The organism is Haemophilus influenzae, assembly GCF_003494325.1.
Lineage (GTDB): Bacteria > Pseudomonadota > Gammaproteobacteria > Enterobacterales > Pasteurellaceae > Haemophilus > Haemophilus influenzae_I.
The window spans coordinates 288,357-346,027 of the sequence record NZ_QQIK01000001.1 but is presented as its reverse complement, the minus strand read 5'-3'; the positions used below and the strand labels follow the sequence as shown (position 1 = coordinate 346,027).

At 36.9% G+C, this 57,671-nt stretch carries 47 protein-coding genes, 2 pseudogenes and 1 riboswitch (2 of these 50 cut by a window edge); of the genes and pseudogenes, 18 read left to right on the top strand and 31 right to left on the bottom strand.

The annotated features are described in order from the left end of the window. Positions 1–409, top strand: the 3' portion of a protein-coding gene (locus DV356_RS01765; RefSeq protein WP_118802483.1) for an ABC transporter ATP-binding protein. The gene continues 1,436 nt to the left of window position 1, outside the view; the window shows 409 of its 1,845 coding nt (coding positions 1,437–1,845); its start codon lies beyond the left edge, outside the window; its stop codon occupies positions 407–409. 123 nt (positions 410–532) lie between these two features. Here DV356_RS01765 and DV356_RS01760 read toward each other — a convergent pair whose 3' ends face one another. Genes DV356_RS01760 through DV356_RS01750 form a run of 3 tightly spaced genes read right to left on the bottom strand, consistent with a single transcriptional unit; the run spans position 533 to position 2,266 of the window. Continuing rightward, a complete protein-coding gene (locus tag DV356_RS01760) occupies positions 533–811 on the bottom strand; it encodes a heavy-metal-associated domain-containing protein (protein ID WP_005651690.1) in 279 nt (92 codons plus the stop codon). An 8-nt stretch (positions 812–819) separates the two neighbouring features. Then, positions 820–1,182, bottom strand: a complete 363-nt coding sequence (locus DV356_RS01755) for a membrane protein (RefSeq protein ID WP_048955094.1) — start codon at positions 1,180–1,182, stop codon at positions 820–822. Beyond that, on the bottom strand, positions 1,157–2,266 hold the full coding sequence (locus tag DV356_RS01750; protein WP_118806435.1) for a transglutaminase-like domain-containing protein: 1,110 nt from the start codon (positions 2,264–2,266) through the stop codon (positions 1,157–1,159). Before DV356_RS01750 ends, DV356_RS01755 begins: the two co-directional genes overlap by 26 nt. A gap of 252 nt (positions 2,267–2,518) precedes the next feature. Between DV356_RS01750 and DV356_RS01745 the strand changes: the two genes are divergently transcribed. The 8 genes and pseudogenes from DV356_RS01745 to DV356_RS01705 all read left to right on the top strand — a co-directional run bounded on the left by DV356_RS01745 (position 2,519) and on the right by DV356_RS01705 (position 11,333). Further along, the gene (locus tag DV356_RS01745; protein WP_118806434.1) at positions 2,519–4,939 is read left to right on the top strand and encodes a DMSO/selenate family reductase complex A subunit; all 2,421 of its coding nucleotides are present in this window, start codon (positions 2,519–2,521) and stop codon (positions 4,937–4,939) included. Positions 4,940–4,949: 10 nt separating this feature from the next. Then, on the top strand, positions 4,950–5,567 hold the full coding sequence (locus DV356_RS01740) for a DMSO/selenate family reductase complex B subunit (RefSeq protein WP_105880580.1): 618 nt from the start codon (positions 4,950–4,952) through the stop codon (positions 5,565–5,567). 1 nt (position 5,568) lies between these two features. Beyond that, complete coding sequence (locus DV356_RS01735; protein ID WP_105880581.1) at positions 5,569–6,408, top strand: dimethyl sulfoxide reductase anchor subunit family protein; 840 nt, start codon at positions 5,569–5,571, stop codon at positions 6,406–6,408. Between the two features lie 111 nt (positions 6,409–6,519). Continuing rightward, on the top strand, positions 6,520–7,131 hold the full coding sequence (gene dmsD / locus DV356_RS01730) for a Tat proofreading chaperone DmsD (RefSeq protein WP_005662894.1): 612 nt from the start codon (positions 6,520–6,522) through the stop codon (positions 7,129–7,131). Beyond that, on the top strand, positions 7,131–7,631 hold the full coding sequence (gene napF / locus DV356_RS01725) for a ferredoxin-type protein NapF (RefSeq protein WP_105880582.1): 501 nt from the start codon (positions 7,131–7,133) through the stop codon (positions 7,629–7,631). The genes dmsD and napF overlap by 1 nt, the downstream gene beginning before the upstream one ends. Positions 7,632–7,846: 215 nt before the next feature. Further along, positions 7,847–9,273, top strand: a pseudogene (locus tag DV356_RS01715) (vitamin B12 dependent-methionine synthase activation domain-containing protein); the annotation flags it as partial. A gap of 206 nt (positions 9,274–9,479) precedes the next feature. Further along, positions 9,480–10,427 (top strand): retron St85 family effector protein, encoded by a 948-nt coding sequence (locus DV356_RS01710; protein ID WP_105882461.1) that lies wholly within the window; start codon positions 9,480–9,482, stop codon positions 10,425–10,427. Between the two features lie 3 nt (positions 10,428–10,430). Continuing rightward, complete coding sequence (locus DV356_RS01705; protein ID WP_105880493.1) at positions 10,431–11,333, top strand: retron St85 family RNA-directed DNA polymerase; 903 nt, start codon at positions 10,431–10,433, stop codon at positions 11,331–11,333. A 352-nt stretch (positions 11,334–11,685) separates the two neighbouring features. Here the strand turns inward: DV356_RS01705 and DV356_RS01700 are convergent, their stop codons facing one another. After that, complete coding sequence (locus DV356_RS01700; RefSeq protein WP_105880492.1) at positions 11,686–12,888, bottom strand: ATP-binding protein; 1,203 nt, start codon at positions 12,886–12,888, stop codon at positions 11,686–11,688. A gap of 424 nt (positions 12,889–13,312) precedes the next feature. Here DV356_RS01700 and DV356_RS01695 point away from each other — a divergent pair, with 424 nt between their 5' ends. Then, positions 13,313–14,149 carry a class II glutamine amidotransferase gene (locus tag DV356_RS01695; protein WP_005647819.1) on the top strand — a complete coding sequence of 279 codons (837 nt, stop codon included), beginning with the start codon at positions 13,313–13,315 and terminating at the stop codon, positions 14,147–14,149. 180 nt (positions 14,150–14,329) lie between these two features. On the opposite strand, the gene DV356_RS01690 is transcribed toward DV356_RS01695, so the two are convergent. The 4 genes from DV356_RS01690 to serB form a co-directional block, all read right to left on the bottom strand. Then, positions 14,330–14,875, bottom strand: coding sequence for a YggT family protein (locus tag DV356_RS01690; RefSeq protein ID WP_105880491.1), 546 nt, complete (start codon positions 14,873–14,875; stop codon positions 14,330–14,332). Then, positions 14,875–15,822 (bottom strand): magnesium/cobalt transporter CorA, encoded by a 948-nt coding sequence (corA, locus tag DV356_RS01685; protein WP_005655990.1) that lies wholly within the window; start codon positions 15,820–15,822, stop codon positions 14,875–14,877. The genes DV356_RS01690 and corA overlap by 1 nt, the downstream gene beginning before the upstream one ends. Before the next feature lie 295 nt (positions 15,823–16,117). Then, positions 16,118–16,609 carry a YajQ family cyclic di-GMP-binding protein gene (locus DV356_RS01680; RefSeq protein WP_005651674.1) on the bottom strand — a complete coding sequence of 164 codons (492 nt, stop codon included), beginning with the start codon at positions 16,607–16,609 and terminating at the stop codon, positions 16,118–16,120. Between the two features lie 17 nt (positions 16,610–16,626). Then, on the bottom strand, positions 16,627–17,571 hold the full coding sequence (gene serB / locus DV356_RS01675) for a phosphoserine phosphatase (protein WP_105880489.1): 945 nt from the start codon (positions 17,569–17,571) through the stop codon (positions 16,627–16,629). Positions 17,572–17,951: 380 nt separating this feature from the next. On the opposite strand from serB, the gene tkt reads away from it, so the two are divergent. Beyond that, a complete protein-coding gene (gene tkt / locus DV356_RS01670) occupies positions 17,952–19,949 on the top strand; it encodes a transketolase (RefSeq protein WP_118806433.1) in 1,998 nt (665 codons plus the stop codon). 125 nt (positions 19,950–20,074) lie between these two features. On the opposite strand, the gene bioB is transcribed toward tkt, so the two are convergent. The 12 genes and pseudogenes from bioB to ltnD all read right to left on the bottom strand — a co-directional run bounded on the left by bioB (position 20,075) and on the right by ltnD (position 31,959). Continuing rightward, a complete protein-coding gene (gene bioB, locus DV356_RS01665) occupies positions 20,075–21,073 on the bottom strand; it encodes a biotin synthase BioB (RefSeq protein WP_118806432.1) in 999 nt (332 codons plus the stop codon). A gap of 112 nt (positions 21,074–21,185) precedes the next feature. Then, entirely contained in the window at positions 21,186–21,833 is a 648-nt protein-coding gene (gene thiQ / locus DV356_RS01660; RefSeq protein WP_105880487.1) for a thiamine ABC transporter ATP-binding protein, read from the bottom strand. After that, positions 21,817–23,433 (bottom strand): thiamine/thiamine pyrophosphate ABC transporter permease, encoded by a 1,617-nt coding sequence (gene thiP / locus DV356_RS01655; protein ID WP_105880486.1) that lies wholly within the window; start codon positions 23,431–23,433, stop codon positions 21,817–21,819. The genes thiQ and thiP overlap by 17 nt, the downstream gene beginning before the upstream one ends. A 4-nt stretch (positions 23,434–23,437) precedes the next feature. Continuing rightward, positions 23,438–24,436 (bottom strand): thiamine ABC transporter substrate binding subunit, encoded by a 999-nt coding sequence (gene thiB / locus DV356_RS01650; RefSeq protein ID WP_105880485.1) that lies wholly within the window; start codon positions 24,434–24,436, stop codon positions 23,438–23,440. A gap of 52 nt (positions 24,437–24,488) precedes the next feature. Next, a riboswitch (TPP riboswitch) is annotated at positions 24,489–24,576 on the bottom strand. A 105-nt stretch (positions 24,577–24,681) separates the two neighbouring features. Beyond that, entirely contained in the window at positions 24,682–25,161 is a 480-nt protein-coding gene (locus tag DV356_RS01645) for an MIP/aquaporin family protein (RefSeq protein WP_118806431.1), read from the bottom strand. 205 nt (positions 25,162–25,366) lie between these two features. Then, positions 25,367–25,907 (bottom strand): annotated as a pseudogene (locus DV356_RS01640) (cyclase family protein). A gap of 16 nt (positions 25,908–25,923) precedes the next feature. Then, entirely contained in the window at positions 25,924–27,390 is a 1,467-nt protein-coding gene (locus DV356_RS01635) for a GntP family permease (protein WP_118795022.1), read from the bottom strand. Between the two features lie 8 nt (positions 27,391–27,398). Further along, a complete protein-coding gene (denD, locus tag DV356_RS01630) occupies positions 27,399–28,346 on the bottom strand; it encodes a D-erythronate dehydrogenase (RefSeq protein WP_105878381.1) in 948 nt (315 codons plus the stop codon). Positions 28,347–28,401: 55 nt separating this feature from the next. Next, on the bottom strand, positions 28,402–29,178 hold the full coding sequence (otnI, locus tag DV356_RS01625; RefSeq protein WP_112071404.1) for a 2-oxo-tetronate isomerase: 777 nt from the start codon (positions 29,176–29,178) through the stop codon (positions 28,402–28,404). A 2-nt stretch (positions 29,179–29,180) separates the two neighbouring features. Further along, on the bottom strand, positions 29,181–29,813 hold the full coding sequence (gene otnC, locus DV356_RS01620; RefSeq protein ID WP_065245175.1) for a 3-oxo-tetronate 4-phosphate decarboxylase: 633 nt from the start codon (positions 29,811–29,813) through the stop codon (positions 29,181–29,183). Further along, the gene (gene otnK / locus DV356_RS01615; protein WP_065245174.1) at positions 29,810–31,051 is read right to left on the bottom strand and encodes a 3-oxo-tetronate kinase; all 1,242 of its coding nucleotides are present in this window, start codon (positions 31,049–31,051) and stop codon (positions 29,810–29,812) included. Before otnK ends, otnC begins: the two co-directional genes overlap by 4 nt. A gap of 2 nt (positions 31,052–31,053) precedes the next feature. Beyond that, the gene (gene ltnD / locus DV356_RS01610) at positions 31,054–31,959 is read right to left on the bottom strand and encodes an L-threonate dehydrogenase (RefSeq protein ID WP_015702001.1); all 906 of its coding nucleotides are present in this window, start codon (positions 31,957–31,959) and stop codon (positions 31,054–31,056) included. A gap of 170 nt (positions 31,960–32,129) precedes the next feature. On the opposite strand from ltnD, the gene DV356_RS01605 reads away from it, so the two are divergent. After that, positions 32,130–32,888 (top strand): DeoR/GlpR family DNA-binding transcription regulator, encoded by a 759-nt coding sequence (locus tag DV356_RS01605; protein ID WP_192882145.1) that lies wholly within the window; start codon positions 32,130–32,132, stop codon positions 32,886–32,888. A 46-nt stretch (positions 32,889–32,934) separates the two neighbouring features. Here the strand turns inward: DV356_RS01605 and DV356_RS01600 are convergent, their stop codons facing one another. The 11 genes from DV356_RS01600 to DV356_RS01550 form a co-directional block, all read right to left on the bottom strand. Beyond that, complete coding sequence (locus DV356_RS01600; protein WP_015701999.1) at positions 32,935–33,282, bottom strand: helix-hairpin-helix domain-containing protein; 348 nt, start codon at positions 33,280–33,282, stop codon at positions 32,935–32,937. Positions 33,283–33,450: 168 nt separating this feature from the next. Beyond that, a complete protein-coding gene (ispH, locus tag DV356_RS01595) occupies positions 33,451–34,395 on the bottom strand; it encodes a 4-hydroxy-3-methylbut-2-enyl diphosphate reductase (RefSeq protein ID WP_005647895.1) in 945 nt (314 codons plus the stop codon). Further along, complete coding sequence (gene lspA / locus DV356_RS01590; protein ID WP_005664259.1) at positions 34,392–34,907, bottom strand: signal peptidase II; 516 nt, start codon at positions 34,905–34,907, stop codon at positions 34,392–34,394. The genes ispH and lspA overlap by 4 nt, the downstream gene beginning before the upstream one ends. Positions 34,908–34,976: 69 nt before the next feature. Beyond that, positions 34,977–36,536 (bottom strand): phosphoethanolamine transferase, encoded by a 1,560-nt coding sequence (locus DV356_RS01585; RefSeq protein ID WP_118806429.1) that lies wholly within the window; start codon positions 36,534–36,536, stop codon positions 34,977–34,979. A gap of 87 nt (positions 36,537–36,623) precedes the next feature. Continuing rightward, complete coding sequence (locus DV356_RS01580) at positions 36,624–38,492, bottom strand: SurA N-terminal domain-containing protein (RefSeq protein ID WP_118806428.1); 1,869 nt, start codon at positions 38,490–38,492, stop codon at positions 36,624–36,626. A gap of 187 nt (positions 38,493–38,679) precedes the next feature. Beyond that, positions 38,680–40,038: a tRNA uridine-5-carboxymethylaminomethyl(34) synthesis GTPase MnmE gene (mnmE, locus tag DV356_RS01575; protein ID WP_065245170.1), complete on the bottom strand. Its 1,359-nt coding sequence runs from the start codon at positions 40,036–40,038 to the stop codon at positions 38,680–38,682. Positions 40,039–40,195: 157 nt separating this feature from the next. After that, on the bottom strand, positions 40,196–41,821 hold the full coding sequence (gene yidC, locus DV356_RS01570; RefSeq protein WP_118806427.1) for a membrane protein insertase YidC: 1,626 nt from the start codon (positions 41,819–41,821) through the stop codon (positions 40,196–40,198). Next, on the bottom strand, positions 41,821–42,081 hold the full coding sequence (gene yidD, locus DV356_RS01565) for a membrane protein insertion efficiency factor YidD (RefSeq protein ID WP_005647910.1): 261 nt from the start codon (positions 42,079–42,081) through the stop codon (positions 41,821–41,823). Before yidD ends, yidC begins: the two co-directional genes overlap by 1 nt. Next, on the bottom strand, positions 42,045–42,404 hold the full coding sequence (gene rnpA / locus DV356_RS01560; RefSeq protein ID WP_005651622.1) for a ribonuclease P protein component: 360 nt from the start codon (positions 42,402–42,404) through the stop codon (positions 42,045–42,047). Before rnpA ends, yidD begins: the two co-directional genes overlap by 37 nt. Before the next feature lie 12 nt (positions 42,405–42,416). After that, positions 42,417–42,551, bottom strand: a complete 135-nt coding sequence (gene rpmH, locus DV356_RS01555; RefSeq protein ID WP_005539760.1) for a 50S ribosomal protein L34 — start codon at positions 42,549–42,551, stop codon at positions 42,417–42,419. Between the two features lie 176 nt (positions 42,552–42,727). After that, positions 42,728–44,173, bottom strand: coding sequence for a surface lipoprotein assembly modifier (locus DV356_RS01550; RefSeq protein WP_118806426.1), 1,446 nt, complete (start codon positions 44,171–44,173; stop codon positions 42,728–42,730). 95 nt (positions 44,174–44,268) lie between these two features. Between DV356_RS01550 and DV356_RS01545 the strand changes: the two genes are divergently transcribed. The 6 genes from DV356_RS01545 to DV356_RS01520 form a co-directional block, all read left to right on the top strand. Continuing rightward, positions 44,269–46,191, top strand: a complete 1,923-nt coding sequence (locus DV356_RS01545) for a transferrin-binding protein-like solute binding protein (protein WP_118806425.1) — start codon at positions 44,269–44,271, stop codon at positions 46,189–46,191. Positions 46,192–46,218: 27 nt separating this feature from the next. Then, complete coding sequence (locus DV356_RS01540; protein ID WP_118806424.1) at positions 46,219–48,954, top strand: lactoferrin/transferrin family TonB-dependent receptor; 2,736 nt, start codon at positions 46,219–46,221, stop codon at positions 48,952–48,954. A gap of 186 nt (positions 48,955–49,140) precedes the next feature. Beyond that, entirely contained in the window at positions 49,141–50,505 is a 1,365-nt protein-coding gene (gene dnaA, locus DV356_RS01535) for a chromosomal replication initiator protein DnaA (protein ID WP_050838703.1), read from the top strand. A 12-nt stretch (positions 50,506–50,517) separates the two neighbouring features. Continuing rightward, a complete protein-coding gene (gene dnaN / locus DV356_RS01530) occupies positions 50,518–51,618 on the top strand; it encodes a DNA polymerase III subunit beta (protein WP_050845853.1) in 1,101 nt (366 codons plus the stop codon). A 1-nt stretch (position 51,619) separates the two neighbouring features. After that, the gene (recF, locus tag DV356_RS01525; RefSeq protein ID WP_005647935.1) at positions 51,620–52,699 is read left to right on the top strand and encodes a DNA replication/repair protein RecF; all 1,080 of its coding nucleotides are present in this window, start codon (positions 51,620–51,622) and stop codon (positions 52,697–52,699) included. A 240-nt stretch (positions 52,700–52,939) separates the two neighbouring features. Beyond that, positions 52,940–57,671: the 5' portion of a S6 family peptidase gene (locus tag DV356_RS01520; RefSeq protein WP_118806423.1), read on the top strand. It continues 653 nt past the right edge of the window; 4,732 of the gene's 5,385 nt are visible here — the first part of the coding sequence; its start codon is at positions 52,940–52,942; the stop codon falls past the right edge of the window.

Here is a 57,671-nt window from a genome sequence, read left to right as displayed (position 1 = left end):
GGCTGATTTCATTCCATTCCTCACTGATGCTCAAGGTAGAAAAGGCTATGATGCTCATGTTGGAGAACGCGGGGTAAAACTTTCTGGTGGTCAGCGTCAGCGTATTGCTATTGCTCGTGTCATGTTAAAAGATGCGCCAATTCTATTGTTAGATGAAGCCACAAGCGCACTGGATTCTGAAGTAGAAGTGGCAATACAAGAAAGTCTCGATAAGATGATGGAAAATAAAACTGTGATTGCCATTGCCCATCGTTTATCCACCATCGCAGCGATGGATCGCCTAATTGTGCTCGATAAAGGACAAATTGTTGAACAAGGTACGCACGCTGAATTACTAGAGCTCAATGGCTTATATGCTAAACTTTGGAATCATCAAAGTGGCGGATTTTTAAGCGGAAGTGCTGAATAATATTGCGTTTATCATATTTAATTAATTGCACTGTAATCAAACTAATTAAAAAATTAGTCTAATTTAATAGCTAAAGAAAAGTGCGGTAAATTTCACCGCACTTTTTTGCTAGATATTTAGCGTTTAATTCACGACTTCAGCAGTATATTTCAGCTTGTGAATCGCATCGAATAATTGCTGGTTTGTGACTTTTGGATCTTCCACAACCGTCACTAAACCATCTTTAATAGATGCTTTTGTTGAAATAACGCCATCGATATTACGCAGTTCTTTATTGACTAAGTAAGCGCAAAGCTGGCAATTCATTTCTTTTACTTTTAGCACAATTTGTTTGGTTTCATTCGCATGAGCGAAAGAAATTGCAAACAGCGAAAGCAAAAGTGCGGTACATAATTTCTTCATTTTTATTCCTAATTAGCTAACTCTAAAATCCAAGGCAAAATTGTTGGATAGGTTAAGAAAAAAATCATCACGATAAATACAATCCAATATAAAACGATGAGTTTTTTACGGGAAATATATTTGCTACAAATGATTTTTTTGGAAAACATCAACAGCCAAAATCCATAGGCAAAGGCGCATAATGAAATTATGAGCATGGGAATACGCAAATAATCATATTCGCCCAAGCCAATCAACCAAGTGGACGAGACACCAAATACTAAATAGATTAATGGCACAATACAGCATAAAGTTGACGCCACCGCGGCACTAAGTGCGGTGGCTATGGCAACCCAAAAGGATTTATTAGAGTTTTTTAGAGACGTAGTCATATTTAAATTCTTTTGGATCAAAGGAATTTAACGGATCGCCACCCACTTCAGCATACGGATAGCCGAAGTTATTGATTGGAGCCAGTTCTGGTTGTGGATATAAATCGAAGTCACGGGCATGATTAAATCCAACCCAGTTTGCTTCCCAGTTACCAAACAAATATTTTGCTACGGCTTGTGTATCTTTATCTTCAACAGATTTTTTCTCTGCTAAACGCATTTTGGCAACGTCTGCGGAATCAACTGGTACCCAACCAAAACCTGCAAGGTAGAATTCAGCTCGACAGTGTTGGCCACCACTTACGTTTGCGATGCCTTGTTCATTCGCACTACCGAAAGCACCTTTGGAATATTTGCCCATTTTCTCTGCCGCACCTAAGCGAATACCAAAAATTTCACGAGCAGGGATGTCTGCCGCACGAGCAAGTGCCACAAATACAGAGTTAATATCGGTACATTTACCTTTTAATACGCCAGTGGTAAGAATTTTTTCTACATCGCCGTCGCCACAACCTAATACAGAATTATCACGTTCCATATTTTTTACGATCCAATGGTGAATAAGTTCTGCTTTTTTCAATGGATTAGTTTCTTTACCTACGATTTTGTCAGCAAATTCTTTCACTATGCCATCAGTTTTAATATGTGGAGTAGTTTTTAAGTACTCTTGTACATCCACTGAATACTGAATATCTTTTGGCGGAGTATAATTCTCTAAAGCACCTTTCACCATCGGTTCACGGTCTTTTGTTTCAATGACCATAGTGACTTTTAAATCACGTTTTTGTGCATCTTTATCCCAAGTGGCAAATAAGGTTTTCGCTCCGTATTTATTGTTTTCTGTTACATAGGCATTCATGTAATTACCTTCAAAGTGAATCGATTTCACTTGTTGGTATTCTCCATTAAATGGTAATGGAACCCATAAATTGATTTGTCCTTGCGAGCCTTTTAGCGCGACCAAATCGTAGGTTTGAGTGAATTCGTAAAGATGGGTATCTGTATTGTAGTTTGGAATATTGGTGTTTGCATGAGCTAACGAGCCACACACAGAAAGCACCGAAACCGCAATAAGTTTCTTCATGAAAAGAGCCTCTAGTTAATAATAGTTAAACTTAACATATTAGATAAACTAATACGCCACTATGCTAACGGATTTTTAAATCTATAGTCAATTTGTTATTCCAAAATTTATAAAAACATCAACCTACTAAAATACCCTATAAATAATGTACCTATTAATAATTAGTTGATTTGGCTCAAGTAAAACTTCTATACAAAGATTATAATTAACTCGTTTTAGTTATTACTCGATCTTACTGTGGGGGACGATATTATGAGTAACTTTAATCAAATAAGTCGCCGAGATTTTGTCAAGGCGTCATCTGCGGGAGCTGCACTGGCAGTTTCAAATCTTACTTTACCTTTCAATGTAATGGCTAAAGAGACACAATACCTCAATGAAAATAGCCAGGAACGTATTGTTTGGAGTGCTTGTACAGTAAACTGTGGTAGCCGTTGTCCATTACGAATGCACGTAAAAGATAACCGAATCACTTATGTGGAAACCGATAATACGGGGACAGAAACATATAATCTTGATCATCAGGTTCGTGCTTGTCTACGTGGACGTTCTATGCGTCGTCGGGTGTATAACCCAGACCGTTTAAAATATCCAATGAAACGTATAGGTAAACGCGGAGAAGGTAAATTCAAACGAATCAGTTGGGATGAGGCTTTAACTGAAATTGCAGACGCATTGAAACGCAATATCAAAAAATATGGCAATGAATCAATTTATTTAAACTATGGTACGGGAACACTCGGTGGCACAATGGCTAAATCTTGGCCACCTGCATCCACTATGATCGCTCGTTTTATGAATTGTATTGGTGGATATTTAAACCATTATGGTGATTACAGCACCGCACAAATTGCAGTCGGTTTAGATTATACCTATGGTGGTGGTTGGGCATTGGGAAATGGAATGGCTGACATTGAAAACACCAAATTAATAGTGTTATTCGGTAATAATCCTGCAGAAACTCGTATGAGTGGAGGTGGTTTAACTTATTGTATTGAACAAGCCAAAGCTCGTTCCAATGCCAAAATGATTATTATCGATCCTCGTTATAATGATACTGGTGCAGGGCGTGAAGATGAGTGGATCCCAATTCGTCCTGGTACTGATGCAGCCCTTGTTTCGGCTCTTGCTTATGTAATGATTCAAGAAAATCTCGTGGATCAACCTTTCTTAGATAAATATTGTGTTGGTTATGATGAAAAAACATTACCCGCTGACGCCCCTAAAAATGGTCATTATAAAGCCTATATTTTAGGTTATGGTGATGATGGTATCGCTAAAACCCCTGAATGGGCGGCTAAAATCACTGGTATTCCAGCGGAGAGAATTATTAAACTCGCACGTGAAATTGGCAGTACAAAACCCGCCTTTATTTCCCAAGGTTGGGGGCCTCAACGTCGTAGTAATGGAGAATTAATCTCTCGTGCCATTGCGATGTTACCAATCTTAACGGGTAATGTTGGAATTCACGGCGGTAACACTGGTGCACGTGAAAGTGCGTACAGCATTCCATTTGTGCGGATGCCTACGCTGAAAAATCCCGTGAAAGCAAGCATTCCAATGTTTTTATGGACAGATGCAATTATTCGAGGCACAGAAATGACCGCACTTACAGATGGTATTCGTGGTGTTGATAAATTATCTTCCCCCATTAAAGTAATTTGGAATTACGCAAGTAACTGTTTGATTAATCAGCATGCACAAATCAATCGTACCCACGATATTTTACAAGATGATACCCAATGTGAAATGATCATTACTATTGATAATCATATGACATCTACTGCCAAATACAGTGATATTTTATTACCAGATTGTACAACTTCAGAACAAATGGATTTCGCTTTAGATGCCTTTGTATCCAATATGGCATATGTCATTTTTGCAGATCAAGTGATCAAACCATCTTTTGAATGTAGACCTATTTACGATATGTTGAGTGATTTAGCTGAGAAAATGGGCGTAAAAGAAAAATTTACTGAAGGAAGAACACAAGAGGAATGGTTACGCCATATTTATGAGCAATCTCGAGAAAAATTACCTGAATTACCTACTTTTGAAGAATTTAGACAACAAGGTATTTTTAAAAAGGTTGATCCTAATGGCTTTAAAGTTGCATACAAAGATTTCCGTGATAATCCAGAAGCCCATCCACTTAAAACGCCATCTGGCAAAATTGAAATTTATTCTTCTCGTCTAGCTGAAATAGCAAAAACTTGGAAATTAGCAGAAGATGAAGTGATTCATCCCTTACCTATTCATGCCCAAAGTTTTGAGCATTACGGTGATCCATTAATGGAAAAATATCCGTTACAACTAAGTGGTTTTCACTATAAAGCGAGAACCCATTCAACTTATGGCAATGTGGATGTATTAAAAGCAGCTAATCCACAAGAAGTTTGGATGAATCCTATTGATGCAGAACCTCGTAATATTAAAAATGGCGATATGATTCGTATCTTTAATGATCGAGGCGAAGTACGTATTAATGTAAAAATTACCCCCCGTATTATTCCAGGGGTTGTGGCATTAAGCGAGGGGGCTTGGTATGCACCAGATAAAGATCGTATCGATCATTCAGGTTGCATTAATGTACTTACGACACAACGCCCATCACCGCTTGCGAAAGGTAATCCGCAACATTCTAATTTAGTTCAAGTGGAACGTTTGTAGGGGGATAATTATGGAACAATATGGTTTTTATTTTGATTCTGAACGCTGCACAGGCTGTAAAACTTGTGAATTAGCCTGTAAGGATTACAAAGATCTTGGCACAGAAGTCAATTTTCGTCGTATTTATGAATATACAGGTGGTCAGTGGAATCAACAAGCAGATGGATGCTGGCATCAAAATATATTTGCTTATTATATGTCTATTTCTTGTAATCATTGTGCAGATCCTGCTTGTACAAAAGTTTGCCCAACTGGTGCAATGCAAAAAAATGCAGATGGTTTCGTGATCGTCAATGAAGAAATTTGTATCGGTTGTCGTTATTGTCATATGGCGTGTCCTTATGATGCACCGCAATATGATGCACAAAAAGGCCATATGACAAAATGTGATGGATGTTATTCTCGCGTAAAATCAGGTCAAAAACCGATTTGTGTTGATGCCTGCCCACTACGAGCGTTGGATTTCGCTCCTATTGATGAACTTCGAACAAAATATGGCACACAAGCCTCCATCGCACCACTACCACCGGCTGATATCACTCAACCAAATTTAGTGGTAAAACCCAATAAATACGCTCGTTTAAGTGGCGATACAAGTGGGTTCTTAGGAAACCCAAGAGAGGTGTAAGATGAATACAGGATTATATGAACTGCCATTAGTATTTTTTACAGTTTTGGCACAAAGTGCGGTCGGTGCTTGGCTTGTTTTCACATTTGTACTATTAAATGAGAAAAATACAAAAAGTCGCACTTATATTCATAAAGTAATGTTTGTGATTTTGGCTTTGCTAGGTATTGGATTTATTGCTTCTATTATGCATCTTGGCTTACCTATACGTGCATTTAATTCACTTAATCGAGTCGGCTCATCAATGATGAGTAATGAAATTGCCGCTGGTGCAATATTTTTCACATTAGCAGGTTTCTACTGGCTGATTGCAATTTTAGGTAAAATGCCAGTTTCACTTGGAGATGTATGGCGAATTGTGACCGCCCTTATCGGCATACTATTTATGTATGTAATGAATCAGGTTTACCATATTACAAGCATACCAACTTGGAATAATGCATTAACCTCCTGGTCATTCTACCTTACCGTTGTATTAGGTGGATTAACATTGAGCTATGCGTTATTAATCCCTAATAAACAACGTGAATATCAGCTTCAGCATCTGCCAAGTTTATTCGCCATTGGGGTATCATTGGTCGCAATAGTAGCCATATATCAAGGCTTCAATTTACACAATATTCACAGTGCTATTCAAAATGCCGCTGACCTCGTACCAAATTATGCCATAATGACCGTAACTCGCTTATGTTTACTTTCCATTGTAGCTTTCCTCTTATTCCGAGTGAAAAACATAGGACTATTAGGTATTTCCGTTCTATTAACGTTAGTAGCTGAAGGCATCGGTCGCGTATTATTTTATGGATTACATATGACTTACGGTATGGCGATTGGTGGTTAAATTATGTTGAGGCGTATAGCATACGCCTCAATTTTTAGAAACGTTAATTAGTAATATTTAACCACCCCTCATATCCCCATTCACTAATGACAAATTGTTTTCGGAGATACTATGCAAAATACTCTTCAACAAATTTCTATTTATGGGCGTTTACTCGGTGCAGTATTTTACTATGAGCCTAATGATGCACGACTTACTGATATTTTGACATTCTTTCGCCAACCAAATTGGATGCAAGAATGGGAAATTTCATTTGATGTAAAAACACATAAAAAAATTACCGCACTTATTGAAAAAGGGCTGCAACAAAATATCACTGAACAATATCAGTATTTATTTATTGGTCCAAATGAATTACCTACGCCACCTTGGGGATCTGTATATCTTGATCCTGAATGTGTTATTTTTGGTAATTCTCTCTTAGCATTACGCGATTTCTTACAACAACATCAAATCGCATTTCAAACACAACAAGATGAACCAGAAGATCATATTGGCTTAATGCTAATGCTTGCTGCATATTTAGCAGAAAATCGACCGCACTTATTAATCAAATTTCTACGTGAACACTTCTTAACTTGGGCGTATCATTTCCTTGAACAACTAAGCAAAATAGAAAATTCTGATTTTTATCAAGCTCTTGCATTACTTACCATAAAAACTTTACAACAATGGCAAGTAGATTTACATATTAATGTACCAACAGTAAGATTTTATCGATAATGAAAAACGAAGCCTATTATCAGGCTTATTTAAGCCACCATCACATTTCTCGTAGAGGACTATTGCGTCATGTATTTCCAGCTACAAAATCAACAATAGAAAAAACGCAGTCTCGTCCTCCCTTTTCAGCACGAGAAGATTTATTTTCCGCCGTCTGCAATGGTTGTGGGGAATGCGCTTCAGTTTGCCCTAATGGTTTAATTCAACTAAAACAGCAACAAGCCATCCTTGAAATTGACTACGCACCTTGTGATTTGTGTGGTAAATGCGCAGAAGTTTGTCCGACAAATGCACTACATCCTAATTTTCCAGCAGATACATTACTTCGTCCACAATTTTCCTCAGCCTGTTTAATCCTACAAAATCAAACCTGTCCAGACTGCCAAACCGCTTGCCCACAACAAGCAATCTCCAGCACTTTAGAGATTGATAATGAACGTTGCAATGGGTGCGGAGAATGTAAAATTACCTGTTTTGTCGCAGCCATTACACTTAAATAAAAAAACCTTAATTTTCCACCGCACTTTCCTTCTAACATTTGACACCCCTAGCCCTTACACCTATTATTCCGTAGTTATTTATTTAAGATTTACAGAACAAAATAATTACGGTGAATAAAACCGCTCAACTTAAACAAGCTCTAGAAAATCGCATTCTCATTTTAGACGGTGCGATGGGGACGATGATCCAAAAATATAAACTCACCTAAGCCGATTTTAGAGGCGAGAAGTTTAAGAAAAGTGCGGTCGATTCTGTCGCAGAATGGCGCACTTGGCCAGTGGGAGAACTTTTAAAACACGCCCTTGTGAAAGGGATTACCACTTGCCAAACATTACCAAGCCCATTAGATGTGATTGAAGGCCCGTTGATGGCTGGCATGGACGTAGTCGGCGATTTATTCGGCGATGGTAAAATGTTCCTGCCGCAAGTGGTAAAATCGGCGCGCGTGATGAAACAATCTGTGGCGTATTTAAAACCATTTATAATGCAACCAAACAAAAAGGTTCAAGCAACGGTAAAGTGGTGATTGCAACCGTAAAAGGTGATGTGCACGACATCGGTAAAAACATCGTGAGCATGGTGATGCAATGTAATAACTTTGAAGTGATCGACTTAGGCGTGATGGTGCAGGCAGACAAAATCATTCAAACTGCTATTGATGAAAAAGCGGATATCATCGCATTAAGTGGCTTTAGTGGTGAATGGGCAGATTACGTGCCACCAACGCCAAAACCAAATCAAACCGGCATTGTAGAATTTAAAAACGTACCGATTGCTGAATTACGCAAATTCATCGACTGGTCGCCATTCTTCCGCATTTGGGGCTTGATGGGCGGCTACCCTGATGCCTTTGACTATCCTGAAGGCGGCGAAGAAGCTCGCAAAGTATGGAACGATGCACAAGTGGTATTGGATGAATTAGAACAAAACCACAAACTCAACCCAAGCGGTATTTTAGGCATTTTCCCTGCGGAGCGCGTAGGCGATGATGTGGTGCTTTTCTCTGATGAAGAACGCACGCAAACCATTGGCACCGCTTACGGCTTACGCCAACAAACCGAACGGGGCAAAAACAGCAAAAGTCCGTTTAACTTTGCCCTAAGTGACTTTATTGCCGATCGCGAAAGCGGCAAAAAAGACTGGTTCGGCATGTTTACTGTTTGCGCTGGTATTGAAGAAATGGCGTTAGTGGAAGGCTATAAAGCGGCAGGCGATGACTACAACGCCATCTTGCTACAAGCTGTGGGCGATCGCCTCGCTGAAGCCATGGCAGAATACCTGCACTTTGAGCTTCGCACCCGCATTTGGGGCTACACGCAAGAGGAATTTGACAACCAAGGGTTAATTAATGAAAATTATGTTGGCATCCGACCTGCACCGGGTTATCCAAGCTGCCCGGAACACACGGAAAAAGCCTTGATTTGGGATTTATTAGAAGTAGAACAACGCATCGGCATGAAACTCACCGAAAGCTACGCCATGTGGCCTGCAGCCTCCGTCTGCGGTTGGTACTTCACCCTCCCTGCAAGTAACTATTTCACCTTAGGTCGCATTGATGAAGACCAAGCTCAAGATTATGCCAAACGTAAAGGTTGGGATGAGAGAGAGATGATGAAGTGGTTGGGTGTGGCGATGAAGTAAATAAAACTTTTCTCACTCTATATTTAGAACTATAATAACAACGCTAATTACGCGTTTTGGTAGAAAATTCTATCTATTGTCGGGCGAATCGCCAGACTGAATATTAATTGTTTCCAATTGTGGCGAGATAAAGGAAAAATTTCCGCCAGCCTCGCCAATCGGAAATTTTTCCTTTATCTCGCTTATTTAGGTAGTTAGTGCAATAAATGCAAAATCTTAAGAAATACTTTTTTGAGTTAATTAATCCTAATAAAACCCAGATAAAATATAAATTACCTTTTATCTGGGTTTTTGGTTCTGGAGCAGAACTTATAAAAAGAATAGAACAAATCAAAGATAAATTAAATCCTAATCATGAAGAATTTTCCCCTTATGAGGGACTTAATTCATTTCGAGCAGGCTTTATGCAATGGAGTAAAATTATCGAGCATGATATCGTTGATAGCCTAACTGTTCCTGAATTCTACCCAGAATGGTTAAATTTTAATAAATACTCAAATTTGGTTGATTTTGAGCTAGATATTGCTTCTATATCCCAAGGTATAATAATTTTTTCTGAAAGTATTGGAGCCCATACAGAAATTGGTATGTTTTCTAATATTACAGAGTTACATAAGAATATATTAATTATAGCTCCTGAGAAATATATTAAGGAGGAAAATTTTAGCTTTTTCAATTATGGTGCAATAAAGAAAATTAGAGAACACGAATTATCTGAAGATCTAACAAATATCTGGAGTTTAGAAAAGGAATTTTTTCATTTGTACTCTGCTAAAGAACTAGATAAATTATTTAAAGAAATTTCAGATCACTTTCTAAATATAATCACTGACGTTGGTAACCCAAATATCAAACTTAATTGTGATAGCAAACATCATAGAATACTATTACTTTTAGATCTTATTGATTTATTCCCATCTAAAACAAAATCCTTCTACCAAGACATTATTGGAGGATTTGGAATTGATTTAAGCAATAAAGAAATAACAAATATAATAACAATATTAGACTTATTAGATTTAATATCAATAAAAAACTCTGGAAATAATAAATTTTATAGTATAGCTATAAAAGATTATGTAAGCTGTATTAATTATCAAGCAGATAAACCTAAAAGATTTGAAAGAGCATCATTCAAAATAGAGATTATGTAAAAAATGTTAATTAATGATTTAAAAGAAAAATTCCCATTAAATGAGAAAGAAATTTTAAGCTTCATAAACTCCGCACCAAATCGCTATAAATTATATAACATAAAAAAGCGTCATGGTGGTATGAGAGAAATTGCAGAACCCACAAAAAGTCTAAAAATATTACAATCCTGGGCTCTAAATAAATACTTATCCAAATATAACATTCACCCATCAGCAATTGCCTATGTAAAAAATAAAAATATAAAAGATTTTGTTTTACCACATTCTAATAATAGCTATTTATTAAAAATAGATTTCAAAGATTTTTTCAATTCTATTAAAGATATTGATTTTTTAAATTTTTTAGAAGATAAAGCAAGCGATTTTTCACAAGAAGAAAGACAATTATTAACAAATATATTTTTCTGTAAAAACAAAACCTCTAAAAACAAAGGTCTTTATTTATCAATTGGTGCTCCATCATCACCTTTTATATCAAATATAATTATGATTAACTTTGATAATAAAGTCTCTGAATTTTGTATAGACAATGGAATTATATATACAAGATATGCTGATGATCTCGCTTTTTCTACAAATACCCCAAACACTCTTAATAAATTAATAAACAAAATTAAAATAATTTGTGAGCAATTAAATTACCCAAGAAAATTAGAAATAAATTCTGAAAAAACAGTTTTCACATCACGCAAACACAATAGAACATTAACTGGATTAGTAATTTCTAACACTGGAAAAGTAAGTATCGGAAGGGAGAAAAAAAGAAAATTAAGAGTTATAGCACATAAAGCAAGTTTAAGACTATTAGATCAGGAAAGTTTAGATAAGTTTAAAGGTACTTTATCTTTTTTACTAAGCATCGATCCAGATTTTTCTTATTATTTAAAACAAAAAGCCAATATTTAATTTAACTTAATTTAATTCTCTTCTCCATAATAGCGCAAGCGTCCTCGCTTGTGCCTATCAGCTAAAAGTGCGGTCAAAAAATCCAAAGAATTTTGAATATTGGTTCTGCCAACGGCTTACGGGTAAAATTCGCAATGTTTTTATTAAACAGCACCTGCGTGGACGCTGGCGCTATCTTCCTTATTAGCACAATCTGTTGGCGCTCGTTTCCCCGCGTATGCCCAATTTTACGAAAAATACTTCAAAAACTCACCGTACTTTAATTTAATTTCCAAGGCACACGTTAGGAAACGCGTGCCGACATAAGCATTAAATACAAAAAGTGCGGTGAAAATTTTCAACGTTTTTGGATTTATTTCAACAACCAATCCACCACATAAATTACTTCAATCCCATCAATCTCCGTTTGTTCGTAATATTTGCCCGTAATTAAGATCTTTTTATAATTATCTTTAATATACAAAAGATTATCGGTTTCGTGGGTATTTTCAGGGATTTCAAAGGCGACTTGTACATATAAAATCTCATCGGCTTTTCGGGCGATAAAATCAATTTCTTCGCTGTCGAGTTTGCCCACATCTACGGTATAACCTCGTCTAAGCAATTCAATAAAGACAATATTTTCTAGGCGATTGGCATAATTCGCACCTTTTTTGCCGATAGCGTGTCGTCTTAAACCGTTATCCACAATAAAATATTTGGCATTGGTTTTTAAATAGCCTTTTCCGCGAATATCGTATTGTTTTGCTTTATAAAAAAGAAAGGCATTTTCCAACAGATCAAGATATTTGCTGATGGTGTGATTTGAAGTAGGAACACGTTCGGACGTGAGCGTGTTGCTAATTTTGCTTGGATTCACCAACTGCCCTACGTTATCCGCTAAAAAGAGAATTACACTTTTAAGAATATGCGTGTCTTTCACTCCAGCTCGGTGGGCAATATCATTTAGCACGATGGAATCAAAAATACCCGATAAAATCGTTTCTTTTAAAGGCTCATCAGCCATCACAACGCTGGGGAAACCGCCATATTTTTCATATTCCGAATAGAGTTTATCGACCAATCTTGATTGGCTATCCACATTTTTGGCGTGCAAAAATTCTTTGAAAGAAAGCGGGTAAATTTTGATTTCTACATACCGACCGCTTAACAACGTCGCAAGCTCACCGGAAAGCAAGTTGGCATTGGAACCTGTAATCACTATATCGGTGTTAAAACTTACGCGAAGCGCATTGACGATTTTTTGCCAACCTTCCACAAACTGAATTTCATCAATCAGAAAGTAGATTTTCTCTTGAGAAGACGGCATTTTTTCTTGAGTCAGCTGTTGGAAATCTTGAGCGTCTTTCACCCATTGATATTCAAAAGATTCAAAATTGAGGTAAAGAATATTTTCAGGGGAAATTCCTTGTTGTTGAAGGTAATCACGGTATTGCATGAGTAGCACTGATTTACCAGAACGACGAACACCAGAGATGACTTTGATAAAATCAGTATCTTTAAATTGAATCAGTTGCTGTAAATAATTTTCACGAGAGATCATAGTTTTACTCATTGGAAGTTAATTTCATATTTGTAAAAAGTGTACAAAAATTGGAAGTTAATTTCCATATTTTATTTTTCTGTGTGTGTTTGGAATTACATTTCCAGTTTTTATTGCATTTTTTAGTCTCATTCCAATCCTTGCACAGTCCCAATTTTCGCTATCATACGCGCTTTCTTATTTCTCGGAATTTTGTATTTATGAATAAATTAAAGATGGCATTGCTTGTTGTTTTCCTTGTGAGTTTATTTGCTTGTACCACAATACATCAGCCGAAAGAGACTGTTAAATCTCGATTTTTAAAGAATAATAGATTAAATAAGATTTCTATCATTAATATCTATACGACATAAAAATTCATTAAATCTCTCTTGATATTCTCCCTATAATGGTGTTAAATCGCTCACATATTGTGAGGTTATATCTAATTAAAGTTATGTGTCAATTACTCGGAATGAATTGTAATACGCCAACGGATATTGTTTTTTCTTTTGAAGGTTTCCGTCGTCGTGCAGGTTTAACAGATTGCCATTCAGATGGCTTTGGAATCGCTTTTTTTGAAGGACGTGGTGTACGTATTTTTCGTGATAATCAAGCAGCCAGTCTTTCCCCCATCGCAGATTGTATAAAACAATATAATATTAAATCTCTTAATGTTATTGCGCATATTCGTAAAGCAACACAAGGCGAAGTCAATATTGAAAACACCCATCCGTTCATTCGTGAAATTTGGGGACAAAACTGGGTTTTTGCGCATAATGGTAATTTAAAAAACTTACCAGATATGACAGATCATTTTTTACAGCCAATAGGTTCTACAGATTCTGAAGCTGCTTTCTGTTATATGGCTGAATATCTTAAAAATACTTTCCGCAAAAAACCAAGTGAAATGGAAATTTTTGAAGCAATTCAAAAAGTAACAAAAGAACTTGCTCAACACGGTACGTTTAATTTCATTCTTTCTAATGGCGAGTGGATGATTGCACATTGCTCAACAAACTTACATTATGTTATGCGAAAAGCACCTTTTGGCAAAGCTCACCGTATTGATGATGATGGAGTAATTGATTTTAGCTATTATGCAAAAGCAGGAGATAAGGTCAATATCATCACAACATTTCCTTTAACCAAAAATGAATCTTGGACAAAAATGGAAAATGGTGGATTTGTGTTTTTTAAAAATGGAGAGAAAATCGCCGAAGTTATTGGGACGCCAAAAGAAGCGATTGATGATGGTACTTTAGGTAATAGGACAATAAATTCTGCTATTTAAATGTCAATGTAAATAAACTTCCCCTTATTTTTATAAAAGAATTTTATATCTTTTATAAGAATTATAAAAATCAAAAACCTCTAAAAACGAAATAAAAAGGTAAGAATAGAAAATACTATTCTTACCAACTAAATCTTCAATATTTTTATAAAGCAATATTCAAATAAGGAATATGAATATCTAACCAGCGATAATCCAAAGTCCACCTAGAAGATCAAGCATAAAATTGTTTAAAAACAATAAGATAAACACAACGACCATCGGAGAAAAATCAATCATTCCTAATGTAGGTAAGAATCGACGGATTGGTTTTAAAAGTGGTTCGGAGAGTTGATAAAAGGCATAACTTATAGAATTATTACCTCGATTAAACCAACTTAAAACAGCCCCAATAAAAAGCACATAGAAAATAGCTAAACCAATGCTTTTCAATACAGTTAATACGCCCAATACTAAGAGTACATTTACTGATAAGCCAAAATAAATAATACCTTTTAACATACCGATAATAAATATTAGCAGTAAAGCAGAAGTATCGATATTTTTCACAGTAGGCGCAATTTTACGCAGAGGTTTTAATACTGGATCAGTCATTTTGACTGCAAATGTTGAAACAGGGTTGTAATAATCCACACGAGCAAACTGCAACCAAGCTCGTAAGATTAATACAAGTGCATAAAGATTAATAATTGATCCGATAAATAATGCGGTTTGGGATAATTCCATCATAACCATCCTTTTCTTCTAAAATAAATATATGGTGTCAGTGCGGCTGCGATCATTAATCCAATTGCCATTGGATAGCCATATTTAAAATGTAACTCAGGCATAAAATCAAAGTTCATACCATAAGTAGACGCGACTAATGTTGCAGGAAGGAACATCACAGAAACAACCGAGAAGAATTTCATAATTTTGTTCTGTTCAATATTGATGTAACCCATTGCAGCTTGCATTAAAAAGTTTACTTTTTGGAATAATGATTCATTATGCGGTTGCAAAGATTCAATATCTCGTAAGATTTCTCGTGCTTGTTCTAACTGATTAGTTGGTAAGCGAGTTTTGCGAACCAAGAAACCTAATGCACGTTGAGTATCCATCAAGCACAAACGAACTTTTGAGCTCGTATCTTCTTGTTCCGTGAGTGTATTTAATGCTTCATCAAAGGCTTCATCTTGTTTTCCATTTAAAATAACGCGACTTAACTCTTCCAAATCTGCATAAATATTTTCAATCACGTCCGCTAATTGCTCAATTTTCGTTTCAAATAAATCCAGTAAAACTTCATAGGAATTGCATTCTAACAAACGCTGGCTACGTGAACGCATACGATATAAACGGAATGCTGGTAGCTCGCGATCACGCAACGTAAATAAACGACCATCACGAATAGTAAAAGCAACGCTCGCTAAATCAGCATAATTGTCTTCATCTTCGCAATAAAAAAATGAGTGAAGGTGTAAACCATCTTCATCTTCAAAGAAACGGGCGGAAGCTTCGATATCTTCCAGTTCTAGAAAAGATGCTAGGCTCTGACCTAAGCCTTCTTGTAGTATTTCACGTTCTTCGCCTGTTGGCTCAAGTAAATCAAGCCAAATGGCAGTATTGAGATCAGTTTGGTCTTCGTCAATACGAACCAAGCGGGAATCATTGATAGCAAACGCATTGATCATTTCATACTCCTTATAGGATTATGAACAGCTAACAGTGAACAAATTAAAGAAGAAACGAAAGTGCGGTAAAAAATCGCAAAGTTTTCGTTAAGAGATGCCGAAACAACGGTAAATTTACCGGCGAACGCACGCCGATAATAAAAGGCGGGCGTTTAGAGCGATATTCGGTATCGACTATGACTGTCCAAAGTGTGTGTCCTTCTCGTTAAAAAATCGGGCGAATGTTACGCTTGAAAGCGGTGTTCGTCAAGTTTTATCAAAAAACTATGGCAACATTTCGCCCTTATTTGAAAAACTAATCTCTAAAATTATTAAATTGGAATGGCTGACCTAATTCAGCACTTTTTACAAGTTGAATCACTGCTTGTAAGTCATCGCGTGACTTACCTGTCACACGCACTTGCTCACCTTGAATTTGAGTTTGAACTTTGATTTTAGAATCTTTTACTAATTTAGTAATTTTCTTCGCCATCTCTGTTTCAATACCCTGTTTAAGTTTGATTTCTTTACTATAAAGTTTACCGTGGTGTTCGCTTTCTGCTGGAATATCTAAAGAACTGTGCTCAATACCACGTTTAATGCAAGATCCAATTAAAATCTCAATTAATTGTTCAAGTTGGAAATCAGATTCTGTAGTAATTTTAATCGTTTCATTTTTTTCATTTAATTCAATTACCGCTTCGACACCACGAAAATCATAACGCGTGCTAAGCACACGGTTGGCATTTTCCACTGCATTACGAACTTCGTGTAAAGTAATTTCAGAAACAATATCAAAAGATGGCATAGTCTTCTCCCGTTTTATTAAATTCGATCATTAGCACTTAAAAGGCATAAAAGTGCGGTTAAGTTGGCGAAGTTTACCACAATTTGCGCTTGTTGTTGCACTTTAGGTTTAGCGTGGAACGCAACGCCTAGCCCTGCCACATTCATCATTGCCAAGTCATTTGCCCCATCGCCAATAGCAATAGAATGTCGTGAATCAATACCGTATTCCTCTAACAAATGTTGCAATGTTTTAGCTTTATATTGGGCATCAACCACATCGCCTTTAACTAAGCCAGTGAGTTTTCCATCTTCAATATCAAATTGATTTGATGCAGCAAAATCAAGCTGTAATAAGGCTTTCAAATAATCCGCAAAATAAGTAAATCCGCCTGAAGCAATTGCAGTTTTCCAGCCATATTTTTGTAAGGTTTGGATCGTTTCAACTAATCCTGGCATTAACGGTAAATTCTCTCTAACTTGCTGTAAGATACTTTCTGGCGCACCTTTTAATGTGCCCACTCGACAACGCAAACTTTGCTCGAAATCTAATTCCCCCCTCATTGCACTTTCCGTAATCGCAGAAACAAGTTCGCCAACACCCGCTAGTTTCGCAATTTCATCAATACACTCAATTTGAATAGCGGTAGAATCCATATCCATCACCAACAACCCTGCTTGAGACAATTTAGGGCTGAAATCTAATTTAGCAATATCCACTTCAACATCATGAGCAAATTTAATGAAATCAGCAAACCATTGACCTTTCAATAAGACGATAATATTTTTCGCTACCATCCAAACATCAAAAATCTGAAAATTTTGACCGCACTTTTGTTGAAATTTTTCTAGCTTAGTTATGTCCAACTTTGTGCCGTATAAGATAAAAGGCTCTCCGTTCTGTATAGGTTCCTCATTAGCCAAAAGTGCGGTAGGAAATTGTGGGTATTTTTGTGTAATACTTTCGAAACATTGAATTCGCATAAAAATCCTGTAAGTTGTGGCGACTAAAAAGATTTTAACCGATGTGAATTGAAAAAGTGAAAATAATTAAAGAAAAACTACTCAATGATACTTGCAACGATTATTTCGCTAAGCCTAGCGATATTTGGCGTTATCTTATTTGGTGTAAAACAAGTATTTTTTAAGTCATTATCGCTGTTCTTATCATAAACTCAAAGAGAAAAAAGTGCGGTAAATTTGACAATAAAATCTAGTAGTATGCGTTTTCATCAATGTCATCGTAGAATTTGATTATTGTCACAAACTATTAAATTGAGTGCGGATTTTTGCTAAATTTCTTTCAGAAATAAGGTAGAATGCGCAAGATTATTTTTCAAAACGAATTATCACAGGAGAACAAAATGGCAACTCGTAGACAATTAGCCAATGCAATTCGTGTCTTAGCAATGGATTCTGTACAAAAAGCAAAATCAGGTCACCCTGGAGCCCCAATGGGGATGGCGGATATTGCTGAAGTATTATGGCGCGACTTTTTAAAACACAATCCAACTAATCCTAAATGGGCTGACCGAGATCGTTTTGTACTTTCTAACGGCCATGGTTCTATGTTGATTTATAGTCTTTTACATTTAACTGGCTATGATCTTTCTATCGAAGATTTAAAACAATTCCGTCAATTACATTCTAAAACCCCAGGTCACCCAGAATATGGTTATGCCCCCGGTGTTGAAACCACCACTGGCCCGTTAGGTCAAGGTATCACTAATGCGGTGGGTATGGCGATTGCTGAGAAAACCTTAGCAGGTCAATTTAACCGTGAAGGCCATGAAATTGTCGATCACCATACTTATGTGTTCTTAGGCGATGGTTGTTTAATGGAAGGGATTTCTCACGAGGCTTGCTCTTTAGCAGGAACATTAGGCCTTGGCAAATTAATCGCATTCTACGATGACAATAATATTTCCATTGATGGTCATGTTGATGGTTGGTTCAGCGATGATACTGCAGCACGTTTTGAAGCTTATGGCTGGCAAGTAATTCGTAATGTAGATGGTCACGATGCAGAGCAAATTCGTGCTGCCACCATTCTTGCTCAAGCAGAAAAAGAAAAACCAACGTTAATAATTTGTAAAACCATCATTGGTTTTGGTTCTCCAAATAAATCAGGCTCTCACGATAGCCACGGTGCGCCATTAGGCGATGAAGAAATCGCTTTAACTCGCAAAGCACTTGGTTGGGAATATGCGCCATTTGAAATTCCAGCTGAATACTATGCTGAATGGTCTGCAAAAGAGAAAGGCTCAGCAGCAGAAAAATCTTGGGAAGAAAAATTTGCCGCCTATGCAAAAGCCTATCCTGAATTAGCAGCAGAATTTAAACGTCGTGTTTCTGGCGAATTACCAACAAACTGGGCGGCAGAATCTAAAGCATTCATCGAAAAATTACAAGCAAACCCAGCAAGCATTGCAAGCCGTAAAGCATCACAAAATGCAATCGAGGCGTACGCTCACGTATTACCTGAATTCTTAGGTGGTTCTGCAGACTTAGCAAGCTCTAACTTAACGTTATGGAGTGGTTCTAAACCGATTCGTGCGCATGAAAACGTAGGTGGTAACTACATCAACTACGGCGTTCGTGAATTTGGTATGTCTGCCATTATGAACGGGATTGCTTTACACGGCGGTTTCATTCCTTATGGTGCAACTTTCTTAATGTTCTACGAATATGCACACAATGCGGTACGTATGGCGGCATTAATGAAACAACGCGCTTTATTCGTTTACACTCACGATTCTATCGGTTTAGGCGAAGATGGCCCGACACACCAACCTGTAGAACAAACGGCTTCACTACGCTTAATTCCAAACCTTGAAACATGGCGTCCATGTGACCAAGTGGAATCAGCTATCGCATGGCAACAAGCGGTTGAGCGTCAAGATGGCCCAAGTGCGTTGATCTTTACCCGTCAAAATCTTGCTCAAATGAACCGCACTTCTGCACAATTAGATGCAGTTAAACGTGGTGCTTATGTATTAAAAGACTGCGAAGGTACTCCAGAATTAATTTTCATCGCGACAGGTTCTGAAGTAGAATTAGCAGTAAAAGCAGCAGATGTATTAGCTGCCGAAGGTAAAAAAGTACGCGTTGTTTCTATGCCAAGTACAAACCGTTTCGATAAACAAGATGAAGCATACCGTGAAAGCATATTGCCTGCAGCTGTAACAAAACGTGTTGCAATTGAAGCGGGTATTGCTGACTTCTGGTATAAATACGTTGGATTCAACGGTCGTGTTGTCGGTATGAATAGCTTCGGCGAATCCGCACCAGCAGATCAATTATTTAAACTCTTTGGTTTCACTGTTGAAAACGTGGTAGCGAAAGCGAAAGAAATTCTTTAAGATTGATATAAATAGCTCCTTGACACTCAGGGAGCTATTTATTATCTATTGAAAATTATTATGAGATATGAAATAAAGAAAGGAATAGATTTATACTTAATTTCTCAACTATCTAACGTAAATTACTACTTTTTATTTTCTGCAGTTTCTGGCTCTAAATCTAATTTTGCCATTAATAACTGATCGCCATCTTCTTCTGGATTATCTGTAACAAGTAATTTATCGCCATAGAAAATCGAATTTGCCCCCGCCATAAAACACATCGCTTGCATTTCTTCAGTCATACCACTGCGACCTGCAGAAAGACGAACATAACTTTTTGGCATAGTAATACGTGCAACAGCAATCGTTCGTACAAACTCTGTCCAATCTAATTCTTCCGCATCGGCTAACGGTGTACCTTCAACCTTAACAAGTTGATTAATCGGCACTGACTCAGGTTGCGGATCAAGATTTGCAAGGCTCGCGATTAATCCTGCTCGTTCTTTACGAGTTTCATTCATCCCCACAATGCCGCCACAACACACTTTTAACCCAGCTTTGCGTACTTTTCCTAAAGTGCTAAGACGATCATCAAAACGGCGAGTACCAATCACTTCTGCATAATGTTCTGGTGCGGTATCAAGATTATGATTGTAATAATCTAATCCAGCTTCTTTTAAATCTTCCGCCATACCGTCTTGCAATAAACCAAAAGTACCACAAGTTTCTAAACCAAGGGATTTTACTGCTTTAATAATTTCTGTGACTTTCTCAATATCTTTTGGCTTAGGCCCTCGCCAAGCTGCGCCCATACAAAAACGCCCTGCGCCACGTGCTTTCGCAATTTTTGCTTTCGCAATAATTTCATTAACATCTAATAACTGTTGATTTTGTACGCCAGTATGATAACGGGCTGATTGAGGGCAATAACCACAGTCTTCTGGGCATCCACCCGTTTTGATAGACATTAACGTGGATAACTGAATCGCGCGAGGGTTAAAATGCTTACGATGAACCTGCGCTGCTCGGTAAACTAATTCCAAAAATGGCGTTTCAAATAACGCCTCAACTTTGCAAACAGACCAATATTCTACACTTGGATGAGGAGTAATAGAGTTAATTTGTAATTTTTCCGCTAACATATTTTTCCTTTGAAAGTGCGGTTAAAAACACCACGCTTTTTATACTTTCTTAATTGATGAATTAGTGTATATGGTAGAAACAATCAATTCAACGTTATGAATAAAACTAATTTTACACCCCTTTTTGTAATTGACTTATCTGACCATTTTCCACCACTAACACCTGATCTATCGAACCGATTAATTCCGATGGTTGGTGAGTAACAAGTAGCAATGTTAAATCTTTCTCGTCACAAAGTTTAGCGATTAAAGCCTGCATTTCTACCCGAAGTTTCTGATCTAACGCCGAAAATGGTTCATCTAATAACAAAATTGGCTTATCTCTCAATAAACAACGTGCCAATGCCACTCGTTGTTTTTGCCCCCCTGAAAGAGAATTCGGTAAACGTTGTAAATAATCGCCCAATCCTACAGAACAAGCGACCTGTTCAATTTTTTCCTGCTCAAGTGCGGTTAATTTTAAAGAGGGTTTTATTCCTAAGGCAAGATTTTGCTGTACGGTTAAATGGGGAAATAAGTTATTTTCTTGAAATAGCATGGAAACAGGTCGTTCATAAGGTGCACTACGCGTATGATTTTTATCGTTTAACCAAATTTCTCCTTGAGCAGGAAATTCAAACCCAGCAATTAAATTCAATAAGGTACTTTTCCCTGCGCCACTTTCGCCAATAATTGCAACACGTTCGCCAGCCTTAACGTTCAAATTAAAGCACATCGGCAAGGTTTTATCATTCAAAATCACATTATTTAGATAAATCATCAGCATCCCTATATGTATGAATAAAGGCAAACAATATGCCACAAAGCAATAATAAAATCCCTGCGGTTACAGCTGCATCTTGATTACGATAATTACCTAACTGCTGATATAACAAATGCGGTAGAGAAGTAAACTCTTGATTGCCAAATAACGCAATCGCCGTAAAATCGCCCAGAGATAACGCTAAACCTAAAGCAAAAGCATAACGCAGCGGTGCGCGCAAGGTTTTCCACTCAATCAGATAAAAACGTTGCCAACCTACAATTCCCAGACTATTACACAGATTTTCGTAATAACGCATATTGTTATGAAAAGGTGCGCTTAAAATACGTAAAACAAAAGGCATTGCACTTAAGGCATTACAAAATACAACGATGATAAACAAATCAATATTGGAAAAATCACGCTCTTGTAATAATAAAAATAACCCCATCGCAAGCACTAAAATCGGGATGGCTAAAATTACCATTCCTGCATTAATAATAAATTGCGAGATTTTTTGATAATGTAACCATTCTAAACGACGTGATAAAAGCAATAAGGCAATCGCCATCGTTAATGCAAGTAATGCAGACAAGGGTGCGATAGAAAGTGAATAACCTAACGCACGCCAAAGTTGAGAATTATGCCAAACCTTGAGTAAACTTGATGAACTCAATGCGCTAATAAGAATATTCAAAACTGGCGAAAAAAGGAAAAATACAAAAACAATTAAAACAAAAACATGGAAAATTTTGACCGCACTTTTAGGTTTCACAAACCAAATATTACTATTGCTCAAGCCATTTTGATTAGAAGGCGAAAAACGAGATGTTAAACTAAATAAAAGCAAGCAAAATACAAATTGCAACATAGCAAAGAGTGCCGCTTTCGGCAGATCAAATTCAAATAAAATCGCTTGGTAAATTGCTGTTTCTAATGTTGTATATTGAGGCCCACCACCTAACGTAAGAACAACGGTAAAACTGGTAAAGCACAGCATAAAAATCAAGCTAAATGTGGGCAAACATTGCTGACGAAAAACAGGCCATTCCACCAATTTAACGAATTGCCAACCTTGCAAATTGAGCTGTGCTGCAAGCTGACGTTGCTGATAAGGGATACTTTGCAAACTTTGTAATAAAAGCTGTGCTGCCAGTGGGATATTGAAAAAAAGATGGGCAATTAAAATACCCGACAGTCCGTAAATATGCCCCTGCCACGACATTCCAAAAAGATTAGCAAACCAAGCTAACCAACCGCTTGAACCATAAATACCGATCAAACCAAAAATTGCCACTAAAGCAGGTAAGACAAAAGTTAGCGACATTAATTTTAACAACCACTTTTTTCCAAAAAATGGCTTATAAAATAATGCCCGAGCGAGAAGTAAACCAAAGAAAATAGATAAAACGGTAGAAAGTAAAGCTTGCCCAAAACTGAAAAGAATCAGATGCTGTAGATAATCATCAGTAAACCAAGCTCGCCATTGTAATTCATCGCCCAATGTAAAGATTGAACTTAACGCACTTCCATAAAAAAGCGTAATCACGCCGATGACAACAACGCCGCCCACATAATGACGCAGGCGGAATTGTGGATGATGAAATAACGACAGCATCAAATTATTTTGTTAATGTAGTTTGCCAAGTGCTGATCCAATTTTTTAACTGCTCAGGATTCACTGTTGGATTAATTGGTGTTTGCATTTTTTGTTGAACTTTAAGCGCATCAAAGTGCGGTTCAATTTCGCCTTGAATAACTGGCAACATAATATTGGCTGTCACAATATGTTTTTGTGCTGTAGGCGAAATTAAAAATGCCATAAAATCATCCGCACATTGATTTGGATGGTTGGCAACCCTTGCCGCTAATTCTACTTGAGTAATATGCCCTTCCGCAAAATCTGTCGCCGCATAATTATCTTTTTTCTCAAAAAGTTGATGATAAAGTGGCGATGTGCTGTAACTTAACACTAAATCAGCTTCGCCTTTTAAGAATGCACCGTAAGTATCTGACCAGCCTTTACCTACTGTTACCGTATGCTTATCTAAATTTTTCCAAGCAGATTGAATTTTATCTTCAGGATAAATTACATTCATCCAAACCAATAAACCACGTCCCACACTGCTGGTGCGAGGATCTTGATAAATCACACGAAGATCTTGGCGTTCAACCAATTCTTTCAAACTTTTCGGTGGGTTTTGTAATTTGGTTTTATCGTACACAAAAGCATAATTACCGAAATCGAAAGGTAAGAAAGTTTTATTTGTCCATTTTGTTGGTAAATCAAGCTGAGTTAAATCCACGTTATTTGGCGCAAAAATACCTGTTTTTTCAGCTTGTTCCAAAAAAAAGTTATCTAAACCTAGCACAATATCCGCTTTGGTTTTCTTCCCTTCCAAACGAACACGGTTGAGCAACACACCAACGCTTTCAAAAGGCGTAAAATTAATCGCACATTGTGGATGGGCTTTTTCAAAATCTTGTTTTACTTTTGGCCCAGCCCCCCATTCAGAAGTGAAAGAGTCGTAGCTATATACGTTTACACTTTGCTGTGCTTGAGCTAATGCCGCGGTGGAAAAAAGTGCGGTAGAAATTAAGGTTAATTTAAGAAGTTTCATTATTACATCCTTATTTATGATTAAAAGGCAGCAATAATGACGAAAAGGAGATAAGGTTATATTCCTAGTTTCCTACGTCAGTATTAACTGTTTCAGGTTCACGGGTATGATCTCAGCGTATTGCACCCCGACTAGGCTTTCTAGTGTATTAAAATTTACTAAGATTGCCAACGGCTTTTTAAAAAGAAATAAACTTTCTACATTTTCTGAAAAAATAAAGGGGCTGACGTAGATTAGCAAGTGCGCTAGTCTATAAAAATGAATATTGGCATGATAGCGTGAATAAGACGCAGCATAAAATCACGTGCTGGGTTGATTGCATAACTCGTTAATCCACCAAAGGACATAACACCACCAGCTACTCCCGTAAAAACAAAGAACATTGCAACACCATTAGTAGGTTGTTGATGATTTAGTGTGAATAAAGTAAATAACAATGAAAATGCGGTGACAATTTCAGAAAGTAAATTGCGTAAGTTATTAGAGTTTGTTGCAATAGTGGCAAAAGAACCTAATTGACAATTTTGATTGTCTTCTTCATCTAAATGATCTTTAAATAATAGCCATACAATCAGAGCAACAATAAACGCACCGATACATTGAGCAATAATATAGACTAACACAAGTTCTGTTGGAAATTTACCTACCTCCCAAAAATCGATAGTAACAGCAGGATTTACATGAGCGCCGGTGAGTGGTCCAAAAATAACAGCAATGGACACCATTGATAATCCAAACCACAAGCGGTAAGTAAACCACCGTTCCCATACATTCCTGATTTTTTTAAGGAAATATTGGCACAAACGCCAAGTCCTAACACCATAAAAAATGCTGTTCCCACAAGTTCACCAAGATAAAGGTTGATATTTTACATAATCTTCACTCCTATCTAGATATAAAAAGAGTGCTAGAGATAACCCTAGCACTCCATCATTTATTCAATTTCAGCAATACAAGTTGGCTTGAATCTAGCCCGACAATGCGTAATGGTGCATTGATAACCTAAAATCGCACGGTGGCAATTTTTTGGATTTTCTTCGTCAGGTACACGAGAAGACGGCGAACCTAAGGCTAAGAAATCAATGCCAACCCCTTTCAAATTTGGGAAAGTCTCGGACAAATATTGGCCTGCACTCGTTGCAATGTATGGCCCTTCATTTTGGTAAATTAAGGGATTTGCTGTTCTATATTTTTCAAAGCCTGTTCTCAAAAAGGCAAAAGAAACTTTAGATAAAATATCGGCATAAGGTTTTAAATCTTCTTTTGTAATGCCTTCAGCTTCTCCTTTTGGAATTTCCAATAATGCCACTTCTTTATGGCAGAAATAGTCAATAGAAAGCTCATTAATACTTAAGCCATCTTTCAAAAAATGACGTGGTGCGTCCATATGTGTACCGCAATGATTTGGTATTTTAGAGATAAAACTGCTAAATGGTGTTATCTCATTTATATCTGTACAACGTATCACTATTAAATTTTAACCGCAATTAAAGATTTTTATTCTGAAATTTGATATAGAATAAAATGCTGGCTAACACGACAACAGGGAAAAGTAGATCAAATACAGAGCCATCGTTGCCAAAAATCAAGTTAGCAAGAATTACTGAAATACCACCAATCCCCCAAGCAATCGTGGTTGGTACAGACCAAACGACCATTTGTTTTTTCACATCATTAATTCCCATCATACGGTTAACCACCCAGAATAAACTATCATTGAAATAACCAAAGAAAAGCGATCCCATGGTAGCAGCTTGAGCGGCCAATAGCATATTGACACCGGGTATTTGCGCAAGGATTGGGGCTGAAATTGAAGCAGCGGTAACCATTGCAACCGTACCTGAACCTTGAATAAAACGCACTAAAGTCGATACGATAAATGGAATTAAAATTGGTGAAATAGGTAAGTTTGCGATCTGTTCTGCTAATTGTTTTCCAGCACCACTATCGCGTAATACCGCACCTAATGCACCACCCGCACCTGTTACTAATAAGATAATACCAGCTGTTTTAACACCTTCTTCAAGATGAAGTGCAGTCGTATTTTTATCGGCTTTTGGTAATAATGTGTAAACAGAAATTAATACGCTTAATGCTAAAGCAATAACAGGGTGACCAAGGAATGAAACGATTTGATAAGGTATACTTGTCAATGCTTCAGGTACATCTTTAACGAATAAATGTACAACTGCTTTAATAAAGATTAATATTATTGGTAATACAATTGGTAGTAAAGAAAGCCCTAAACTAGGAAGTTCTTTTTTCTCACGACTTTCAATATAACTATCATATTTTTGTTTTAATTCTTCTTCCGTGAACACTTCTTGATTAAAGTTAGGGTATTTTTTATCTAACCATTTAGCATACAGAACTATTCCTACAACAGGCAAGACAGCCATACACACTCCAGTGAGTAACATTGCACCAATATCTACACCAAATAACCCAGCTACTCCCAATGGACCTGGTGTTGGTGGAACGGTGTGGTGTGTCACAACCAAGCCACCAGCCAAAGCAACGCCTAGAGTTAATAATGAGCGTTTACCATTTTTTGCGAGAGCTTTTGCTACTGGATAAAGGATAACAAATGCAGAATCTACGAAAATTGGAATACTCACTACGTAACCTGTAATGGCTAATGCCCATTCTTCTTTTTTCTGACCTAGCATTTTGATAAAACTATATGCCATTTTTTCTGCCGCACCAGAAACTTCTAAGACGCTACCCATCATTACACCAAGTCCGATAACAATCCCAATACTACCTAGTGTGCCACCAAATCCTTTTGTGATGGAATTTAAGGTTTCATCAGCTGACATACCACCTACTAAACCCGCAATTGAAGCTGCAATTAGCATTGCGATGAAAGCATGAACTCGCGTTCTTAAGACGAGAAAAACGAGAACAAATACAGCGATTAATAATCCAATAATTGGAATAGGTAAGCCAAACATAGTGCCTCCTACATATCATATTCAATAAACTGTTGGATAACATTTTGGAAATTGCTATCCACTTTGAAACCAAGAGCTAATGCCTGGGTGTTATCAATTCTTGCAGGCCAACTAGCAACGATATTGTTAATGCTTTCATCAAACTCAAATTTAATATGTTCTAAAATTGCTTCACCTTTTACTTGAGTGAGATCAGATAACATTTGTTTTACGGTAACACTAAACCCTGGAAGATTAATAGTATGCCAACTACGCAATGGAAGTGATGGAAGTTGTAAAGCATGAATAAAGTTTGCAACTACTGTATTTGGGCTAGATAACCATAAACGTAATTCTTCCGATACAGGACACACAGCATCCTCCCCATGTAGAGGTTCACGCATAATACTGCTAACAAATGAGGATGCAGCTTTGTTTGGTTTGCCTGGTCGAATACAAATGGTTGGTAAACGAATAACAATACCATCTACAAAACCTTTTCGTGAGTAATCATTAATCAGCAATTCACACATTGCTTTTTGTGTACCATAGGTAGATTGCGGTGTGAATGCTGTACTGTCTAAAATAGTTTCAGGTAGTTCTCCACCAAATATGGCTAAAGAACTAGAGAAAATAAACCGCACTTTAGGATTATTTTTGCGACAAATTTCAAGGATATTTCGTGTTGCTAAGAAATTAATTTCATAACCTAAATCAGGATCTTGTTCTGCATGACTACTTACGATAGCTGCTAAATGAAAAATAGCATCCGTTTCTTCAGTAATTAATTCATCTAATCCTGTTGGATAACGTAAATCCATTTCATAACATCGAACACGAGGATCATTATTTGGCGCAATAGGCTTAACAACATCAATTAAAATTAAATCATCAATATGAACATTATTCTGGGCTAATAGCGTTTTGGCTAAACGTTGTCCTAAGAACCCTTGTCCACCAGTAATTACAACTTTCATTGTATCCTCCTTAGATAATATATGTTTTTAAAGCCGCAGTTAAATTTAAGAATATTTATTTATACTTCTGAAACCAATCCAATCCCGCTACGGTTTCACCACGTGGTTTATATTCACAGCCAACATAGCCTGTATAACCGATTTCATCTAGTTTATCGAAGATATATTGGTAGTTAATTTCACCTTCGTCGGGTTCATGACGGTCTGGTACAGAAGCAATTTGAACGTGAGCAAATTTGCCATTTAATTTATCGGTTAAACGTGCAAGATTGCCATCTACATTTTGTGCATGAAAATAGTCGAGTTGAACAAATACATTATCACGATCAACCAATTCCACCACTTCAAGCGTATCAAATTGGCTTTTGAGTAAATAATTAGGTTTCACTTCAGGGCTTAAAGCTTCAAGCTGAATTTTGATCCCATATGGTTTATATTTATCAGATGCATAGCGTACGTTTTTAATAAAGGTTTGTTTATATTCTTCACGGCTTGCACCTTCTGGCACAACTGCTGACATGATATGTACATTTGGACAACCTAATGCAAGTGCATATTCAAGAGCCAAATCAATATCTCTATGGCTATCAGCTTCTCGACCAGGGATTGCCGAAACACCCCATTCACCTTTGTTTACATCACCAGCTGGGGTATTAAATAACACAACTTTTAGGCCATGCTTATCTAAAATTGCTTTGAGTTCTTGTGCAGGGTAATCATAAGGCCATAAGAATTCGACATATTTAAAGCCTGCTTTAGCCGCCGCTTCAAAGCGATCTAAAAATGGCACTTCGTTAAACATCATTGTTAAGTTTGCTGCAAATTTAGGCATAATTATTTTCCTCTATTTTCTAAATCTTTCACTTCGGCATCAGTGAGATAGCGGATTTTTTGTCCTTGCAAAGTGAAGAATAATTTTGCGGTTTCTTCTAACTCTTCTGTATTATCTGCCGCATCAAGCAAATCTGAGCCAGTGACAACAACACCATGATTAGCGAGTAAGAAGGCTTTGCCTGTTAAAGCTCTGTTACTTAATTCTTCTGCAATCTTTGGTGAACCCGGTCTATAGTAGGGAATAACTTGCATTTTTCCCACGCGCATTACGTAATACGGTGTAAATGGCTCTATAGCATTATTAGGATCCAAATTATCTAAGCAAGAAAGTGCGGTCAAATAGGTACTATGTAAATGCACAATGGCTTTGCACTCAGGATTTTTCTTGTACATAGCCAAATGAAATACTGCTTCTTTCGATGGTTTATCGCCCCCTAAAAGATTACCTTCCATATCCAATACAGATAAACGTTCTACACTTAACCGACCGAGTGAAGAACCTGTAGGGGTCACTAACACACGATTGTCATCTAAGCGAACTGATAAATTACCTGCACCGCCCACGGTGTAACCTCGCTCATAAAAAGAAAGTCCGAGCTGCACCATTAATTCTTTTTGTGCTAAATCCGTCATAGGAACATTCCTTGTGCATATTCAAAAAAGTCTTCTTTGCCGAAATTGCCTGATTTAAGCGCAAGGAAAATATCTTCTTCTACCGCTTTTAACCAAGGCACACCTGGGGCGATTTGTTTACCAATATGGAACCCAGTAAAATCAAGTTGTTGCACCACAATACTTGAGGTTTCACCACCAGCAGTAATAAAGTTTGTTACGCCATATTGTTTTAATTTATCGGCAAGTTTGGCGAAAGTGCTTTCAATGGCATGGCTTGCTTGATCCACCCCAAATTGATGTTGAATAGCTTTTAATGCATCTGGTGGCACTGTTGCATAGACCATAGGGGCAAATTCGCTATCGAGATTTGCTATCACCCACTGATAAAGTTGTTCTATATAATTTTCATTATGGATGGCTTGCTCAACATCAAGTTGAAAGTGCGGTGCTTTTTCACGATATTTTTCCACTTGTTTATTGGTCATTACTGAGCAAGACCCTGAAAGCACCACGGTTTTACCTTTAGTTGGCGTAAAGGCATTGGTGCCTTTTTTACCACCACTTAAACGTGCAGCCATATAAGCTCCTAAGCCTGAACCGCCTGTCACCAATTTGAAATCCGCCACTGCTTCAGCAAGTACTTCCAACTGCGAATTATCCACGGCATCAACAACCGCATAACGGTAGCCTTGTGCTTTTAATTCCGCAAAGCACTCTTGCACACGCGAAGCCCCTTTAATCACATCAGCATACGCCACCAAACCTGTTTTACCTTTGGCTTGTGCATCCATTAAACGCATTAAATTAGCATCAGTCATTGGCGTAATCGGATGGTTTTTCATGCCTGATTCACTCAACAATACATCACCTACGAATAAATAGCCGTTAAAAATAGTGCGACCATTTACAGGTAAGGCTGGTGTAATAACGGTGAAATCTTCATTTAATTCATCTAGTAAAGCATCCGTGACAGGACCGATATTGCCTTTCGCTGTGCTGTCAAAGGTGGAACAATATTTAAAATAAAATTGCGTACAACCATTTTCCTTTAACCATTGATAAGCCCTCAATGACTGTTCAATGGCTTCATTCACAGGGTTGGAACGTGATTTTAGACTGATCACAATGGCATCTACTTTGCTGTTTAACGATTGTGTTGGAACACCGTTCATTTGCACCGTACTTAAGCCATTTTCAACCAAAAAACTGGCGATATCGCTTGCGCCTGTAAAATCATCTGCAATAACACCTAACATCGCTACGCTCCTTTTTTCGGTAAGTTAACGCCACTAAAAATTTTAATCACTGCACTATCATCTTCTTTACCATAACCCGCATTGCTTGCCTCAGTGAACATAGAATAGGCTGTGCTTGCCAAATGAAGTGGGAAATGAAGTGATTTTGCAGTGTCATTAACTAAGCCTAAATCTTTCACAAAAATATCAACCATAGAAAGCGGCGTATAGTCACCTTCTACTACGTGTTTCATCCGGTTTTCAAACATCCAAGAGTTACCAGCTGCATTGGTCACAACATCATACATAACATCAAGTGGAATACCTGCTTTTGAGGCAAGAGCCATAGCTTCCGCACCAGCTGCAATATGTACGCCAGCTAATAATTGATGGACGATTTTCACCGTTGCACCTAAACCAATTTCTTCACCAATGTTATAAACTTTTGCCGCAGTGGCATCTAAAACAGGTTGTAACAACTCAAATGCTTGTTTTGAACCCGATGCCATAACAGTCATTTCACCTTTTAATGCTTTAGCTGCACCACCAGAAACAGGTGCATCTAACATAATCAAACCTAATTCTGTTAATTTTTGTGAAATTATTTGAGCATCTTGAGCCGCCATGGTAGAAGAAACCATCACTGCTGTACCTGCTTTTAATTTTTTAGCAATACCATTTTCGCCAAATAATACTGCGTTAGCTTGGGCTGCATTAACCACTAAAATCACTACAGCATCAAGTTCGTGAGCGAAGTCATAGCCATTTGCCGCTACAGCTTTTGCACCTGCCGCTTTTAGTTTTTCAAGTGCAACTGGGTTTAAATCAATACCATAGGTCGTTAATCCTGCATTAATGCAAGATACCGCTGCGCCCATACCCATAGAACCAAGACCAATTACTGCGACTGAATAATTTTGATTTTCCATTTTTAATCTCCCAATAGATCTTAACTAAATTTCTCTGTATATTAGCCGATACAATAAATTAAATCTGAGATCTAGATCACAGAATGATAAAAAATGTTATTTTTTGTTAATTTTAGTGATAAAACGTTATGAGCTCATAATCTGATTTGAAATCAGGTATGGAGAAAAAGATGATTCCTGCTGAACGGCAAAAGACATTATTAAACTTAATTAGTAAACAAAGCGTTATTAGTATAAATAACTTAGTCAATATCTTAGGCGTATCGCATATGACCGTACGTCGTGATATACAAAAGCTCGAAGAGGATGGAAAAGTCATCTCTGTTTCGGGGGGGGTTCAATTACTTGAACGTTTATCCAGTGAACCAACACATGACGATAAATCATTACTAGCAACGACTGAAAAGGCGGCTATTAGTAAAAAAGCAGTTGAGTTAATACAAGAACATTCCACTATATATCTAGATGCTGGCACGACAACACTTGAAATCGCAAAACAAATCGCTAATCGAAACGATCTACTTGTAATTACTAATGATTTTGTTATTGCCCATTATTTAATGGTCAATAGCCAATGTAATATTATGCATACTGGTGGGCTCATTAATAAATCAAATCGTTCCTCTGTGGGAGAATTTGCAGCCCAATTTCTACATCAAATTTCAGTTGACATTGCGTTCATCTCGACTTCATCTTGGAATTTAAAAGGGCTAACCACGCCTGATGAGCAAAAAATTCCTGTCAAAAAAGCTATTATCCAATTTAGTCAAAAAAATATCCTTGTTACTGATTCATCCAAATATGGCAAAGTAGCAACATTTCTACTATATCCACTTAGTTCACTAGATACGATTATCTGTGATAAAGGATTACCCGAAAATGCTCAAGCTAGAATCGATGAAATGAATGTTGAATTATTTTTAGTATAAAATAAAAAAGCCCTGTGAAACAGGGCATTCATTGGAGGTTAGAAAATTAAAAGATTATACGATCACGATTTTTCTCTAGTGTTGCTTTGCCAATTCCTTGTACTTCTAAAAGCTGTTCTGCATTAGTAAAATTACCGTGTTTTTCACGATATTGCACAATAGCTTCCGCTTTTTTCGCACCAATGCCAGTTAGGGATTTTTGAATTTCACTGGCAGTTGCTGTGTTGATATTCAATTTATCGCTCACTACGGCTGGTGCTACTTGAGCTTCAGCTTGAGTTGTCACAACAGATTGAGCGGTTTGTTCTGTCGCTTTTTCCTCAGCAAAAGACGAAGAAACAACCAGCGAACCATACAATACAACCGAAGTGAATAATGTTTTCATTAATTTCATAGAGGTTTCCTTATAATATGAATCGTTGATCAGCAATCAACACACCTATTTTTTCCTGCCTTGCAAAAACCCTCAAGAAACTGACCGCACTTTTGCGATCTCGATCGCAAAAATTCTTAATTTGAATGAAAAAACAAAGGGCTTATCATTTACGACAAGCCCTTAGTATTAATTAACTTCTTTTATTCTCAGCTCTTTTGGCACCTCAAAGAACATATTTTCTTCTAAACCTTGCAGTTCTTCTATGGAATTCGCACCAAACCTTTTTAAACGAGAAATAATCGATTGAACTAATTCCTCTGGCGCAGAAGCACCAGCTGTAATCCCAATGGTTTTTACATCATTAAACCAATCAGCTTGAATATCGGCAGGATCATCAAGAAGCTGTGATTTAACCCCCATTCGAGAAGCCAATTCAGCTAAACGATTTGAATTGGATGAATTTTTAGAACCTACAACCAACACTAAATCTGATAATTTTGCTAATTCTCGCACCGCTTCTTGACGATTAGTTGTCGCATAACAAATATCGTTTTTATGTGGTCCTTGAATAGCGGGATATTTTTCCTTTAATGCAGCAATAGTTTCAGCCGTATCATCTAGCGACAACGTCGTTTGCGTCATAAAGGTTAAATTATCATTTTCTTGCATTGGCAAACGTGCAATATCTTCTACTTTTTCAATTAGGAAAATACCGCCATCTTCATTGCTATACTGCCCCATTGTGCCTTCAACTTCAGGATGCCCTTTATGCCCAATCAAAATCGCTTTTGTACCCTTTCGACTTGCACGCGCAACCTGCATATGCACTTTAGTCACCAAAGGACAGGTTGCATCAAATACTTTGAGATTACGGTCTTTTGCTTCTTGCCGAACCGCTTGAGACACTCCGTGTGCAGAAAAAATCACGATCGCACCATCAGGCACCTCGCTTAATTCTTCCACAAAGATCGCACCACGCTCACGCAATCCGTTCACAACAAATCGGTTATGTACCACTTCGTGACGAACATAAATCGGTGCGCCATGAATTTCTAAGGCTAATTCAACAATACTAATGGCACGATCTACACCGGCACAAAATCCTCGTGGATTGGCTAAAATTATCTTCATTTTTGACCGCACTTTTCTACTTGTTTATCTTGTACTTTTTTCTTTTCGCTCTTAAACGCATCTAATACTAATAACCCTGCACCAATACAAATGGCGATATCGGCGATATTAAACACTGGATAATGGTAAATATCCCAGTAGAAATCAAAGAAATCCACGACAAAACCGTTATAAGCACGATCCACCATATTCGCTAACGCCCCACCAATAATCAGTGCATAAGCAGAATTTTGGATTTTTTGTTCGGCATTATTTTTTGCTAAAAAATAAACCAACATGCCAGAGATAGCCAACGCTAACAAAATAAAGAAATATTGTTGCCAGCCACTATGATCCGCTAAGAAACTAAATGCCGCACCATAATTGCGAACATAGGTAAGATTGAAAACAGGCAGCACATTAACACTTTCATACAAATCAAATTTTTGTACCACAATGTATTTAGTAAGCAAATCAACCACGAAAGCGACCGCACTTAACCATAAAAACGAAAGCCCTGATTTTTTGGACATACTATTTCCCTTTTAAAAAAATTCCGCTCATTCTAGCACAAGCCGATAAATGATAAAGCACGATCTCATTTACTGAACGGTTTCTGGTAATTTTGCTGGATCATCAGCCAACTCTTTAACATTTACAACGTTATTCCAATCAAATACCTTAATTTCCTGTTTTTCAGGATGGAAAAAATCCACGCCTTGTAAATGTTTTTCCTTAATTCCCATCCAATCAGCAAAACCATAAACAAAATTAAATGCCGATTGTGGCGTTTTTATTTTTTCTACCTTTTGACTATCACTCGAAAACATTATGAAAGGAATTTCATAATCTTGTTTATAAAGATTATTTGGATGCAATGATAGGCCGTTAGAATCCTCATAATGAGCAAGCCCATGATCAGAAAAGTAAATCACCGAATAGGGTTCATTTTGTGCCACCAATTGTGAATTTAATTTTTCTAAAAACTGATCCGTATATTTAATCGATTCTAAATAACAAGACATCGATTGATTAATAAAATAATTTTTAACCTCGTATGGAAGACGCTCACAAAAAGCAGGATGTGAGCCTATTAAATGAATCACAATTAATTTTGAATTGCTAATATTTTCTTTTAAGGCTTTATCTAATACAGGCAACATTTCATCGTCATAAACTTTTTTAGAGTTATAACCTAACGGCTTCATAAAAATCGTTTCATCTGCACTTTGACCAATACGAGATGCTATCGTATCAAATTCCCCAATTTTGCCTTGATTAGAAATCCAATAGGTTTTCACACCCGCTTTTTTGGCTAAAGAAATAATATTATCCGTATAAACCGTTTCCCCTTTTTCTGCTCGATATAGGGTGAGTTGTAAAGACGGTTGCGTATTCGGCGCTGCAGAATAATAATTTTCAAAAACAGTGCCTTTCACACGCTCTAAAAATGGTGTAGTTTTCAATGGAAAACCATATAGTGACATATAATCTTTTCGCATACTCTCGCCAATAATCAAAATATAATTTTTATATTTTGGCATAAAAGATTGAATATCCCATTGAGAAGGCGCATTAGCGGATTGATTTAGAAAATCACGTTGTTCTAAATACAGATCATTCATTCGATTAAATTCAGAATAAAAAAGAACGGGATAAAAACGGAATTTATACGCATAGTTCCAATCAGAAAATTGATTGTAAGAAAAAACTAATAATAGACTGATAACAGCCGTATTTAGCCATTTAAATGCTTGTTGTTTAAAATAAAAACTTAATTTCATTAAAATAACAAACAGGATGAAATAACTAGCTTGAAATAAAAATATCCAAAAAGGAATAGTTGTGTAGTATTCCAAGGTTTCATTAATATTCGTTTCATAAACAGAAGCGATAATCCCCAAAGATGGAATACCATAGAAAAAACCAGCAGAGCAATAAAATAACGCACTGAGGAATAATACAGTGATTAATATTCGCCCAATCCAAGGGGTAAAATAAAAAGAAATCGCCGTGATAACAAATAAAATGGCGTAATCTGAAACAGGAATATTCTCACTTAATACATTGCCTAATCCCATATTGGTAAATATGGAAAAGAGAAACAATAAAAAATAAAACCATATTGTTTTAGAATGAATTATTTTTTTCCCGAACATCATTAACTTCCTTTCGCACAAAAGTAAAAAAGTGCGGTGAAATTTACCGCACTTTTGAGCAAAATTTATCTCAAATTATAATTTAACCTACTATTGTTGTGCTTCATCATCTTGATTGATGAAAGAATCATTTACCTCAATTTTCGCTCTCTCACGTAATCCTTGTATTAACTGAACTTGTAATTCAGATTGATGACTACGCAATAATTGCATAGCAAATTGCGACAATTCTTTTTCACTTAAACTGCTTTGTTCAACCTTATTCAAAGCGACAACAACGACATCGCCATTTGAATTATGCACCACTTGATAAAGAGCTTTACTTGATTCAGGTTTAGCAATTGAAAATATACCATTTGTTAAAATAGGATCTTTATTTTCACTTAAAGTAAAAGTCTGCTCACTTGAGAAATTAATGCCATCTACTTTTGATTCAGGGTTTTCACTTAATTTTTTCACTGCTTGTTGTGCTTTTTCATTAAGCGCATTCTCAGCTTTCTGACGTTTTAAGAAAGTTTCAATATCTATTTTAGCCTCTTCTAAACTTTTTACGCCCTCTGCTTTGCGATCCAACACACGTACAATAATTGTGTGATAATCGCCTACATTAATTGGTTCAGAATTCATACCAACATTCGTAGTATCTGATTCAAATATTGTGTAAATAACATTAGGGAAATTTAATCCAGCTGGCACATTTTGACGAGAAAAATAATCGCTCTCTTGAACCTTAACACCTGCTGCTTGTGCTGCAGTATTAAGTGACTTACTGTCTTCAAAAGCCTTATCACTCGCTTGTTTTTCTAAAGAAAAATAACGACTCTCCATCAAAGATTTACGAACTAAATCTGCAATTTGAGCTTTCACATTCTCCAAACTTTGCGCTTTACGTTCTTGCACTAACACAATATGGTAATTGCCATCCACATTGATTGGTTGGCTATATTGCCCTACCTGCAATGCAGCCGCGGCATCTTCAAAGGCTTTTGGTAATTCATTCTCATTTACCCAGCCTAAATCCCCGCCATTCTCACCAGAAATTTTATCCAAAGATTTCGCTTTAGCGACATCAGCGAAATTTGCCCCTTTCTGTAATTCCTCGTAAGCCACTTTCGCATCTTGTTCATTTGCAAATTGAATATGAGCTAAATGTTGAGTCATAAATTGTGCTTTATTATCTTGATAATATTGCGCAATTTCTACATCTGTAACTTGAAGATTTCTACTGATGTTATCTGCAGAAAGATCAATATACTGAACTTTAACCTGCTCTGGCTGAACAAAAGATTTTTGATTAGCTTCATAATACGTTTTGATTTCATCATCAGAGACTGATTGTTTTGCCATTTCATCTGCAAGAGATAAAGTTGCTAAACGAGCTAAACGCTTTTGAAAGAAAACTTCTGCGCTATTTTTTACTTGAGCAGGAACAATAAATTCACTGTTAGCAACGCCATTTTGTATTTGTTCAAGAGGTAACGAAGCACGCAAAATTGAAGCGTAACCATCTGAAGTTAAATGATTTTGTTGTAATATTCGTTGATAAACAGCATTATCAAATTTACCCTTTACTTGAAAATTAGGATCGGTCACGATTGCACGTTTAATCATTTCATCACTCACGCCTAATTTTAATTCTTTAACATATTGGCGAAGTAATTCTTGATCAATCATTAGATTAACGATGTTTTGACGAAGTGCGGTAACAAATTCAGGAGAATCAGACTGAGCCACAAACGCCTCTCCCTCACGTTGTGCGCGTATTTCAAATTCTTGATTATAGCGATTTAAAAAATCTTGTTGAGAAATTACTTCGCCGTTCACTTTTGCCGCATAAGTATCATTTGAGCTAAAAAGATAGCCAGACATTCCACCAACTAAAAACGATACAGCAATCAAACCTAAGATAAATTTAGAAATCTTTGAGTTTGTTAAATTGTGCATTTTTTCAATTAACATTCTATAACCCTTGTTATAAATATAAAATTTTCCCGATTATAATCTAAACGTAAAAAATTAGCATCTTAAAAAGTGAAAACTCCATCCTCACAAAGCCAGCTAATAGCAATTCCTATCAACAAAACACCACCAAATATTGCCGCTTTTGATTTAAATTTTGCCAAAAAATGACCGCACTTTACGCTTCCTATTTTCCAATGCAAAAAGAACTAAAAATATTACCAAGTAAATCATCGGATGTGAATTGACCCGTAATTTCACTTAAATAGCTTTGAACTAAGCGTAATTCTTCCGCTAAAAGTTCTCCTGCGTGAAATTCTGTAAGTTGAACCAAACCGATTTGTAAATGCTCTGCGGCTTTATCCAACGCATCTAAATGACGGCGGCGAGCTAAAAAGCCTCCTTCCATGCCTGTTTGGAAACCCATTGCTTGTTTCAAATGTTCACGTAAAAGTTGTACACCATCATGCGTTTGAGCGGAAAGACTAATTATTTGATAACCGCCCTGTTCGCTTTCACTTGCTTGTTCGCCATTTAAATCAATTTTGTTTCGAACAATAGTAACTGGCAAGGTTGAGGGTAATTTTGCTAAAAATTCTGACCGCACTTTGCTTAAATCTGCACTTTCAGGATCGCTACTATCTAACATCAAAATAATACGATCGGCTTGTTCAATCTCTGTCCAAGCACGAGAAATCCCAATACGCTCTACTTCATCGATTGCATCTCGAAGACCTGCGGTATCAATAATATGCAATGGCATACCGTCAATATGAATATGCTCACGCAATACATCACGGGTTGTACCTGCAATATCCGTGACGATAGCCGCTTCGCGACCAGCAAGGGCATTAAGCAAGCTCGATTTGCCTGCATTCGGACGACCAGCAATCACGACTTTCATTCCCTCACGTAAAATAGAACCTTGTTTAGCTTCAGAGCGAACATCTTCCAACTGATTTATAATACCACGTAAGTTTGCTTCAATTTTTCCATCCGCCAAGAAATCAATTTCTTCATCAGGAAAATCAATGCTTGCTTCTACATAAGTACGTAAGTAAATCACAGAATCAACTAATGCATTTACTTTTTTAGAAAACTCTCCTTGTAAGGATTTTAATGCAGAGCGTACCGCTTGTTCTGATGTTGCATCAATTAAATCCGCAATCGCTTCCGCTTGAGCAAGATCCAATTTATCATTCAAAAAAGCTTGTTCAGAAAACTCGCCTGGTCTCGCCAAACGGATTCCATCAATTTGTAAAATACGTTTGAGTAATAAATCTAATACAACCTGCCCACCGTGACCTTGCAATTCCAACACATCTTCACCAGTAAATGAATTTGGTGATTTGAAATAAAGCGCAATCCCTTGATCTAAAATAGTGCCATCAGCATCTTTAAAAGGAAGATAATCTGCCATTCTTGGCTTCGGGCATTTACCTAATATAGCTTGAGCAACTTTTGTTGCTAAAGGTCCAGAGACCCTTAAAATCCCAATTCCACCACGACCTGGTGCAGTAGCTTGAGCAACGATTGTTTCTTTCATAAAAAACTCTTTAAAATCTAGCCGCACTTTTAATTTAGAGGGATAACGCTTATCCCTGTTTCTACTAAAAAACTCTATCTCTACAAAATGCAGAATATATTAAGATCAAATAATAAAGAAAGGCACATTCCGTGCCTTTCTTTTTGCCTGTTCGTGACTATTTCTTACGAGAATGCAACCCTTTTTTCTCTAATCCACGATAAATTAATTGCTGTTGAGCGATAGTGATCAAGTTAGATACTAACCAGTATAATACCAAGCCTGATGGGAACCACAAGAAAAAGAACATAAAAACTAATGGCATAAAATTCATTACTTTTTGTTGTGTTGGGTCAGTTACTGGTGTTGGCGACATTTTTTGCAACAAGAACATTGAGATACCCATTAAAATAGGGAGAATGTAATAAGGATCTTGTGCCGATAAGTCTTGAATCCAACCAAAGAATGGCGCGTGGCGTAATTCAACGGCTTCTAAGAACGTCCAGTATAATGCGATGAAAATTGGCATTTGAAGAAGAATTGGCAAACAACCACCAAGTGGATTTACTTTTTCCTCTTTATAAAGTTTCATCATTTCTTGGCTCATACGTTGGCGATCATCTCCAAAACGTTCACGCATTTCTTGCATTTTCGGTTGCAAAATACGCATTTTAGCCATTGAAGTATATTGTGCTTTCGTAAGAGGATACAAAATTGCTTTCACTACAATTGTTACACAGATAATCGCTAAACCCCAGTTAGACACAATCCCTTGAATAAAGGTTAATAACCAGAATAACGGTTTAGCAATAAACCAAGCCCAACCATAATCAACAGTTAAATCTAAATTATTTGCGACAGTTGCCATTTGATTTTGAAGTTTAGGGCCAGTCCACAATGAACTTGTAATCGTCTCTTGGCTACCAGCAGGAATAGTGACAACAGGACCACGATAACCAATTGATGCAACATTATTTTTACTATCTGTAATTGTATAAAGTTGATTATTTACATCTTGATTTGGAATCCACGCAGAAACGAAATAATGTTGTAACACCGCAACCCAACCAGCTTTAGTATCAATAGAAAGATTATTATCTTGCATATCACTAAAACTATATTTTTTATAGTTAGTTTCTGAAGAAGAATATGCACCGCCAGTATAAGTAGGCATTGCAACATTACCAGAGCTTTCAACAATAGAATGCTTCAATTGACCATAAGGCTCAACTTCAATAGCTTGACCACTTTGGTTATCAATCTTGTAATCTACGCCTAAATCATAGCTACCACGTTTTAATACGAAGATTTTTTGATAAGTTACGCCATCTTTTTCAAAAAGAAGCGGTACAGAAAGAGATTCTTGCCCCTCGGCTAATTTAAAATTATCGCCTTCAATTTGATATTGCGCACGACCAGAACGGGTATCAATACCGTTTTTACCAATTAAACCACTTTGCGCAATATAAATATGCTCTTTAGTATCTTTTAATAATTCAAACGGTGTTTTTGAATTCAATTCTGCATCATATTTTAATAATTCAGAGCTAATTACATCGCCACCCAATGTATCAATTTTCAAACGGAACACATCGTTTTCAAGAGTAATAATACGACCACGAGTTTGAGAATCTGCTATGGCTTGTGAATTAGAAGGGGAACTTGCCGGAACGTCAGAAGTGGCAGTTATTGAAGTTGTTTGTTCAGTTTGCACAGGTGGATTTTTATCCAACTGCCATTGCTGATAAACAAGGAAAGAAATAAAAATCAGTGCAAGCACTAATAGGCTACGTCTTGAGTCCATTATTTTTTCTCATCATTATTATTGGTTTTTGGTGGAACAGGATCGAATCCACCTGCGTTTAAAGGATGGCATTTTAATACACGTTTCAGCGTAAGCCAACCACCTTTTAATAATCCGTGTGTTTTTAATGCTTCAATACCATAGCAAGAACAAGTAGGCACAAACCGACAACGAGCCCCAATAAACGGACTAATCATAATTTGATAAAGACGGATGATCTTAATTAAGATTTTTGTGCCAAGCGAATGTGTCTCTGCCATAATTTTTCGAGTATTTGTGCAAATGCGCTATTGTCGAGTTTTCCAATACCATTTTTAGCTACAAAAACAAAATCATAAGCAGGCAAGCGATGCTGTGATAAACGAAAACTTTCTCGTACTAAGCGTTTAATTCGATTACGCTCGTGGGCGCGTTTTAAATGTTTTTTAGCAACGGTCAAACCTAAACGCGGATGTTCAAGATTATTTTTTCTAGCAAGGATTGTAATTTCGGGAGTACTAGCTCTGAATGGCTGTTCGAAAACATTTTTGAATTGAATGGGAGTTAATAAACGTAACTCCCTTGAAAAGTTCAGCTTAACCACTAAGAATTGTGATTATGCAGATAAACTTTTACGACCTTTAGCACGGCGACGTGCTAAAACTTGACGGCCATTTTTAGTTGCCATACGAGCACGGAAACCGTGAGTACGACTACGTTTTAATACAGAAGGTTGAAATGTACGTTTCATTTTAATTTACCTAAATACAATTAAGAGTGAATAAAATAGGACGCAATTCTAGTCATAAAATGCGCGTTCGTCAAATAAGAAACGGAAATTTTTTAAAAAATTTCAAACTAATATTAAAAATATAGTGTATGCACATTTGACAATGTTAGAGATAACTCAACAGTTAGTTTACAACCTTAAAATATTTTTCCAATTTCGAGATAAATTCTATTTTTATCATAACGATAAAAAGCATGGTTACTGGTGGATTTTTGATAATCCCACGATAATTTGGGTGTTAGCCCCATAAAATGTATATTTCGATGCCATAAAGTAATTGTGGTTGTGTATTCACGATTTTTTTGCTGTATCCCAATCAAATCTTTCTCTCTGTACGCTCGATTAGCATAACTAAAAGTAAGACGTGATGAAATACCATAAGACCAATCCTGCCCCCAACCAAGTCTCAATGTCTTTTGTTGATAAGCATTATCTAATGCTTGTGTATTTTCTCGATGAAAATCCATGCCAGCAAACCAAAATTGGGTGCTTTTAGGTAAATAAAATAATGTTGATGAAACGAAATAATAATTACCATCTAAATGTTTTCGGATTTTATAACGAGATTCTCCATACTCAAGTGCGGTAGAAATTTGCCAAGTTTTACTTAGCCAATCTACGTTTTCTAAACGAATACCCAATTTATCCGCATATTGCTTCATTGTATTCGTTCCAGAGCTACCGCCTGCATACCAACGCTTTTCTTGAAAAGGAAACAACGAGACTTCAACTGAGGCAGTTTGATAACCTAAACCACCACCTATACGCAAAGTAGCCTCATTGTATTTTTTATTATCCCAATAATATTTTCCATTTCCATTAAACATAGTTTTACTAAAAAAATGATCTGCCCATGGCCATTTTTTTTCTACTGATAAAGAATACCCTACACCCTGACCACTTTCTTTTTCCCAAGCGGTCCAATTACCAATTTTTGTGCCACTTTTTGGAGCGTTATTCAAATTATCATCATTTAAAAAATTTAATCCTACTTGCCATATCCATTGATTCCGCTGATTTAGTGTTAAAAGATACTGATCAATAACACCTAAAAATTTTTCATCATCTACCTCTGTACGTAATTTTTCAAATTGAATTTTGGCAGCTTCATTTTCATAGTTAAAAAATAGAGCTTGAGCTAATTGATAACGTAAAGGTAGTAAAGATGCGTTTCGAGCGAATAATTCACGATAATAAGCAATAGATTGAGTTAAATCACCTTGTTCACGAGCTTCAATAGCCTTTGCCCAAGTTAGTAAGAAATTATCTTGTTGAGGAAATTGTTTATATAGTGGTAATAACAGTTGAACTGCCTGAGTGTTATTTTGATATAAAGCAGGAATTAACCCACGCAAAACAAGTCTTGGATGTTGTGCTAATTGGCTTTTGGAAAGAGAAATAATATGCCTATTTGGTATTTCTTTCTTAGGCATAGAAGAAAAAGAGGAGGTTTTTAATTCCGCACTTTGAATCGTATTTGTCAATGTATCATTTTTAGGACGTGCAACTTCTGCCCAAGCTACATTCGTTAATGATAAGCCTATTAATGATAAGAGAGAAAGTTGTTTTACGCCATTTTTCATATTTTATCCATGAACTTAAAAAATTATAAGTTGACATTATTACAAAAAAAAAATGATAATGCGAACAATTATCAATTTTGTATAAGTATAATTCTATGAAATCTGTACCTCTTATCACTGGTGGACTTTCCTTTTTATTAAGCGCTTGTAGCGGGGGAGGTGGTTCTTTTGATGTAGATGACGTCTCTAATCCCTCCTCTTCTAAACCACGTTATCAAGACGATACTTCAAGTTCAAGAACAAAATCGAATTTAGACAAGCTATCTATTCCCTCTTTAGGAGGAGGAATGAAGTTAGTGGCTCAGAATTTACGTGGTAGCGAACCTAGTCTCTTAAATGAAGATGGCTATATGATATTTTCCTCACTTTCTACGAGTAAAGCTGATGTTGACAAACAAAATAAATACCAGACAAATCCAAGTGGCTCAATAGACGAGCCTAGCGCAAGTGCAACAAATCCAACCCAAAATGATCATGGACAAAAATATGTATATTCAGGGCTTTATTATATTCCATCATCGTGGCGTGATTCACAAAATAAAAAGTTTTATTCAGGTTTCTATGGATATGCGTATTACTTTGGCAAGCAAACAGCCACTACATTACCTGTAAATGGCAAAGCAACGTATAAAGGAACTTGGAGCTTCATCACTGCAACTGAAAAAGGCAAACGTTATTCTTTGTTCAGTAATTCTAGCGGTCAAGGTTATTCCAAACGTAGTGCAATTCCAGAAGATATTGATTTAGAAGTTCAAAATAGTGGGGAGAAAGAAAAAGGGCTAGTGAGTGAATTTAGTGCAGATTTTGGGACTAAAAAACTGACAGGACAACTGTTTTACACCCAAAGAAAAACTAATAATCAAGAATATAAAAAGGAAAAACTCTATGATATAGATGCCGGTATTTATAGTAATAGATTCAGAGGTAAAGTTATTCCTAAAGAATCCACATCGAATGAACATCCCTTTACCAGCGAGGGAACATTAGAAGGTGGTTTTTATGGGCCTAACGGTGAAGAACTAGGAGGAAAGTTTTTAGCTGGCGACAAAAAAGTTTTTGGGGTATTTAGTGCCAAAGAAGACCCAGAAAACCCAGAAAACAAAAAATTATCCAGAGAAACGTTAATTGATGGCAAGCTAACTACTTTCTCTAAAACAACCGATACAACAACCAATAAAACAACCAATGCAATAACCGATGCAGAAAACTTTAAGACAAAAGATATATCAAGTTTTGGTGAAGCTGATTATCTTTTAATTGATAATTACCCTGTTCCTCTTTTACCTGAAAATAGTGCTGATTTCATAAGTAGTAAGCACCATACTGTAGGAAAGAAAACCTATCAAGTAGAAGCATGTTGCAGTAATCTAAGCTATGTGAAATTTGGTATGTATTATGAAGTCCCACCTAAAGAAGAAGAAGAAGAAAAAGACAAAGAAAAAAAAGAAAAAGAAAAAGAAAAAGAAAAACAAGCGACAAATCTATCGAACACTTATTATCAATTCTTATTAGGTCTCCGTACTCCCAATGCCGAAATACCTAAAGAAGGAAGTGCACAATATCGCGGTAATTGGTTTGGTTATATTAGTGATGGCGAAACATCTTACTCCGCTACAGGAAATAAACAACAAAATAACAATGCTGTCGCCGAGTTTAATGTAAATTTTGCCGATAAAAAGCTAACAGGCGAATTAAAACGACACGATAATGGAAATACCGTATTTAACATTGAGGCAACCTTTAATAATGGTAAGAATGACTTTGAAGGCACTGCCCGTGCAAACAATGTAGCGATTGATAGCCAAAATACACAAGGCACATCTACAGTCAATTTCACGACAACAGTAAACGGGGCATTTTATGGTCCGCACGCTACAGAATTAGGCGGTTATTTCACCTATAACGGAAATCCTACAGCTACAAATTCCTCAACCGTACCTTCACCACCCAATTCAGCAAATGCTCGTGCTGCCGTTGTGTTTGGAGCTAAAAAACAAGTAGACACAACCAACAAGTAGAAAAAAACAAATAATGGAATACTAAAAATGACTAAAAAATCCTATTTTCGCCTAAGTATTATTTCTTGTCTTTTAATTTCACACTATGTAAAAGCAGAAACTCAAAGTATAAAAGATACAAAAGAAGCTATATCATCTGAAGTGGGCACTCAAAGTACAGAAGATTCAGAATTAGAAACTATCTCAGTCACTGCAGAAAAAGTAAGAGATCGTAAAGATAATGAAGTAACTGGACTTGGCAAAATTATCAAAACTAGTGAAAGTATCAGCCGAGAGCAAGTATTAAATATTCGTGATCTAACACGCTATGATCCAGGGATTTCAGTTGTAGAACAAGGTCGCGGTGCAAGTTCTGGATATTCTATTCGTGGTATGGACAGAAATAGAGTTGCTTTATTAGTAGATGGTTTACCTCAAACGCAATCTTATGTAGTGCAAAGCCCTTTAGTTGCTCGTTCAGGATATTCTGGCACTGGTGCAATTAATGAAATTGAATATGAAAATGTAAAGGCCGTCGAAATAAGCAAGGGGGGGAGTTCTTCTGAGTATGGTAATGGAGCACTAGCTGGTTCTGTAACATTTCAAAGCAAATCCGCAGCCGATATCTTAGAAGGAGACAAATCATGGGGAATTCAAACTAAAAATGCTTATTCAAGCAAAAATAAAGGCTTTACCCATTCTTTAGCTGTAGCAGGAAAACAAGGTGGATTTGAAGGGGTCGCCATTTACACTCAACGAAATTCAATTGAAACCCAAGTCCATAAAGATGCATTAAAAGGCGTGCAAAGTTATAATCGATTAATCGCCAAACCAGAGGATCAATCTGCATACTTTGTGATGCAAGATGAGTGTCCAGAGGGTTATGAAAGTTGTAAAAAGTCACCCAAACCACCTGCGACTTTATCCACCGAAAAAGAAACCGTAAGCGTTTCAGATTATACGGGGGCTAACCGTATCAAACCTAATCCAATGAAATATGAAAGCCAGTCTTGGTTTTTAAGAGGAGGTTATCATTTTTCTGAACAACACTATATTGGTGGTATTTTTGAATTCACACAACAAAAATTTGATATCCGTGATATGACATTTCCCGCTTATTTAAGATCAACAGAAGACAAGGATTTAGAAAACCCCCCTTTTTATCCAAAGCAAGATTATGGTGCATATCAACGTATTGGTGATGGCCGAGGCGTTAAATATGCAAGTGGGCTTTATTTCGATGAACACCATAGAAAACAGCGTGCAGGTATTGAATATATTTACGAAAATAAGAACAAAGCGGGCATCATTGACAAAGCAGTGTTAAGTGCTAATCAACAAAACATCATACTTGACAGTTATATGCGACATACGCATTGCAGTCTTTATCCTAATCCAAGTAAGAATTGCCGCCCAACACTTGATAAACCTTATTCATTCTATCATTCTGATAGAAATGTTTATAAAGAAAAACATAATATGTTGCAATTGAATTTAGAGAAAAAAATTCAACAAAACTGGCTTACTCATCAAATTGTCTTCAATCTTGGTTTTGATGACTTTACTTCCGCACTTCAGCATAAAGATTATTTAACTCGACGTGTTATCGCTACGGCAAAGAGTATTTCAGAGAAAACTGGTGAACCAAGAAGAAATGGTTACTCCACAACCCCTTACTTCTACCCAAAACCAAAAGCAGAGTTGGTAGGAGGAGATCTTTGTAATTATAAAGGTAGCTCCTCTAATTACAGAGACTGTAAAGTGCGGTTAATTAAAGGGAAAAATTATTATTTCGCAGCACGCAATAATATGGCATTGGGGAAATACGTTGATTTAGGTTTAGGTATTCGGTATGACGTATCTCGTACAAAAGCTAATGAATCAACTATTAGTGTTGGTAAATTTAAAAATTTCTCTTGGAATACTGGTATTGTCATAAAACCAACGGAATGGCTTGATCTTTCTTATCGCCTTTCTACTGGATTTAGAAATCCTAGTTTTGCTGAAATGTATGGTTGGCGGTATGGTGGCAATAATAGCGATGTTTATGTAGGTAAATTTAAGCCTGAAACATCTCGTAACCAAGAGTTTGGTCTCGCTCTAAAAGGGGATTTTGGTAATATTGAGATCAGTCATTTTAGTAATGCTTATCGAAATCTTATCGCCTTTGCTGAAGAACTTAAAAATGGAAGGGGCAAGGGCAATTATGGATATCATAATGCACAAAATGCAAAATTAGTTGGTATAAATATAACTGCGCAATTAGATTTTAATGGTTTATGGAAACGTATTCCCTACGGTTGGTATGCAACATTTGCTTATAACCGAGTAAAAGTTAAAGATCAAAAAATCAATGCTGGTTTAGCCTCCGTAAGCAGTTATTTATTTGATGCCATTCAGCCCAGCCGTTATATCATTGGTTTAGGCTATGATCATCCAAGTAATACTTGGGGAATTAATACAATGTTTACTCAATCAAAAGCAAAATCTCAAAATGAATTGCTAGGACAACGTGCATTGGGTAGCACTTCAAGGAATGTAAAATCAACAAGAAAACTTACTCGGGCATGGCATATCTTAGATGTATCGGGTTATTACATGGTGAATAGAAGTATTTTGTTCCGATTAGGAGTATATAATTTATTAAACTATCGCTATGTCACTTGGGAAGCGGTGCGTCAAACAGCACAAGGTGCGGTCAATCAACATCAAAATGTTGGTAACTATACTCGCTACGCAGCATCAGGACGAAACTATACCTTAACATTAGAAATGAAATTCTAAATTAAAATGCGCCAGACAGGTTAAGCACGCTATCTATATCGCACTGGCGCGTTTCTTTTCAGTTCTATAATCTTATGAAATGAAAACTCAACACTAGATTTTTTAGAAGATCTTTTCACACATTTATTGTAAAATCTCCGACAATTTTGACCGCACTTTTATAATAAAAACAACAAGGATCCTTTTGTGACTCTCTCAAATCTTTGGCAAAGTTGCCTGTTACAACTTCAAGATCAAGTTTCAGCCAGCGATCTTAGCACTTGGCTTCGTCCTTTACAGGCTGATGTAGTATCAAATAACCACATTGTTTTATATGCTTCTAATATGTTTGTGAAAGGTTGGGTGGAAACCCATTATCTCGCACAAATCCAGCAAATTTGTCAAACACTTGCACAAAATCCTGAACTGCGTATTTCTTTAAAAGAAGGGGTTAAACCTGCACCCAAGATAGTGGAAAGCACACCAAATACAACACTTAGATCAGAAAGTGCGGTAGATTTTCAAACAGAATCTAGTACGCCAATAAAATTTGAATCCCATCTCAATACTAAACATTTATTTGATAACTTTGTTGAAGGTAAGTCGAACCAACTCGCACGCGCAGTCGGTCAAAAACTTGCTCAAGCACCAGGCGAACCATCAGCCAATCCTTTCTTTTTATATGGCGGCACTGGTTTAGGGAAAACTCACTTGTTACACGCCATTGGCAACGGCATTTTAGCCGATAAACCGAATGCACGAGTGCTTTATATTCACGCCAACAACTTTATGCAACATATGGTAAAAGCAGTGCGTGATAATAAAATGGATCAGTTCAAAAAATTCTATCGTTCTCTCGATGCACTTTTAGTGGATGATATTCAATTTTTCGCTGAAAAAGAAAAAACCCAAGAAGAATTCTTCCATATTTTCAATAGCTTGTTTGAAACGGGTCGCCAAATTATCTTAACTTCGGATCGTTATCCTAAAGAAATTGAAAAAATTGAAGAACGTTTAAAATCACGTTTTGGCTGGGGCTTAACAACAGCTATTGAACCGCCCGATCTTGAAACGCGTGTAGCGATTTTATTGAAAAAGGCGGAAGAACATAATATGAACTTGCCAGAAGAAGTTGCTTTCTTCATTGCTCAACGCTTGCGTACCAACGTGCGTGAACTTGAGGGTGCGTTAAATCGTGTAAAAGCAATGCAAGACTTCAAAGGTGGCGACATTGATATTGATTTCGTGCGTGATACCTTAAAAGATATTTTGGCTCTGCAAGAACGCTTAGTTACCATTGAAAATATTCAAAAAGTGGTGGCTGAATATTATCGAATTAAGGTTTCAGATTTAAAATCAAAAAGTCGCGCACGTTCAGTCACTCGTCCTCGCCAAATTGCAATGGCCTTAGCAAAAGAATTAACAAATCGCAGTTTGCCTGAAATCGGTCGTGCCTTTGACCGTGATCATACGACCGTATTAAACGCTTGCCGAGAAGTACCAAAATTCCGTGAGCAAGACAATAGCATTCAAGAAGATTGGGCGAATTTGATCCGCACTTTGTCCGCATAAAAGGAGAACGTAATGCAATTTAGTATTTCAAGAGAAAATTTATTAAAACCGTTGCAACAAGTATGTGGCGTATTGAGTAATCGCCCAAATATTCCTGTATTAAACAACGTATTATTGCAAATTGAAGACAATCGTCTGACTATCACAGGGACAGATTTAGAAGTTGAACTCTCTAGTCAAACTCAGCTTTCATCATCTTCTGAAAATGGCACTTTTACCATTCCAGCAAAAAAATTCTTAGATATTTGCCGCACTTTATCTGATGAGTCAGAAATCACGGTGACTTTTGAACAAGATCGTGCATTAGTGCAATCTGGGCGTAGCCGTTTTACACTAGCAACCCAACCTGCCGAAGAATATCCAAACCTCACGGATTGGCAGTCTGAAGTAGATTTTGAACTACCGCAAAATACCTTACGCCGTTTAATTGAAGCCACTCAATTTTCTATGGCAAACCAAGATGCGCGCTATTTCTTAAATGGTATGAAGTTTGAAACAGAGGGCAATTTATTGCGAACTGTGGCAACAGATGGTCATAGACTTGCGGTCTGTACTATTTCACTTGAACAAGAATTACAAAATCATTCTGTGATTTTACCGCGTAAAGGCGTGTTAGAGCTGGTTCGTTTATTAGAAACAAACGATGAACCAGCACGCTTACAAATTGGCACCAACAATTTACGTGTCCATTTAAAAAACACAGTATTTACATCAAAATTAATTGATGGTCGCTTTCCTGACTATCGCCGAGTATTGCCTCGTAATGCCACAAAAATTGTCGAAGGCAGTTGGGAAATGCTGAAACAGGCTTTTGTTCGTGCGTCCATTTTATCTAATGAACGCGCACGCAGCGTGCGTTTAAGCTTAAAGGAAAACCAGCTTAAAATTACTGCCTCAAATACAGAACACGAAGAAGCAGAAGAAATTGTCGATGTCAATTACAATGGCGAAGAATTAGAAGTGGGCTTTAATGTAACCTATATTCTTGATGTGCTGAATGCACTTAAATGTAATCAAGTGCGAATGTGCTTAACTGATGCGTTCTCCAGTTGCTTAATTGAAAACTGTGAAGACAGCAGCTGCGAATACGTCATTATGCCAATGCGTTTATAATATGGCGATTTCTCGTTTACTGGTCGAAAAATTTCGTAATTTAACAGCAGTGGATCTTAATTTTGATCCCTGCTTTAACTTTCTAATCGGCAACAACGGCAGCGGAAAAACCAGCTTATTAGAAGCCATTTTTTATCTTGGTCACGGACGCTCATTTAAAAGTGCGGTCACAAATCGCATCATTTCTTACGACGAACCGCACTTTACCCTATTTGGACAAATCCAAGAAAGCCAACATCAATGGTCTGTCGGCTTACAAAAACTGCGTCAAGGCAACACCTTAGTAAAAATTAACGGCGAAGATGGCAATAAAATTTCCGATCTTGCTCATCTTTTGCCAATGCAATTAATCACCCCAGAGGGCTTAACCTTACTCAATGGTGGGCCAAGTTATCGCCGCGCGTTTTTAGATTGGGGATTATTCCATCACCAAACAAGTTTCTATTCCGCTTGGAGCAATCTCAATCGATTACTCAAACAACGAAATGCCGCCCTTGCACAAAATCAGCCTTACTCTGCCATAAAAATTTGGGACGTTGAACTTGCTAAACTTGCCCATCAAGTAAGTCAATGGCGTGCCGAATATGCAGAAGCACTGTGCCCTGAAATTGAGCAAACTTGCCGACTTTTTCTGCCTGAATTAGAAATTAATGTCAGCTTTCATCAAGGATGGGAGAAAAATACGGATTACGCTGAGGTTCTTGAGCAAAATTTTGAACGAGATCGCGCCTTAAATTACACCTTTTCTGGCCCTCAAAAAGCGGATTTTCGTTTCAAAGCACAAGGATTGCCTGTTGAAGATGTGCTTTCTCGTGGACAACTTAAACTTTTAATGTGCGCATTGAGACTGGCTCAAGGCGAACATTTAATGAAAGAAAAGCAACGCCATTGTATTTTTTTGATCGATGATTTTGCCTCGGAATTAGATCAATACAAACGCGCCTTGTTGGCAGAACGATTACAACAAAGCGGTTCACAAGTGTTTGTTACCGCCATCACTAAAAGACAACTAAAAGAAATGCAAGTGGAAAACAAAAAAATGTTTTCTGTTCATAATGGCATCATTAACGCCTTAAATTAGCCAAAAGTGCGGTGGAAAATACACCAATTTTTTAAAAAATATCAAAAATCATTATCATTACCTCGTAAATGTAATTCAAGTTTTGAGCAATTTATGCTATAAAGTTCGCCCATTATAGAAATGAAGACAACTTGCAACTATCAACGCAACACAGCCAAAATTTGAATCAACTTGTAACCGTATATCAAATTGTGTCCTATCAAATCTACTTTTTAAACTTAATTAATAAGGACAGCTTCTATGCTAAAAAATAAAAAATTCAAACTCAATTTTATTGCGCTTACTGTCGCCTACGCATTAGCCCCTTATACAGAAGCTGCGTTAGTGAGAGACGATGTGGATTATCAAATATTTCGTGATTTTGCAGAAAATAAAGGGAGATTTTCTGTTGGCGCAACAAATGTGGAAGTGAGAGATAAAAATAACCAATCTTTAGGCAATGTTTTACCTAATGGTATTCCGATGATTGATTTTAGTGTTGTGGATGTGAATAAACGTATTGGTACATTAGTGGATCCGCAATATATTGTAAGCGTAAAACACGCACATCAATATATGAATGACTTTTATTTTGGGCATTATAACGGACACCGTGATGTTTCTGATGATGAAAATAAATATAGTGTAGTGACACAAAATAATGTTAATCCAAGTGAAAAGTGGGATGTTAATAAGCGATTAGATGACTATAATATGCCTCGTTTAAATAAATTTGTGACCGAGGTTGCACCCACTACGCCTACATTAGCTGGGGGCGATTTAGAAACCTATAAAGATAAAGAAAAATATCTGTCCTTTGTGCGAGTAGGTGCTGGTCGCCAATTAGTATATGAAAAAGGAAGCCGCCATGTAGAAGGTAATGAGCATGGAGAGGATTTAAAAGATCTTTCAGCTGCATATAATTATGCTATCGGTGGTACACCTTACAAAGAAATTAATATTGATCCTTCCCAAAGTAAAAAAGGACTTATCGGTTTTGGAGATAGCCGTGAAGATCACGTTATTAATTCCAAAACATTGCTCTCTCAAGACCCTCTTACCAACTACGGCGTATTAGGCGATAGTGGTTCCCCTTTATTTGCTTTTGATAAACAACAAAACAAATGGGTTTTTATCGGGCCTTATACTTATTGGGCAGGCTATGGTAAAAAATCTTGGCAAGAATGGAATATTTATAAAAAAGATTTTGCTGATGACATAAAAAAACGAGATAACGCTGAAGCAGTGCCTTTCTCTACTTCAGAATATCGTTGGACAACAACAGGTAACTCAAGCCAAATCACAAACGATCAAAAAACAATTTCAGTAAAACTCCTAGAACCTAACACAACACTTGTTAATTATCAGAAAAAAGAAAACGAGAATACTGGGCAAAATGTAATTTTTGAAGGAAATGGTAATTATAAAAACACACTTGTTTTAGAAAATAATATCAATCAAGGTGCTGGCGGTTTATTCTTTAAAGGAAACTATGAAGTTAAAGGAAAAACGGACGATATTACTTGGGTAGGCGGCGGAATTTCTGTTGAAGAGGGAAAAACTGTAACGTGGAAAATACATAATCCTGAAAAAGATCATTTAGCCAAGATAGGGAAAGGAACATTAATTGTTGAGGGCAAAGGGAATAATAAAGGTTCGCTAAAAGTGGGCGATGGCACAGTAGTTTTAAAACAACAAATAACTAAAGGAGAACACGCTTTTGCTTCTGTAGGGATTGTAAGTGGTCGCTCAACTGTTGTACTTAATGATGATAAACAAGTAGATCCTAATTCAATTTACTTTGGTTTTAGAGGCGGTCGATTAGATGCCAATGGCAATAATCTCACTTTTGAACATATCCGTAATATTGATGATGGTGCAAGAGTGGTTAATCATAATATGACTAATGCCTCAAATATAACGATTACTGGGGAAAGTCTAATTACAGATCCAAAGAAAATTAATCCATATTATATAAAAGCACGAGAGGAAGATAATCCTTATGCCTTTCGACGGATTAAAGATGGGGGACAGCTCTATTTAAATGAGGAAAACTACACTTATTATGCGTTAAGAAAAGGTGCTAAGGCTAATTTACAATTTCCTTACAATAATGAAAGTAATGAAACTTGGTTATATATGGGGAAAGACAAAAATGAAGCCCAAAAGAAAACAATGGAATACATCAATAATAGCCGTATGAATGGCTTTAACGGTTATTTTGGTGAGGAAGAAGGTAAAAATAACGGTAATCTAAATGTGACTTTTAAAGGCAAAAGTGAGCAAAATCGCTTTTTATTAACAGGCGGAACAAACCTTAATGGCGATTTAAATGTTCAACAAGGCACCTTATTCCTTTCTGGCAGACCTACACCGCACGCAAGAGATATTGCGGGTATTTCTTCAACGAAGAAAGATCCTCACTTTGCTGAAAATAATGAAGTAGTGGTAGAAGACGACTGGATTAACCGCAATTTTAAAGCAACCACAATGAACGTGACTGGCAATGCCTCACTTTATTCGGGACGCAATGTTGCAAATATTACTTCAAATATCACAGCTTCTAATAATGCACAAGTGCATATTGGCTATAAAACAGGCGATACCGTTTGTGTACGTTCTGACTATACAGGCTATGTGACTTGCCATAATAGCAATTTATCGGAAAAAGCCCTTAATAGCTTTAACGCTACCAATGTATCTGGCAATGTAAATTTATCAGGTAATGCAAACTTTGTCTTAGGCAAGGCTAACTTATTCGGCACAATTAGCAGCACGGGAAATAGCCAAGTGCGTTTAACCGAAAATAGCCATTGGCATTTAACAGGCGATAGCAATGTTAATCAGTTAAATTTAACCAATGGGCATATTCATTTAAATGCACAAAACGATGCTAATAAAGTAACTACATATAACACGCTGACTGTGAATAGCTTATCAGGTAATGGTTCTTTCTATTATTTAACTGATCTTTCTAAAAAGCAGGGCGACAAAGTTGTTGTAACCAAATCCGCCACAGGTAACTTTACATTGCAAGTAGCAAATAAAACAGGCGAGCCAAATCATAATGAACTCACGCTTTTTGATGCTTCAAAAGCAACTGAAAGAAGTGGCTTAAATGTTTCACTGGCAAATGGCAGTGTTGATATTGGTGCTTGGAAATATACGTTGAAAAACACTAATGGACGTTACGATTTGTATAACCCAGAGGTAGAAAAAAGAAACCAAACTGTCGATACAACAAATATCACAGCACCTAATGATATGCAAGCTGATGCACCTAGCGTATCAAGTAACAATGAAGAAACCGCTCGTGTTGAAGCACCAGTTCTACCACCTGCGCCTGCTACACTATCAGAGACAACTAAAACAGTGGCTGAAAATAGTCTGCAAGAAAGTAAAACAGTAGAGAAAAACGAGCAAGACGCAACCGAGACAACAGCTCAAAATGGAGAAGTTGCAAAAGAAGCTAAATCAAATGTAAAAGCTAAAACTCAAACAAATGAAGTAGCTCAAAGTGGAAGTGAAACCAAGGAAACTCAAACGACTGAAATAAAAGAAACAGCTAAAGTAGAAGAAGATGAAATTCAAGAAGCACCTCAAATGACTTCTGAAACGTCTCCGAAACAAGCAAAGCCTGCTCCTAAAGAAGTTTCAACTGATACGAAAGTAGAAGAAACTCAAGTTCAAGCTCAACTGCAAACACAACCGACAACAGTTACTGCGGAAGATACAACTACACCGAACGGTAAACCAGCGGAAGAAACTCAACCAAGTGAAAAAACTAACGCTGAACCTGTAACATCTGTATCACAAAATCAAGCAGAAAATAAAGTTTCTCAACCAACAGAAACAGAGAAAACGGCTAAAGTAGAAACAGAGAAAACTCAAGAAGCCCCTAAAGTTGCTTCTCAAGCGTCTCCGAAACAGGAACAGTCTGAAACTGTTCAACCGCAAACAGCGCTTGAAAGTGAAAATGTTCCGACTGTTAATAATGCAGAAGAAGTTCAAGCTCAACTGCAAACACAAACAAGTGCAACAGTAAGCACTAAACAACCTGCACCAGAGAATTCAATAAATACTGGATCTGCAACCGCAATGACAGAAACTGCTGAAAAATCCGATAAACCACAAACGGAAACTGTGGCTACGACCGAAGATGCTAGTCAGCATAAAGCGAATACTGTTGCGGATAATTCTGTAGCAAATAATTCAACATCTGTTAAACCAACAGAGAATTCAAGCACAAAAGCTGAACAACCTGTGACAGAAAACACAACAGTAAACACTGGAAACTCTGTAGTGGAAAATCCAGAGAATACAACTCAACCTGCGGTTAATTCAGAAAGCAGTAAGCCAAATAGTAGACATAGAAGAAGTATTAGCCAGCCTCAAGAGACTTCTGCTGAAGAAACAACGGTAACTTCTACTAACGAAACAACAGTAGCTGATAATTCAAAAAGCAGTAAGCCAAATCGTAGAAGTAGAAGTAGAAGAAGTGTTAGCCAGCCTCAAGAGACTTCTGCTGAAGAAACAACAGCAACTTCTACTAACGAAACAACAGTAGCTGATAATAGTAGACGTAGAAGTAGAAGAAGTGTTAGCCAGCCTCAAGAGACTTCTGCTGAAGAAACAACGGTAACTTCTACTGAAAAAACAACAGTAGCTGATAATTCAAAAAGCAGTAAGCCAAATCGTAGAAGTAGAAGAAGTGTTCGCTCGGAACCAACTGTTGCAAATGGCAGCGATCGTTCTGCAGTAGCATTGAGCAATCTCACAAGTACAAACACAAATGCGGTAATTTCTGATGCAAGGGCAAAAGCACAATTTGTTGCATTAAATGTGGGGAAAGCAGTTTCTCAACATATTAGCCAGTTAGAAATGAATAACGAGGGGCAATATAACGTTTGGGTATCTAATACTTCAATGAACGAAAATTATTCCTCAAGTCAATATCGTCGTTTTAGTTCTAAAAGTACGCAAACTCAACTTG

Excerpts from the sequence above, each read along its gene's own strand:
- DV356_RS01760 (WP_005651690.1), bottom strand. The coding sequence starts at position 811 with ATGAAGAAATTATGTACCGCACTTTTGCTTTCGCTGTTTGCAATTTCT.
- DV356_RS01755 (WP_048955094.1), bottom strand. The coding sequence starts at position 1,182 with ATGACTACGTCTCTAAAAAACTCTAATAAATCCTTTTGGGTTGCCATA.
- DV356_RS01750 (WP_118806435.1), bottom strand. The coding sequence starts at position 2,266 with ATGAAGAAACTTATTGCGGTTTCGGTGCTTTCTGTGTGTGGCTCGTTA.
- DV356_RS01745 (WP_118806434.1), top strand. The coding sequence starts at position 2,519 with ATGAGTAACTTTAATCAAATAAGTCGCCGAGATTTTGTCAAGGCGTCA.
- DV356_RS01740 (WP_105880580.1), top strand. The coding sequence starts at position 4,950 with ATGGAACAATATGGTTTTTATTTTGATTCTGAACGCTGCACAGGCTGT.
- DV356_RS01735 (WP_105880581.1), top strand. The coding sequence starts at position 5,569 with ATGAATACAGGATTATATGAACTGCCATTAGTATTTTTTACAGTTTTG.
- dmsD (WP_005662894.1), top strand. The coding sequence starts at position 6,520 with ATGCAAAATACTCTTCAACAAATTTCTATTTATGGGCGTTTACTCGGT.
- napF (WP_105880582.1), top strand. The coding sequence starts at position 7,131 with ATGAAAAACGAAGCCTATTATCAGGCTTATTTAAGCCACCATCACATT.
- DV356_RS01710 (WP_105882461.1), top strand. The coding sequence starts at position 9,480 with ATGCAAAATCTTAAGAAATACTTTTTTGAGTTAATTAATCCTAATAAA.
- DV356_RS01705 (WP_105880493.1), top strand. The coding sequence starts at position 10,431 with ATGTTAATTAATGATTTAAAAGAAAAATTCCCATTAAATGAGAAAGAA.
- DV356_RS01700 (WP_105880492.1), bottom strand. The coding sequence starts at position 12,888 with ATGAGTAAAACTATGATCTCTCGTGAAAATTATTTACAGCAACTGATT.
- DV356_RS01695 (WP_005647819.1), top strand. The coding sequence starts at position 13,313 with ATGTGTCAATTACTCGGAATGAATTGTAATACGCCAACGGATATTGTT.
- DV356_RS01690 (WP_105880491.1), bottom strand. The coding sequence starts at position 14,875 with ATGGAATTATCCCAAACCGCATTATTTATCGGATCAATTATTAATCTT.
- corA (WP_005655990.1), bottom strand. The coding sequence starts at position 15,822 with ATGATCAATGCGTTTGCTATCAATGATTCCCGCTTGGTTCGTATTGAC.
- DV356_RS01680 (WP_005651674.1), bottom strand. The coding sequence starts at position 16,609 with ATGCCATCTTTTGATATTGTTTCTGAAATTACTTTACACGAAGTTCGT.
- serB (WP_105880489.1), bottom strand. The coding sequence starts at position 17,571 with ATGCGAATTCAATGTTTCGAAAGTATTACACAAAAATACCCACAATTT.
- tkt (WP_118806433.1), top strand. The coding sequence starts at position 17,952 with ATGGCAACTCGTAGACAATTAGCCAATGCAATTCGTGTCTTAGCAATG.
- bioB (WP_118806432.1), bottom strand. The coding sequence starts at position 21,073 with ATGTTAGCGGAAAAATTACAAATTAACTCTATTACTCCTCATCCAAGT.
- thiQ (WP_105880487.1), bottom strand. The coding sequence starts at position 21,833 with ATGATTTATCTAAATAATGTGATTTTGAATGATAAAACCTTGCCGATG.
- thiP (WP_105880486.1), bottom strand. The coding sequence starts at position 23,433 with ATGCTGTCGTTATTTCATCATCCACAATTCCGCCTGCGTCATTATGTG.
- thiB (WP_105880485.1), bottom strand. The coding sequence starts at position 24,436 with ATGAAACTTCTTAAATTAACCTTAATTTCTACCGCACTTTTTTCCACC.
- DV356_RS01645 (WP_118806431.1), bottom strand. The coding sequence starts at position 25,161 with ATGGTGTCCATTGCTGTTATTTTTGGACCACTCACCGGCGCTCATGTA.
- DV356_RS01635 (WP_118795022.1), bottom strand. The coding sequence starts at position 27,390 with ATGTTTGGCTTACCTATTCCAATTATTGGATTATTAATCGCTGTATTT.
- denD (WP_105878381.1), bottom strand. The coding sequence starts at position 28,346 with ATGAAAGTTGTAATTACTGGTGGACAAGGGTTCTTAGGACAACGTTTA.
- otnI (WP_112071404.1), bottom strand. The coding sequence starts at position 29,178 with ATGCCTAAATTTGCAGCAAACTTAACAATGATGTTTAACGAAGTGCCA.
- otnC (WP_065245175.1), bottom strand. The coding sequence starts at position 29,813 with ATGACGGATTTAGCACAAAAAGAATTAATGGTGCAGCTCGGACTTTCT.
- otnK (WP_065245174.1), bottom strand. The coding sequence starts at position 31,051 with ATGTTAGGTGTTATTGCAGATGATTTTACAGGCGCAAGCGATATCGCC.
- ltnD (WP_015702001.1), bottom strand. The coding sequence starts at position 31,959 with ATGGAAAATCAAAATTATTCAGTCGCAGTAATTGGTCTTGGTTCTATG.
- DV356_RS01605 (WP_192882145.1), top strand. The coding sequence starts at position 32,130 with ATGATTCCTGCTGAACGGCAAAAGACATTATTAAACTTAATTAGTAAA.
- DV356_RS01600 (WP_015701999.1), bottom strand. The coding sequence starts at position 33,282 with ATGAAATTAATGAAAACATTATTCACTTCGGTTGTATTGTATGGTTCG.
- ispH (WP_005647895.1), bottom strand. The coding sequence starts at position 34,395 with ATGAAGATAATTTTAGCCAATCCACGAGGATTTTGTGCCGGTGTAGAT.
- lspA (WP_005664259.1), bottom strand. The coding sequence starts at position 34,907 with ATGTCCAAAAAATCAGGGCTTTCGTTTTTATGGTTAAGTGCGGTCGCT.
- DV356_RS01585 (WP_118806429.1), bottom strand. The coding sequence starts at position 36,536 with ATGATGTTCGGGAAAAAAATAATTCATTCTAAAACAATATGGTTTTAT.
- DV356_RS01580 (WP_118806428.1), bottom strand. The coding sequence starts at position 38,492 with ATGTTAATTGAAAAAATGCACAATTTAACAAACTCAAAGATTTCTAAA.
- mnmE (WP_065245170.1), bottom strand. The coding sequence starts at position 40,038 with ATGAAAGAAACAATCGTTGCTCAAGCTACTGCACCAGGTCGTGGTGGA.
- yidC (WP_118806427.1), bottom strand. The coding sequence starts at position 41,821 with ATGGACTCAAGACGTAGCCTATTAGTGCTTGCACTGATTTTTATTTCT.
- yidD (WP_005647910.1), bottom strand. The coding sequence starts at position 42,081 with ATGGCAGAGACACATTCGCTTGGCACAAAAATCTTAATTAAGATCATC.
- rpmH (WP_005539760.1), bottom strand. The coding sequence starts at position 42,551 with ATGAAACGTACATTTCAACCTTCTGTATTAAAACGTAGTCGTACTCAC.
- DV356_RS01550 (WP_118806426.1), bottom strand. The coding sequence starts at position 44,173 with ATGAAAAATGGCGTAAAACAACTTTCTCTCTTATCATTAATAGGCTTA.
- DV356_RS01545 (WP_118806425.1), top strand. The coding sequence starts at position 44,269 with ATGAAATCTGTACCTCTTATCACTGGTGGACTTTCCTTTTTATTAAGC.
- DV356_RS01540 (WP_118806424.1), top strand. The coding sequence starts at position 46,219 with ATGACTAAAAAATCCTATTTTCGCCTAAGTATTATTTCTTGTCTTTTA.
- dnaN (WP_050845853.1), top strand. The coding sequence starts at position 50,518 with ATGCAATTTAGTATTTCAAGAGAAAATTTATTAAAACCGTTGCAACAA.
- recF (WP_005647935.1), top strand. The coding sequence starts at position 51,620 with ATGGCGATTTCTCGTTTACTGGTCGAAAAATTTCGTAATTTAACAGCA.